Here is a 42,770-nt window from a genome sequence, read left to right as displayed (position 1 = left end):
ATGTGGGAGGGCTCTCTCGTCCATCTCGGCATCCCCGTCGCGCTGCTGCTTGCGGTCGTCGCCTGGCTGCTCATGGAGAAGACGACGGCTGGCTATGCCGTGAAGGTGGTGGGGCTCGCGCCTGCGGCGGCCCGCCATGGCGGCTTCAGTGCCGCGCGCACGACATGGGCGACGCTGCTGATCGGCGGCGCGCTGGCAGGCCTCGCCGGGCTGTTCGAGGCTGCCGGCCCGTTCGGGCAGCTCACGCCGCAATTCCCGGTCGGATACGGCTTTACGGCGATCATCGTCGCGTTTCTTGGGCGGCTTCACCCGCTCGGCATCGTCTTCGGCGGCATCGTTCTGGCCGCGACCTATGTCGGCGGCGAGATCGCACAGTCGACCGTGCGCCTGCCGCAGGCGGCGACGGGCATGTTCCAGGCGATGCTGCTGTTCATGCTGCTCGCGACCGACGTGCTGGTGCGGTGGCGGATCGTCTGGAGGCGGAGGGTGGCGTGACGGCAATTCCCACCAGTCTCCGACGTCATTCCGGGGCAAGCCGAAGGCGTGAGCCCGACAGCGCCTTTTCAGGATCGACCCGCGCTTCTGGATTCCGGGCGCTTCGCTGCGCGAAGCCCCGGAATGACGGTGCGTTTCCATGACCACCACCATGCTCGTCTCCATCCTGATGACGCTGATCGCGGCCTCGACGCCGCTGCTGCTGGCGGCCCTGGGCGAGCTCGTCGCCGAGAAGGCCGGCGTGCTCAATCTCGGCGTCGAGGGCATGATGCTGTGCGGCGCGGTCGCCGGCTTCGCCGTCGCCTTCTCGACCGGCAGCACCGGCTTCGGCCTCGTTGCGGCGGCCTTCGCCGGCGTTGCGGCCTCCATGGTCTTCGCGGTGCTTTCGCTCTCGCTGATGGCCAATCAGGTGGCGACCGGGCTGGCGCTGACGATCTTCGGCATCGGCGCCTCCTCGCTGATCGGGGCCGGCTTCGTCGGGCGGACGGTAACGCGGCTGCAACCGGTGTTTCCGGCGGCGCTGTCGGAACACCCGGTGCTGCGGGTGATCTTCGGGCACGATCTCCTCGTCTATCTCTCGCTGATCCTGGTCGCGGGCGTCGGCTTCTTCCTGCGGCGCACGCGCCCGGGGCTGATCCTGCGCGCCGTGGGCGAGAATGACGGCTCCGCCCATGCCATCGGCTATCCGGTGATCGCCATCCGCTATGCCGCCGTCGCCTTCGGCGGCGCGCTGGCGGGGCTGGGCGGCGCCTATTTCTCGCTGGCGCTGACGCCGATGTGGGCAGAACGCCTGACCGCCGGGCGCGGCTGGATCGCGCTGGCGCTCGTCGTCTTCTCGGCCTGGAAGCCGGGCCGCCTCCTGCTCGGCGCCTATCTCTTCGGCGCGGTGATGACGCTGGAGCTGCAGGCCAAGGCCGCCGGCATCAGCTGGCTCGCGCCCGAGGTGCTGGCGATGGCCCCCTACCTTGCGACGATTGCGGTTCTGACCATGATGTCGCTAGGACGAAAGACCGGCCGGCTCGACGCACCTGCCTGCCTCGGCAAACCCTTCTCGGCGTCCTGACGCCGCAACCGACAACGGGGAGTTCACCTCATGACCAGCATCATCACCCGCCGCAGGCTGACCTTCGGCGCCGCCGCTGCCTCGACTCTGCCCATCCTCGGCCGTGGTGCTTCGGCACAGGCCCCGCTCGGCGTCGGGTTCGTGTATGTCGGCCCGATCGGCGACCATGGCTACACCTGGACCCATGACCAGGGGCGCCTCGCCCTCGAGAAGGAATACGGCCCGAAGATCAAGACGAGCTTCCTCGAGAACGTCGCCGAAGGGCCGGACGCGGCCCGCGCCATCCGCCAGCTCGCCCAGGCCGGCAACCAGCTGATCTTCGCGACCTCGTTCGGCTTCATGAACCCGACCATCCAGGTCGCCAAGCAGTTCCCGAAGATCCATTTCGAGCACGCCACCGGCTATATGCGCGCCGACAACGTCGCGACCTACAACGCCCGCTTCTACGAAGGCCGCGCCGTGATCGGCACCATCGCCGGCCACATGTCGAAGACCGGTCAGGCCGGCTATGTCGCCTCCTTTCCGATCCCCGAGGTGGTGATGGGCATCAACGCCTTCCATCTCGCCGCGCGCAAGGTGAACCCGAACTTCAAGACCAAGGTCGTCTGGGCCTCCACCTGGTACGATCCGGCCAAGGAAGCCGACGCCGCCAAGGCGCTGATCGACCAGGGCGCGGACATGATCACCCAGCACACCGACTCGGCGGCGCCTTTGCAGGCGGCCGAGCAGCGCGGCGTCTTCGCGTTCGGCCAGGCGTCCGACATGAAGGCCTTCGCGCCCAAGGCGCATCTCACCGCCATCGTCGACGACTGGTCGGGCTACTACATCAAGCGCGTCAAGGACGTGATGGACGGCAGCTGGAAGACCGGCGACGTCTGGGACGGGCTCAAGGCCGGCATGGTTCGGATCGCGCCTTATAACGATGCGGTCACACCTGCGGCCCGCGCCGCCGCCGACGAGGTGATCAAGGGCATTTCGGCCGGCACGCTCCACCCCTTCACCGGCGAACTCAAGGACCAGAAGGGCGTCGTGCGCCTCAAGGCTGGCGAGAAGGCCAGCGACGAGATGCTCTCCAAGATGGACTGGTACGTCGACGGCATCCAGGCTTGAGCCTACTGTCCACCAGCGCTGGCGGCCTTCCGTCCGCCGGCGCTGCGATTCGCGCCGTGCCCGCCTCTGCCTGCGTCAGCGGCGGTCCCGGAACCCTTCAGCCCCGCCCAGATCGCTTCGTCAAACCCTCGATCGGCGGAACGAAGCCGTTTTCTGTGCGTATCTACCGCCACGGGCATCGTCTTTCCGCGATAACCGTGGCAACTGCGTGAGTTGCGCGCCGCGAATAGCAGCAATGTGTCGCGGTCGCTCGTGTCGGAAACCAGCATGAACGGCCGTAGTCCAGCACGCGACGCCTGAAGCACCTTCTCAAGGAGGATTTTCATGACCAAGAATGAACTGATTGCCGCCATCGCCGACGAGACCGGCAAGACCAAGGCGGACGTTTCCGCCATCCTGGCCTCTCTCGGCACGACCGTCGCCAAGACGCTGAAGAGCGGCGACGACGTCACGCTCGGCGGCATCGGCAAGCTCTCCGCTGCCAAGCGCGAAGCCCGCGAGGCCCGTAACCCCTCGACCGGCGCGACCATCAAGGTTCCCGCCAAGACCGTCGTGAAGTTCAAGGTCACCAAGGACCTTGCCGACGCGGTGGCGTAAAGCCAGCATCGGGATCAGGCAGCGTTCGCGCATCAGACGTGGACGCTGCTTGAGTCTCGTCGTCATGCTCGGGCTTGACCCGAGCATCTCTTCGACGAGATTCTCGGGTCTACGCTTCGCGCCGCCCGAGAATGACGCTGTCTCATGTTCCTTCGCCTCTTCACCGATCTGCGCGCCGCCAAGGTCCCCGTGACCCTGCGCGAGTATCTGACGCTGCTCGAAGGCGTCGAGGCCGATCTCGCCGAACACAGGGTCGACGAGTTCTATTATCTCGCCCGCGTCACGCTGGTGAAGGACGAGCGCCATCTCGACAAGTTCGACCAGGTCTTCGCCCAGGTGTTCAAGGGCATGGAGACACTCGGCCAGGCGATCGAGCAGGCCGGCATTCCCGAGGAATGGCTGCGCAAGCTCGCCGAAAAATTCCTGACCGACGAAGAGAAGGCGCAGCTCGAAGCGCTGGGCTGGGAGAAGCTCTGGGAGACGCTTAAAGCGCGGCTCGACGAGCAGAAGGGCCGTCACCAGGGCGGCAACAAATGGATCGGCACCGGAGGCACCTCACCTTTCGGCGCCTATGGCTACAATCCCGAAGGCATCCGCATCGGCCAGGACAAGAACCGCAACTTCCGGGCGGTGAAGGTCTGGGACAAACGCGAGTTCAAGGATTTCGACGACACGCGCGAACTCGGCGTGCGCAACCTGCGCATCGCGCTGAGGCGCCTGCGCCGCTTCGCCCGCACGGGCGCGGCCGAGGAACTCGACCTCGACACCACGATCAGCGAGACCGCCAAGCACGGCTATCTCGACGTCCAGCTGCGGCCCGAGCGCCGCAACGCCGTCAAGGTGCTGCTCTTCCTCGATGTCGGCGGCTCGATGGACTGGCATATCGAGCTGGCCGAGGAGCTCTTCTCTGCCGCGCGGGCGGAGTTCAAGCATTTCGAGCATTTTTATTTCCACAACTGCCCCTATGAGCGGGTGTGGAAGGAGAACCGGCGACGCCACGACCAGCAGATCCCGACCTGGGACGTGCTGCGGACCTATCCGGACGATTACCGGCTGGTCTTCGTCGGCGATGCCTCGATGAGCCCCTACGAGATCGCGATGCCCGGCGGCTCGGTCGAGCACTGGAACGAGGAGGCCGGCGAGGTCTGGATGAACAGGCTGACCGCGAAATTCCCGAAATCGGTCTGGCTCAACCCGGTCCAGCAGCATCTGTGGAACTACACCCAGTCCATCCGCCAGATCGGCGGGCTGATGGGCGGGCGCATGTTCCCGCTGACGCTCGACGGGCTCGACGGCGCCATGAAGGTTCTCGCGCGCTGACCCCCGACGATCGGCCCGCTTCCCTTGGGCAGCCGGAATGCCCGACAGCATCCGTATTCGGCCCGATACCGTAGAGCTTTGATCTTGCATCGGCTTTCCCGAAAACCGCATTCCACTTTTCGGGCCGATGCTTTAACTACCGGCCATGACGAACGATCAAGACGACGCCCCTCCGCCGAGCTGGCGCCAGCGCCCGAAGCCGGTCGGCTTCGAGATCGCCTACAAGCTGGACGGCGATACGCTCGAGATCGACCGGACGCGCCGGGTCGACAGCATCCGGCTCAGCGCCGTCGAGCAGGTCCGCTTCGTCTACGCGCCGGGCAATATCTCCTCGAAGGGCTACAAGACGCAGCTTCGGCTCAGCGACGGCCGGACCGTGACCTTCGGCAATCTGTCCTGGCGTTCCCTGACCGATCTCGACCGCGACGATGCGCGCTACCACCACTTCGTCGCGGCCCTGTGCGCCGCGATCGCGCGGGCCAATCCGCGCGCCCGCTTCGTCGCGGGCCGGCCGAAGCCGATCTGGCTCGGCGTCGCCATCGTCGGGGCGCTGTCGCTGCTGATGCTGACCGGCTTCTCGCTGCGGGCGTTCCAGCAGGGCGCGACCAATGCCGCGCTGCTCGGCATCCTCCTGGTGGCTGCCTCGTTCTGGCAGGTCTGGCCGCTCGTCAGCCTCAACCGGCCGCGCGAGCTCGCGACCGGCGAAGTGCCGGACAGCCTCGTCCCCGGCCGGCCGGGCTGAAGTTCAACGAACCACCAGCACCGAGCATTTGGCCCGGCGCACGATCGCGGACGCGTTCGAGCCGATGACATAGGCCAGCATGCCGGGCTCATGCGAGCCGATGACGATGAGGTCGGCGCCGCTGGCGTCCGCTTCGGCCAGCACCTCGCCATGGACGGAGCCGATCAGCACCTTGGCCGAGACCTGCTCGGACGGCAGGTCGACCTTGGCGGCGATCTCGGCGAGCTTCGCCTCGGCATCCTCCTGCTGCTCGGAATCGAAGTCCGCCGGCACGAACTCCATGTAGGTGATAGGGATCAGCGAGCGGACATAGACGAGCCGCACCGTGCCGCCCGAAATCTTCGCGAAGGATACGGCAGCCACAAGCGCCGGCCGGGCGAGCTCGGCCTCCGCGAGGTCGACGGGAACCATGATCGACTTGTACATCGTATCCTCCAAGGCTGGTTGCAGAACCATTCTGGAGTTTGACAGCGCCCGCGCCATGATCCAGCGCAAAATGCACGATGCGGCGCGGCGTCGCGCGTCAGGCCAGCACCTGCTGATTCCCCACGTAGAAAGGGCGTCATCCCGGACAAGCTGCGCAGCAGCGCCGATCCGGGATCCATCGCAGAGCTCCGGAACCCTCCGACGGATCCGGCTCAAGGCCGGGACGCGCTGCGGTTCAGAGAAGTCACCTCGCTCTAGCCCTGGCGCGCTGGCGTGCGGACGATGAGGCCGTCGAGGTTGTCGCGGATCCGGATCTGGCAGGAGAGGCGCGAGTTCGGACGGACGTCGAAGGCGAAGTCCAGCATGTCCTCCTCCATCGGCTCGGCAGGGCCGACGGCTGCCATCCAGGCATCGTCGACATAGACGTGGCAGGTGGCGCAGGCGCAGGCGCCGCCGCATTCCGCTTCGATACCGGGGATCGCGTTGCGGATCGCCGTCTCCATCACGGTGGAGCCGGTCTCGCCCTCGACGGTGCGGCTCTCTCCGTGAGCGTCGATGAAGGTGATATTCGGCATGAGGCACTCCGGCGGCGCGATGACGGGCTCCGCTTAGAGCATTTCAAAGCGGCGCGGAACGGGGTTTCGCGCGGCAGCGACCCGATCAGGCCGCGCAATCGAAGCGCGAGATCACGGCCCGCGCCTCGGCCGCGGCCAGCGCCAGCGCGTCCAGGGCGCTATCGGTCAGGCGCGACTCCGGCTCGCCGAGGCCGTGCTCGATCCTGTCGGCTGCTTCCGCGACCTGCCAGGCGCCGATCGCGAGCGCCGCACCCTTCAGCGTATGGGCCGCGTCCATCCTGGCCTTCCTGTCGGCGCTGCCGTGGATGGTGCGCAGATGCGCGACGCATTGCTGGGCGAACAGCGTCAGCAACTCCCGCTCGAGCTCGTGGTCACCGCCGCTCTGGCGGGAAAGGTGCTCGGTATCGATGGCATTCTGGGACATGAGGAAACTCGTGAACGCATGAACATCTGACGGCCGCACGAGCGGTCTTACCCCCTCCAAGAAGCGCCATGATGGTGAACGAGGCGTTAACGACGTTTGTGAATCGAGCACTCAAATGGGTTTCCAAGGGTCCGGGGCTCCACTACCCTTCCAATTGGTAAATGATGGGCGCAGTGTCACCGATCATCCCAGCCAGAGGCGGCGAGGGACGGCGGGGACGGGCTTTCGCGTCCATCGTCAGTAGCGTGGCGAGGCGGCAACGATGAATCGACCCAAGAAGCTCCAGGATCCCACTGAAGCTGCGATGTCGGCGATCGAGGAGGCGCTCCGCCTTGACCAGCCGCACTCCGACACCGCCAGCGGCGAGTCGGAAACGGCGGTCAGCACCGAGCCCCGGCTGCCCGCCACCAGCGAGGACGATCTCAGGCTCGAACTGCCGCGCGTCGAGCCTGCTCCGGCGGCCGCGCCGCCTGCGCCGGTAACCCATCCCCCGCAGCAGCCCGCGCAACCGCGTGCTGCGATCGCGCCCGACACCAGCCGCGTCGCCAATGACGACCGCCGCGATTCCAGCTCGCTGGTGCAAGCCTTCTCCGTGCGCCCGTCGCGCAAGCCTTATTGGTTCGCGGCCCTCGCCTCGTTCGCCTGGCTGAGCGGCGCCGCCTTCGTGCTGTTCGGCCGCTACGGCTCCTTCAGCAACGGCCTGCCCGAGCCTGTCGCCAATTTCGGCATCGGCGAATGGACGCTGCTCGCGTTGTCGATCGGTGCCCCGGTCGTGTTCTTCTTCGTGCTGGCGGCGCTCTATCGCCGCACCCAGGAAATGCGCCTGATCTCGCGCGCCATGACGGAAGTCGCTCTGCGGCTTGCCGAGCCCGAGATCGCCGGCGCCGATTCCGTGCTGTCGCTCAGCCAGACCATCCGCCGCGAGGTCGCCGCCATGGGCGACGGCATCGAGCGTGCCGTGGCGCGTGCGGGCGAGTTGGAGACGATCGTGCGCGGCGAGATCTCGACGCTCGAGCGCGCCTATGCCGACAACGAAATCCGGCTGCGCTCGCTGATCGACGAGCTCGTCACCCAGCGCGAGGCCGTGGTCGGCAATGCCGAACGCGTCAAGCTCGCCATCAGCGGCGCCCATGACGGCCTCGCCAAGGACCTCGACAGCGCCAGCCGCACCATCGCCGAGGCCGTCGCGCAGGCCGGCGACCGCGTCACCGGCTCGCTCGGCGCCAAGGGCGACCAGATCACCCAGGCGCTCGGCCGGGCCGGCGAACGCATGGTCGAGGAGATCAGCGGCCGCGGGCATGATCTCGTCGAGCGGCTTCAGATCACCTCGGGCGAAGTGTCCGAGCGGCTGGCCGGAGCCAGCGACAATCTTTCGACGATGCTCGACGGCCGCGCCAAGGAAATCGCCGGCTCGCTGGAGCGCACGGGCGTGGTGCTGACCGAGGGCCTGACCACCAGCGCCCAGGGCGTCACCCGCGCCATCAGCGACACCGGCATGCAGGTCGCCGAGACGCTGACGACCCGCGTCGATGCGGTCAACGAGACGCTGAAGACCACCGGCGAAACCCTGGCGAAGGACATCTCCGCGCGCGGAACCGAGGCAGCGGAGCGCTTCGAGACGAGCAGCCGCAACATGGTCGCGCTGATCGAGAGCCAGAGCGAAGCCCTGCAGCAGCGCCTGTCCGAATCCGGCGAAGCGCTGCGCAGCGCCCTTTCCGACGAGGGCGAGAGCGTCACCACCCGCCTCGCCGAGGTCGGGCGCGGGGTCAACAGCCTGCTCACCCGCCAGAACGAAGCCATTGCCGCTCGCCTCACGCAGGTCGGCGAAAGCGTCCACAGCCTCATCGGCACGCATGGCGACACGCTGGTCGGCCGCCTCAACGACACCGCCCGCACCGTCGACGACGTGCTGCGTGAGCGCAGCGAAGCCATCATCCTGCGCGTCGGCGATGCCGGCCAGAGCCTCGGCGCAGCCGTCGAGAAGCATGGCGACACGCTGACCGGCCGCATCACGGATGTCGCCGGCCAGGTCCACGGCCTGTTCACCGAACAGGGCGGCAAGCTGGTCGACCGCCTCGGCGAGACCGGCGAGACCGTGCATGCGCTGCTCGATCAGCAGGCCGAAAAGCTCGTCGACCGCGTCTCCGGCGCAGGCCGCGAGCTCGCCAGCCTCGTCGGCGAGCAGAGCGACACCGCCGTCGCGCGTGTCTCCGAAGCCGGCAGCGATCTGTCGCGCCTGCTTGTGGAGCGCAGCGAGATCGCCGTCGCCAATGTCTCGGATGCCGGCCGCAGCCTCGCAGCTCTCATGGGCGAACAGGGCGATGCCACGGTCGCCCGCGTCTCGAACGCCGGTGCCGATGTCGCCAAGCTCCTGTCCGAACGCAGCGAGGCGCTGGTCGCCAGCGTGTCGGGCGCCGTCAACACCGTCGAGACCCGCCTGCGCGATGAGAGCGAGCTGCTCGTCAGCCGCCTGACCCAGGCCGGCCAGGACGTCAGCAGCGTCGTCGGCAGCGAGAGCGAGCGCCTGATCTCCGGGCTTTCCGAGACCGGCATGCGCGTCAGCGCACTACTGGACGAGCAGGCCGGCGCCATGACCGTGAAGGTTTCGCAGGCCGGGCTCGAGATCAAGGATCTGCTCGGCAGCGAGGGCCAGGCCCTGGCCAGCCGCGTCGCCGATGTCGGCCGCTCTGTGCACGGCATCCTGTCCGAGCGCAGCAACGCGCTGATTTCCCGCCTCGCCGATACCGGCGAGAGCATCGACCAGAGGCTGGACGAGCGTGGCGCGGCCCTGGCCGCCCGCGTGAACGCCAGCGTCGAGGCCGCCCAGAACGCACTGGAGCAGCAGCAGACCGGCTTCCTCGTCAGCATCGGCGAGACCGGCGACAAGGTCGGCGCTCTGCTCGGCGAGCAGCGCGAGACGATGGTCCGCGACCTCGTCAACACCGGCCGCGAAGTCCACACCCTGCTCGGCGAGCAGAGCGAGGATCTGGCGCGCCGCATGACCGATGCGACCCGCACCCTCACCGAGACGATCAATGTCGACGGCCGCCATGTCGCCGACCGCGTCGTCGAGGCGACGCAGGGGCTGCGCGACACCTTCACCGTCCATGCGGAAGAGGCCCGCACCCTGCTCGCCGGCACCGGCCGCGAGATCGTGCTGGCGCTGACCCAGCAGGGCGGCCGCGTCAACGAGGCGCTGTCGGCCAACGCCGAATCGATGCTGCGCTCGGTCGAGGGCCGCGCCCAGGCCCTGACCGAAGCGCTCGCCACCCGCCACGACGCGCTGACCAGGCTCTTCGACGAGCGCGGCCGCGAGATCGAGACGGCTCTCGGCGGGCGCCTGTCGGCATTCTCCGCGCTGTTCGACACGCAGGGCCGCGACGTCGAAACCGCGCTCGGCGCGCGCCTCAGCGCCTTCGAGGACCTGATCGTCCATCAGGGCGGCGCGCTGACCGCCAAGATCTCGGGCGATGCACGCGACCTCACCGAAGCCCTGCATAGCGGCATCGCCCAGGTCGAGAAGCTGATCTCCGAGGATGGCGTTTCGCTGGCCGACAAGGTCGGCACGCGTGCGCTCGAAGCGGCCGAGCTCCTCGCGCACCGCACCCGCGAAGCAGCCGATGCGATGGAAGGCCAGATCAAGCTGTTCGAGGATCGCTCCGGCGCCAAGAGCGCCGAGATCGCCGGCACGCTCGACAGCCTGATCGCGCGCATCGACGGCAGCCTCGGCTCGCGCGCAACCGCCCTCAACGAGGCGCTGGTCGAGCGCACGGTCGATATCGCCCGCGTGCTGGCCGAGGGTGGCCGCGAGGTCACCCGCGCGCTGGCGGCCAAGGCGGACGAGATCGGCGAGGTCGTCACCTCGAAGAGCGAGTCGCTCACCCGCACGCTCAGCGACAAGGCCGACACGATCAACGCGACGCTCGGCGGCCGCGCCCTCCAGATCGCCGATACGCTCGACCAGAGCGTCGCGCGCTTCGAGGAGCGCGTGGTCAACCGGCTCGACACCGTCTCGCACACGCTCGACAGCCGCGGCGACGAAATCGCCGCCACGCTGCAGGGCCGTTCCGAGGCCATCGCCTCCGTGCTCAGCGAGCGGGCGCAGGAACTGCGTTCCCTCTTCAGCAATGAAGGCAACGGCATGGTCTCGGCGCTGGCCGGGCAGAGCGAAGCGCTCGCAACCGCGCTCACCGAACGCGCCGAGCAGCTTCGCACGCTGTTCGACGATCGCGGGCTCGGCATCGTCGCTGCGCTCGGCCGTCGGGGCGACGCCATCTCCGGCGCGCTCGACCAGCGCACCGAGCAGCTGCGCGCGATCTTCGAAGGCCAGGGCGCCGGCATCGTCACCGCGCTCGAACGCCAGGGCGCGGCAATCGCAACCTCGCTGGAAGAGCGGACGGACGCCATGCGCGCCGCCTTCGACGCCAAGGGCCACGGCCTCGTCGAGATCATCGGCCGCCAGGGCGAGGCTATCACGCACTCGCTCGACGAGCGGGTCGAAACGCTGCGCGCGGTCTTCGATGCCAAGGGCAGCGGCGCCGTCGAGGCGCTGAACCAGCGTGGCGAGGCGCTGGCCGCCGAATTCGCCTCGGTCGGCGAGACGGTGGTGCGCGCGCTCGAGAGCCGCGGCAACGCCATCGTCGCCGGCCTGCGCGACCGCGGCGCCGCCATCACCAATGCGGTCGACGCCTCGTCGAACGCGTTGCGCGAGACGCTCGAAGCCGGCTCGAAGCAGTCTGTCGAGGCCCTGGTCGGCACGAACGAGCAGTTGCGCGAGGAGCTGGGCGGCATGCTCGGCCGCCTCGGCGAAGCCAACAAGCTGATGCAGCAGATCGTCAACGGCGCGAACAAGAACCTCGCCGCCGTCGAGAACAGCCTGTCGACCCGCGTCGGCGAGCTGCAGAACGTGATCGGCACCGTGATGACGGAGGCGGGCAACGCCTCGCAGCAGGTCACGGCCCAGATCGCGGAGCTGAAGAGCTTCTCGGAAGGCACGCTGCGCGAGACGACGGCCCTGATCGGCCAGCTCGACGACCGCGGCACCTCGCTCAACGAAGCGACGCAGGCCAGCAGCGCGGCGCTCAACGCCGTCGCCGGCCGGCTGGAGCAGATCGAGGGGCGCGTCGGCAAGGCGCTGTCCGAGCGGCGCGAGTCGCTCGAGCAGCTGCACGGGCTCATCGCGAACCGCACCGAGGATGTCGAGGCGATCACCCGCTCCTTCGCCTCGCTGATCGACGAATCGCTCGGCACCGCCGAGGCGCGGGCGCGCCAGATCGGCGCCGTCCTGTCCGACTCGGCCGAGTCGACGACGAGCGCGATCGCCCATCAGTTCGAGACGATCCGCGCCGCGACCGGCAAGGAGCGCGAGCTGACGGCGGAAGCCCTGCGCGCGGCCTATGCCCAGGTCTCGACCGAGATCAGCGGCGAGCTCGCCAAGGTGACCGACCGCTTCCAGAAGGCGGCGCAGGACATGCGCGGCATCACCGGCGACATCCAGCGCGAGCTGGAGGCGACGCGCGCCGAGCTGAAGCGCGGTGTGCTGGAGCTGCCGCAGGAGGCGCAGGAATCGACCTCGGCCATGCGCAGGGTCGTGGCCGAGCAAATCAAGGCGCTGAACGACCTCACCGAGATCGTGACGCGTGCCGGCCGGCGCGGCGACGTCTCGCTGCCGATCGACCATATGGCGAGCCGGCGGACCACCACTGCCGTCGCCGTGGCCCCTGCCCCGGCGCAGCCGGCCCCGGCCCTCGCCCCGGCGCCGCAGCCGAAGCCTGCAGCGGAAGAGCCCCTGCTGCGGCCGTCGCTCGACGCGGCAGCCGAGCCCGCACGCGCCGCCACGCCGCGCGCCGAGCCGCGCAATGAGCCGGCCCCCACCCCGAGCCGTCCGGCTCCGGCGCAGGAAGCCGCTCGCCGCCAGCCCGAGGCCACCCCGCAGCAGCAGCCCGCCAAGGCCGGCTGGCTCTCGGACCTGCTGACCCGCGCCTCGCGCGAGGACAAGCTGCCGGAGCCGAGCAAGCCGACGACGCATTCGATCGAGAAGCTCGACTCGCTCTCTGTCGATATCGCGCGGATGATCGACCATGACGCCGCCGTCGAGCTGTGGGACCGCTACAAGCGCGGCGAGCGCAACGTCTTCACCCGCCGGCTCTACACGCTGCAGGGCCAGCAGACCTTCGACGACATCCGCCGCAAATACCGGCGCGACACCGAGTTCAAGGATACGGTCGACCGCTATATCGACGAGTTCGAGCGTCTTCTCGGTGAAGCCGCCAAGGACGACCGCGACTCGATGGTGGCCAAGACCTACCTGACCTCGGAAACCGGCAAGGTCTACACCATGCTGGCCCATGCCAGCGGGCGCTTCGAATAAGCGCCCTGCCCGGTCCGACCGAACCAGAAAGGCCGCCGACACCGGCGGCCTTTCTCATTTCGAGGCCCGCTCAGGCGCGCAGGATGTTGCGACCCCCGCCCTTGGAGCGTGCTGATTTCGCACCAAACCACGCCGTCACCCCGGGCTTGACCCGGGATCCATGCCGGAGCCTGTCCGGCTGATCGTCAGGGATGGATCCCGGATCTCCGCTTCGCTCCGTCCGGGATGACCAGCCTTTTCACGAAAACGCGGCACGCTCTACGCGGCCGCCTGAATCCGGGCCTCGCCCTTGTTCAGGAAGCAGGTCTTGTCGAAGAGCGCGAGGTCGAGCGGGTTGGGCAACCGCACATCCGCGATATCGGGAAACGGCTTGCCCGACGCTTCATAGGCGCGGTCGACTTGCGAGATGAAAACGAGGATCAGCCCGCGCTCACGCGCGAAGGCCTTCAGCGCCCTGACCTGAATGGCCAGTTCCGGCGTATCGCGCCGCTGGTCCAGCAGTTGGAGATAGTCGATGACCGCCACCGTTCCGGGCGGCGCAGCGGCCAACGTCGCAGTGATGTAGTCGGCACTGATTGCATCGGAGCAATCGCAGTCGAAAAGGCCGGCGAACTCGTCAGGCTCGATCCCGATCGCACGCAGGCGGCCCGCCACGTCCGCCAGCGTGTATTCGAGCGTGAGGAACACGCCGCGATGTCCTGCCTTCATGGCTTCTGCCAGCAGCGCGAGACTCGCCAAGGTCTTGCCCTGCCCAGGCCGCCCCGCCATCAGCACGAGATCGCCCGGCTGAAGATAAGGCAGCAGCCTGCGGGCGGACGTCATTTGGGGCTGCTTCGCGACGAGCAGGCTCCAGCTGCGATAGCCTTCTTCGGTCGCGATGCGATCGAGCGCGGCGTGAAGCGGAATGCGCTCCCTGCGGCTCAGCAGCCTGGCCTTGCGTTTCAATTGATGGATCGGGGCCGACAACGTCATGACGAGAACCTCCTATCGCGAGCAGGTGGCGCAGTCCCTCCTCATGCGTGATGCCCGGACAGTCGGTCGGATTGTCGGAAAATGCCCCGTATGAAAGATACTTCCCCGGCTGGAGGGGGGAGGCTCGGGCCGAGCCAGAATCGGATTCTAGCTCAAGCCGGAGCGCAGGAAAACAGCCGTACCGGCGTACCCGTTAGATAGACATTATCTCAGCGCGCCCAGCGCACGATCTCGACGAGGACCTGCGACAGCGCCCGGTCTAGCGCCTGCGTCGCGCCCGCCCCATCGACGGCGCCCGCCGGCACGCGCGCGGAGAATAGGCGCGCGCGCTGGATCTGCCCGGTCCGGTCGCCGACGATCTTTGCGGTGATCGCGACCACCGCCGTTCCGCTGGCGGCGTCGATGTTGAAGCTGCGGATGTCGGTGTTGAGCTGCACATCGGGCTGGATACGCTGGCCCGGCGCCGAGACGGAGCCGACGCGGCTGGCGTTCTCGAAGGTCTGGATCAGGCGCGCCTGCACCAGCGCCGGGATGCGGTCCGCCCATTGCGCCCCGCCGACGAAGGACAGCGCCCCGCTCGAGTCCTTGACGATGACCCGGTCGGAATCGAGCGCCTGCACTGCCGTCGGCTCGGCGACGATCATCACGGCGCGCGAGCCGCCGACGCGACCGAAGCCGCTGGGTGCCGAAAGGTCGAATGTCGTCGGCGTCGAGCCGCCGCAACCGGCCAGCAATGCGCTGGCGACCAGCACGAAAGCCGTGAGGCAGCGGGCCTTGGTCGCCGGGTAGAACGGTGCCTCGGTCGTCATGAGCTAGCGCGATCCGTTGTATTGCGGGAGCGGCGGCTTGCCGCCGAAGATGAACTGCTGCGGGTTACGTTCGAAATTCCGCAACGTGCGATTGAGTTCCGTCAGCGTGCGCTTGCCGTCGGCGGCGAGCGATTCGACGTCGCGCAGCCCCGGCCCGGTGAAGCGGTTGATCCCGGATGTGATCTCCGCCGTGCGCTTGTCGAGATTGTCGGCAAGAACGCGGATCGACTTGGCGGCGTCGGCGACTTCCTGGAAGGCGCTGCGGCCATCGGGACCCGATCCGGAGTCGAGAAAGCCCTTCGCCGCCTTGAGCACGCCCTCGACCTGATCGGCCGCGCGGTCGAGCTTGGCCGAGATCGAGGCGGCGTCCTTGACCACCTTGGCGACATCGGCGCTGGAGCCGCCGAGCGCGCCGGTGAACTTGTCGACGTTCTCGACGATGCTGGCGACCTTCTGCCGGTCGACCGAGCGCACCACCGCCGTCAATTCCTCGCTGAGCGACTGCAGCTTCTGCGACAGCGGTTGAATGGTCTCGGCGAGGTTGCCAAAGCCGGCCATCAGCTTGTCGATGCCGTCAGCATTGTTGCCGAGCGCCTGCGAGAATTTCTCGACATTGCGCACCGTGTTGTTGATCGGCCCGGTGTTCTGCTTGATTAGCCCATCCAGCGAGGTCAGCATCGTGTCGGCCTTCTGGGCCACGTTGCGCACGGTCTCGATGATGTCCTGCAATTCGGAGCGCTCGGCGATGATCGTCGGCATCGGCTCGCCGGGTTTGGCGGTCAAGACCGGCGCGTCGGGCGCACCGCCGATGAGCTGGAGCGCGACCACGCCGGCCAGACCCTGAGCCTCGATGCGGGCGCGCGTGTCCTCGCGCAGCGGTGTCGTGCTGGCGACCTGGATGACAGCGTAGATGCGGCGGGGATCGTCCGGCTGCAATTCGATGCTGGTGACCTCGCCGACGCGCAGGCCGTTGAACAGCACGCTCGAACCGCGGCCAAGGCCGGTCACCGTGCCGGTGAAGATGACGCGGACGCTCTCCCTGCGTCCGGCTCCGCCGCTGTTGAACCAGTAGACGAAGCCGAAAGCCGCCGCGAGGACTGCGAGCGTGAAGAGGCCGACAAGTGCGTAGTTGGCGCGCGATTCCATGCCCTAGCTGCTTCGTTCCCGCTCCCCGGACGACATCCGGGCCATGGCACGCTCGCCACCAAAATAGGCCTTCAGCCACGGATGCTCCGAGGCGAGCATCGTCGCAAGCGGACCGACCGCGATCACCTTCTTATCCGCCAGAGCGGCGATTCGATCGCATGCATGATACAGGCTGTCGAGATCGTGGGTCACCATGAAGACGGTGAGCCCCAAGGTCTGTTTCAGCGTCATGATGAGGTCGTCGAACTCGGCCGCGCCGATCGGGTCCAGGCCCGAGGTCGGCTCGTCGAGGAAGACGATCTCGGGGTCGAGCGCCAGCGCGCGCGCGAGCGCAGCCCGCTTGATCATGCCGCCGGATAGCTCGGAAGGCACCTTGTCGGCGGCGTCGAGCGGCAGGCCCACCAGATCGAGCTTCACCATAGCCAGCTCATCGAGCAGATCGGGCGAGAGCTTCAGGTATTCCCGCATTGGCACCTGAATGTTCTGCTTGACCGTCAGCGCCGAAAACAGCGCCCCCTGCTGGAACATCACCCCGAAGCGGCGCTCGAGAACGCGGCGCTGCTGGCCGTTGAGCGAGTCGACATTCTCACCGAAGACTTCGATGGTGCCGCGCGCCTTGCGCACCAGCCCGAGGATGGTGCGGGTCAGCACGGACTTGCCCTGCCCCGACCCTCCGACGAAACCGAGAATCTCGCCGCGCATCACATCGAGATCGAGCCCGTCCATGATGACCTTCTCGGCGAAGGCGACCTTGAGGTTGCGGACCCGGATCACGGCCTCGGGCTCGTCGGCCGGCCGATCGGCAGGCGGCGGAGCGGCATCGGCCTCGTGAGCGAGAGATCTGTCGTGGGCTGCCATCGTCAGAACTCGATCGAAGCGAAGAACATGGCGAAGAGGCCGTCGACGACGATCACCATGAAGATCGCCTTCACCACCGACGCCGTGACCTGGCGGCCGAGCGATTCAGCCGAGCCCTTCACCGCCAGCCCTTCGATCGACGCGATCAGTCCGATGACGAAGGCCATGAAGGGCGCCTTGATCAGCCCGACCGCGAAATGCTTCCAGGTGATGACCGATTGCAGCCGGGCGAGGAAGGTGTCGACGCCGATGCCGCCATAGAGCCATGCGACGAGGCCGGCGCCGACGAGGCCCGCCATCGCCGAAATGAAGGTCAGGATCGGCAGCGAGATGATCAAGGCGAGGATGCGCGGCACGACCAGCACCTCGATCGGATCGAGGCCCATCACGCGCAGCGCATCGATCTCCTCGCGCATCTTCATCGAGCCGATCTCGGCGGTGAAGGCCGAGCCGGAGCGACCGGCGATCATGATCGAGGTCAGCAGCACGGCGAGTTCGCGCAGGATCAGGATGCCGGTGAGGTTCACGACGAAGGCCGAGGCGCCGAACTGCTGCAGCTGGAAGATGCCCTGCTGCGCGACGATGCAACCGACCAGGAACGAGATCAGCATGATGATCGGCGCGCCGTTGAAGGCGATCAGCTCGATCTGGTTGACCAGCGACGGTCCGCGGAACTTGCGCGGCCCGAGCACGACGCTGGCCGAGCCGACCACGACCTCGCCGAGGAACATCGCGCCGCCGACCATGTCGCGGCCGAAGCGGACGATGCCTTCGCCGATATTGACGAGGATGTCGACCACGCGGAATTGATGGTGGGGCGCGGGCTTGTCCTCGTCGTGGACATGGACCTCGGCCAGCAGGATCTCGTGCTCGGGCTTGTCGCTGACGATGTCGATGGATCCGCCGTGGCGCATCTGACGCGCCTTGAAACGGTTGAGGACATAGGCGCCGAGCGTGTCGAGGCGGGTGACATCCGAGAGATCGAGGCGGGCCGACGCCGCCTGCGGCAAACGCTCGACGATCTCCTCGACCAGTTCCTCGATGCGCGGAGCACGATCGGCGCTCCAGGAGCCGGCGAGCGCCACCGCGAGCGTGCCCGCGTCGTCGCGGATGATCGCCTGCGGTTCGGCGGTATCAACGCTCGCCATGTCGCTGTGACGTCCCTCGCCCCGGCCGGGGCAGCCTTGCGGCTGCGCAGCACCGGTTCATCGCGCCGAAATCCACCCCCGTGCATCCTGTATTGCCGCCATGGCGGTGCTTGGCAAGCGCATGGCGCCGCGCCGGACGTTTCGGCGGCAAAGCGTTGCCGAACGGCCATAGAATGGCTCGCTCGGGGCGGATTGGCCGGCCTCAGGGCCCCCGGCAGCAATTCCTTAAGGAATCGTGGAGCAGGTTCGGGCGCAGAACCTCCCGACCACCGCTGATTCGGCTGGTCTATCGAAGGCAGAATGGTCATGGGCGATGCGCGCTCGCTGACACCGCTGAGCCAGGCCGATTTCGAGGCGATTGAGGCCGCCGTGCTGGAGACGGCGCGTGGCCGCTGGTTCATGGCAGAATACGCCAAGCGCAACCGCCAGTCCGACACGATGCAGCTGCTCGGCGCGATCCAGCGGATCGAGCGCGTCGTCGGGCTCGGCGTGCAGGAGACCAGCCGCGAAACCAACCTGATCAAGGCCGCCGCGCTGATCAGCGATCTCCGGGCCGATCTGGAGCGCGTGAGCGGCAAGGCCGATATCCGCTCGTCGGGGCTCGCCGTCCAGATCGAGAAGGCGGCAGGCACCGTTCTCAGTGCGACCGAGGCCATTCAGGAAGCTGCCTGGGAGCTGCGCGAGGCCGGCGCCGAGGAAGGGCTGTGCGACAGGCTCGACCGGCAATCCACGGAGATATCGACCGCGATCGGCGTCGTCGACGGGCTGGTCCAGCGCATCGACAAGATCGCCGACACCATCGCCATGCTGGATTCGAGCCTGCGCGCCTTCGGCGAAATCTCCCGCGAGCCCGGCGCGAGCTTCGAGGCCATGGCGGCGGCCGCCGAGAGAGACGCACCGGCAGAGAGAGGCGCATCGGCGTCGGGCTATGTTCCGACGGTGACGATGCGGCACAGCTATGACAATCTCGACGTCGTGGGATCGGACGAGGTCGAGGCCCCGGTTCAGCTCAATGACCGGATCGCTCCGGAAACGCGCATGGGAACGGTCCATCTTCTCGACGACGACATCGTCTTCGATGAGCCGGCCGCCGCACCGCCCGAGCCGAAACGCGTCGCGGCGGGCTATTCGGAGGCGGGGCTGCGCGAGATCGACGCCCTGCAGGCCGATCGCAAGCTCGCCTATTTCGTCTGACGCCAAGCGGCGGTCTCCGCCTCCACGGTAGGGAGCGTCAGTTCTCGCGCCGGATCGCGCTTTCGTGCCAGCGATGCAGCAGCAGGTACGAGATCAGGCTGGTCGCCAGGAAGATCGCGATTCCCGACAGCGAGATCATGACCAGCGCGGCGAAGACGCGCGGGATCTTGAGCTGGTAGCCGGCCTCCAGGATGCGATAGGCGAGGCCCGAGGCGTTGCCGCCCGTGCCCGCGACGAACTCGGCCACGACCGCCCCGATCAAGGCGAGGCCGCCGGAAATCTTCAGCCCCGCCAGGAAATAAGGCAGCGCTGCCGGCAGCTTGAGATAGCGCATCGTCTGCCAGCGCGAGGCGCCGTAAAGCTCGAACAGGTTGACGAGGTTGTGGTCGGCCGAGTTCAGACCGAGGATGGTGTTGGAGAGGATCGGGAAGAAGGCGACGATCCATGCGCAGATCAGTAGCGAGAGGTCGATATCATCAGCCCAGATGATGATCAGCGGCGCGATGGCGACGATCGGCGTCACCTGCAGGATCACCGCATAGGGCAAGAGCGCCATCTCCAGCCATTTCGACTGGCTGAACAGCACGGCGAGCGTGACGCCGACGACGACCGCCGCAGCGAGCGCCATGAAGGTGATCTTCAGCGTGACCAAGAGCGAACCCGAGAGCGTGCCCCAATCGGCGACCAGCGTCTGTCCGACCAGCACCGGCCCGGGCAGGACATAGGAGGGAATCTCGTTCCAGCGGACCGCGAACTCCCAGAGCGCCAGGACGATCACCCCGATCGCGAGCGGCGCGACGATGCGCGGCCAGACGCTGACCGGCAGGCCGAGAAGCCGGGGTTCCGCCATGGCGAGAGGCAACGCCTGCGCGTCGGTGCCATCGGCCGCCAGCGTTTCGACGGGAGCGCTCATTGGCCGATCGCCTCCTTGAGCTTGGTGGAGGCGACGCGGCAGAGATGGGCGTATTCGCCGGAGGTCCGAAACAGGTCGTCGCGCGGATAGGCTGCATCGACCGCGAGATCCGCCATGACCCGGCCGGGGCGCGCCGCCATCACGACGATGCGCTGCGAGAGATAGACCGACTCGAAGACGGAATGGGTGACGAAGACGGCGGTGAAGCGCTCGCGCGCCCAGAGCTCCAGCAGGTCGTCGTTGAGGCGGTGGCGCGTGATCTCGTCGAGCGCCGCAAAGGGCTCGTCCATCAGCAGGATCTTCGGCCGCATGACCAGCGCGCGGGCGATCGATACGCGCATCTTCATGCCGCCCGAGAGCTCGCGCGGATACGATGTCTTGAAGCCCTTGAGGCCGACCAGCGCCAGCATCTCGGCCGCGCGCGCCTCGGCCTCGGCCCGCGGCACGCCCTTCAGCTTCAACGGCAGCATGACGTTGGCGAGCGCGTTGGCCCAGGGCATAAGGGTCGGGTCCTGGAAGACGAAGCCGAGATCGCGCCCGCCATGGCCTGCGCTGCCCTGGCTGGCGCCCTCCTCGCCCGGCCATGAGATCGTGCCGGATGTCGGCGCGCCCAGGCCCGCGATCATGCGCAGCAGCGTCGACTTCCCGCAGCCCGAAGGGCCGAGCAGGCTGATGAACTGCCCTGCCGCCAGTTCGAGATCGACGTCGCGGACCGCGAGCGTGCCGTTGGCGAAGCGCTTCGAGACGTGCCGGATCGCCACCAGCGGAATACCGGCGCTCTCCTTGCCCGGAGGTGTGCTTAGATAGGCCGTGTCCAAAGCCTGATGATCCGATCTACGAAATGCCGTCATTCTCGGGCGCCGCATAGCGGCGACCCGAGAAGCTCATGACGAGAAGCCGCTGGTTTCCGAGATGCTCGGGTCAAGCCCGAGCATGACGTTTGCCTCAGGCCTTGCCGATGCCCTTGTTGACGAAGTCGAGGCTGTAGGCCTTCTTGAAATCGACCCCAGCCGGGAAGACACCGACATCGCGCATCGAGGTGTAGAAGCGCTCCCAGCGCGCATCGGTCATGGCGCCGATGCCCAAAGTCAGCGCGTCGCCGGACTGCACGATGCCGCGCTCGTTCATGACCTTGACGGCGTAGTCGAGCTTCTCCTGGTCCAGGTCGGGGTTGTCCTTGAGGATGCGCGCGTTCGCCGCTGCAGCTTCCGCGCCGCCCTTCATGTACTGCGCCCAGCCTTCGAGCGAGGCGGTGACGAAGCGCTGGATCAGGTCCTTCTTCTCGGTGACGAGCTTGCGCGAGACGTTGATCGTCGTGTTGTAGGCCTCGAAGCCGCTATCTGCGAGGAGGTGGACGACCGGGTTCACGCCGGCTTTCTGGATCGCGAAAGGCTCGGAGGAGAGGAAGCCCTGCTGCGAGAGGTTCTTGTCGGCCAGGAATGGCGCCATGTTGAAGGTGTAGGGCCGGATCTGCTCGTCGGTGAAACCGAACTTGGCGCGCAGGAAGGGCCAGAAGGCGGTCCGCCCCTCGGCGCCGATCAGGATCGGCTTGCCCTTCAGGGCGGCCAGCGTGTCGTTGCCCTGATTGGGGTGGGAGATGATGACCTGCGGATCCTTCTGGAAGATCGACGCGATGCAGAGGAAGGGGATGTTCTCCTGCGCGAAGCGGATCGCCTCGAAGCTCGTCGACATGCTCATGTCGACACGCCCGCCGAGCAGGAGCTGCGAGGGGTTCTGCTGCGGCCCGCCGGGGCGGATTTCGGTCTCGATGCCGTATTTCTTGTAGATGCCGTTGGCGGCGGCGAGATAGTAGCCGCCATGCTCGGCCTGGGCGCGCCAATTGGTCTGGAAGCTCAGCTTGTCGAGCGTCTGCGCGCTGACGCGGGCGCCCGGTACGGGGATCAGCAGGGAAGCCGTCGAGCCGCCGATCAGCCCGAGCGCGGCGCGCCGGTTCACGCGATACTTCATCGTCGTCATCTCGCTATCTCCCCTGCATCTGCGGGCGGTCCCGCCACTGGCCCGTCTCCTTATCCCATGCGATAGCACCGCGGGACAATGCAACGCCGGGCTACCGGGTTTCTGCACAGAAACAAGGCAGCATTCATCGGCGCAGGGCTCCGCAAAGTGATGAACTTGCATGCATCGCATCCGTGACTAGCTTCAGCCCCACCAAACCTGTTCTCCATGCAAGGCAGAGATCGCGTTCATGAAAGTCCTGATCTTCGGCGCGACCGGCATGGTCGGCCAGGGCGTCCTGCGCGAGTGCCTTCTCGATCCGCAAGTGACAGGCGTCGTCGCAATCAGCCGGCGGCCCATCGGGCAAGTCGATCCGAAACTGCGCGAGCTCGTGCATGCCGATATGACGGACTTCGCCGCCCTGCAGCCCGAGCTTGCCGGCTTCGACGCCTGCTTCTTCTGCCTCGGCATCAGCTCGGTTGGAATGTCGGAGGCCGATTACAGCCGCATCACCTATGACATGCCGGTCGCGGCGGCGCAGGCGCTGGTGAAGGCGAGCCCGCAGGCCGTCTTCATCCTGGTTTCCGGCGCAGGCGCCGACAGCAGCGAGCAAGGCAAGGTCATGTGGGCGCGCGTCAAGGGCCGCGCCGAGAATGCGGTGCTGAAGCTGCCGTTCCTTGGGGCTTACGTCTTCCGGCCGGGCGGCATGCGGCCTATGCACGGCATCACCTCGCGCACGGCCTGGTATCGCATGCTCTACACCCTGACGGCTCCGCTCTGGGCGGTGCTTCACCCGCTCTTTCCCCGCTACGTGACTTCGACCGAGCAAATCGGCCGGGCGATGATCAAGGTCGCGCGGGACGGCGCGCCGGAGCGCATCCTCGATTCCGCCGCGATCAACCGGCTCGGAGCCAGCACATGACCGCGCGTTTCTGGGGCGACCTGAAGAGTTCCGATTTCGCAGAACTCACGCCCGAACGCACCGTCGCTGTGCTGCCGCTGGCGGCGATCGAGCAGCATGGCCCGCATCTGCCTGTTTCAGTCGACACCACCGTCATGAACGGCATGCTGACCGAGGCGATGCCGCTGGTGCCGGCCGATCTCGACGTCCTCGTCCTGCCGACGCAGGCGATCTGCAAGTCGAACGAACACCTGCATTCGCCGGGTACGCTGACGATCGGCTGGGAGAGCGCGATCCGCGCCTGGATCGAAATCGGCGAGAGCGTGAAGCGCGCCGGCTTCCGCAAGCTCGTGCTGATCACCTCCCACGGCGGCAATGTCGACCCGATGAAGATCGCTGCCCGCGAACTGCGCGTCGGCCATGGCATGCTCGCGGTCACCACCGCCTGGATGTCCTTCGGCCTGCCGGAGGGTATCTATGCCGAGCTCGACATCCGCCACGGCATTCATGGCGGCGATGTCGAGACCTCGCTGATGCTGCATTTCCGGCCGGACCTCGTCGACATGAGCAAGGCCGGGTATTTCAAGCCACATACGGTGACGATGGCCGAGGAAGGATACCGCCATCTCAGGCCAACCGGTCCCCATGCCTTCGCCTGGATGGCACAGGATGTGAATCGCTCGGGCGCCGTCGGCGATGCCAGCCTTGCCACGGCCGAGAAGGGCAAGGCGACCGCGGCGCTGCAGGCGAAGGGCTTCGCCGAGCTGATGGCCGATGTCGCGCGCTTCCCGCTCGGTACGCTCTACGAGGCGGGCTGAGGCTCAATCGGGATCGAGGAGGCGAGGGCCCGGCCCCTCCTCCGCTAGCCGATCGAACGGATTGTGCAGCGGGCAGTCGCGCACCGAGAGACAGCCGCAGCCGATGCAGCCGTTGAGATGGTCGCGCAGCCGCGTCAACCGGTCGATGCGATGTTCCAGCTCTGCCTTCCAGGCGGATGACAATCGCGTCCAGTCGGCGACGGTCGGCGTGCGCTCCTGCGGCAGGGCCTTGAAGGCCTCGCGGATCGTCTTCAGCGGCATGCCGGCCCGCTGCGCCACCTTGATGATGGCGACCCGGCGCAGCACCTCGCGCGGATAGCGGCGCTGGTTGCCCGGCGTGCGATGGCTGCGCATCAGCCCTTCCGCCTCGTAGAAATGCAGCGCCGAAACGGCAAGGCCGCTGCGGTGGGCGACGTCGCCGACGCTGAGTTCGCCCGGCAAGCGCATCTTCCCGGCCATTCCGAAACGCCTCTTGACCTTAACCTTAGTTGAGGTTCTATAAGCCCTGCTCCCGTGATGCAAACCGGAGCGTTTCCATGCACCAGAAGGTCGATACCCGGATCAGGCTCGCCCTGATCTACGGCAGCAGCCGCGAAGGCCGCTTCTGCGACAAGGTCGCCGGCTGGGCGATCTCACAGATCCAGGGCGACGGCCCCTTCGATCTCGCTATCGTCGATCCCGGCGAGATCGACCTGCCGCCGCGCCATGTCGGCGGCAAGCACCCTGCCCTCGAGGAACTCCGCCAGATCATCGGCTGGGCCGACGGCTTCGTCGTGGTGACGCCCGAGTACAATCGCGGCTATCCAGCGATCCTGAAGTTCCTGATCGATGCGGTCGGGCCGGAATGGCGCGGCAAGCCGGTCAGCTTCGTCTCCTATGGCGGGATTTCGGGCGGCCTGCGTGCCGTCGAGCAGTTGCGCCTCGTCTTCGGCGAGCTTCATGCCGCCCCGATCCGCGACGGCGTCGCCTTCGCCGATGTCTGGAGCCGCTTCGATGCGGAGGGCTGTCTGGTCAATGCCGACCGCGCCGAGCAGGCGATGGCGACCATGCTGGCTCAGCTCCATTGGTGGGCGAGCGCGCTGCGCACCGCGCGCCAGAACGTGCCCTACGGCCAGTTCGCCGCCGCTTGATACGTCACGCGAACGTGGAGACAGCTTCACAAATCCGAACTGGTCTCACCGTGTCGGGATGCGGAACAATGCCCGCCCGAGACGAGGAGCAGACGGATATGAAGCTCAAACTTCTCCGCAACGCGACGCTGAAACTCGACTATGGCGGCAGAACCTTCCTGATCGACCCCGATTTCGGCCCGCGCCACAGCCGCCGCTCCTTCACCGGGCGCTCGGAGAACCCGATGGTCGATCTGCCCGAGCCGGTCGAGGACATCCTCGCCGGCGTCGACACGGTGATCGTCTCCCATCTCCATGCCGATCATTTCGACGACGTCGCCAAGGAGCGGGTTCCAAAGGGGCTGCCGATCATCTGCCAGCCCGGCGACGAGGCGACGATCGCCCAAGCGGGGTTTTCCTCGATCACCGCGATCGACTGCTTCATCAGGCTGGGGCCGATCGTGCTGAAGCGGCATCCCGCGCAGCACGGCACCGGCGCCGTCGTCGAGAAGATGGGTCAGGTGATGGGCTTGAGCTTCGAGGCGCCGGGCGAACCGACGCTCTACTGGTGCGGCGACAGCGTCTTCTACCAGCCGCTGCGCGACGCCGTGGCCGCGACCGGCCCCGATATCATCGTCACCCATTCCTGCGGCGCGATGTGGGACAACACGCTGATCGTTATGGACGACGAGCAGACGCTCGATCTTGCCGAGGCCTTCCCGCGCGCGACCGTGATCGCGACGCATATGGAAGCCCTCGACCACGCCACCGTCAGCCGCACCCGCCTGCGGAAGGCGGCGAAGGAGCGCGGCGTCGACACGCGGCGGCTGCGCATCCCCGCCGATGGCGAGACGATCGAACTCGGCGTGCCCGCGCTGGTGTGAGCTGTTTCAACCCGAGCCGTCATCCCGGCCGCAGCGAAACGAAAAGCCGGGATCCATGCCTGAACGTCTAACAGAAATGCTCAGGCATGGATCCCGGGTCTCCCTTCGGTCGCCCGGGATGACCAGCGCCTGAGAAACTGTCCTACTCGCCGGCCTTCATCTGCCTGGCGTAGATGTCCTTGTACTGCTCGCGTAGAAGGTTCTTCTGGACCTTGCCCATGGTGTTGCGCGGCAGCTCGGTGACGACGAAGACCTGCTTGGGCTGCTTGAACTTGGCGAGGCGCTGCTCCAGCGCCCGGGCGATGCCCTGGGCGGTGATCTCCGCTCCCGGCTTGGCGACAACGACCGCCGTCACGCCCTCGCCGAAATCGGGATGCGGCACGCCGATCACGGCGCTCTCGATCACGCCGGGCATCTCGTCGATCTCGGTCTCGACTTCCTTCGGATAGACGTTGTAGCCGCCGGTGATGATAAGATCCTTGCCGCGTCCGACGATATGGACGTAGCCGGCCGGATCGATCTTGCCGAGGTCGCCGGTGATGAAGAAGCCGTCCGGCCGGAACTCCGCCTTGGTCTTCTCGGGATTGCGCCAGTAGCCCTTGAAGACGTTGGGGCCCTTGACCTCGATCATGCCGATCTCGTCGCGGGCGATCTCCCTGCCCGTCTCGGGATCGGTGACGCGCGCCGCGACGCCCGGCAGCGGGAAGCCGACCGTGCCGCCCACGCGATCCCCGTCATAGGGGTTCGAGGTGTTCATGTTGGTCTCGGTCATGCCGTAGCGCTCGAGGATGGCGTGGCCGGTGCGCTCGCRCCATTCGCGATGCGTCTCGGCCAGCAGCGGCGCCGAGCCGGAGACGAAGAGGCGCATGTGCTCGGCCGATGCAGGTGTCAGCCGCCGGTCTTGCAGCAATCGGACATAGAAGGTCGGCACGCCCATCATGCTGGTCGCCTGCGGCAGGTATTTGAAGACCTGATCGGGATCGAACTTCGGCAGCAGGATCATCGAGGCGCCGGCGAAGAGGATCACGTTCGTCGCGACGAAGAGGCCGTGGGTGTGGAAGATCGGCAGGGCGTGCAGCAGCACGTCGGCCTTGCCGAAGCGCCAATAGTCGACCAGCGCCAGCGCATTGGAGGCGAGGTTGTCGTGGCTGAGCATCGCGCCCTTGGAGCGGCCGGTCGTGCCGGAGGTGTAGAGGATCGCGGCGAGATCGTCCGGCCCGCGCGCGATATCGGTGAAGCCGGTCGAAGCGGCGTTCGCCTTGCCGAGCAGGCTGCCCGTGCCGATACCGAGCGTCTCCAGCTTCGCGCCAGCCTTCTCGGCATAGGGGCGCAGCGCCTCGGCCTTGGCGGGATCGCAGATGAAGACGGCCGGCTCGGCATCGCCGAGGAAATACTCGATTTCGGCCGGGGTGTAGGCGGTGTTGAGCGGCAGGAAGATCGCGCCGGCGCGGACCGTGCCGAGATAGAGCATCAGCGCCTCGAAGCTCTTCTCGACCTGCACCGCGACGCGGTCGCCCGGCTTCACGCCGAGCCCGACAAGAGCATTGGCGAAGCGGGCGGAGACGTCGAGCATGTCGGCATAGGACAGGCGCCGGCCGTCATCGAGCAGCGCGAAAGGCGCCTCCGGCGCCGGCATGCGCGAGCGGATGAGGTCGAAGAGATGATTGCCCATGATTTCGGGTCCTTTCAGGCGTTTCCGTCTCAATTCGTCGCCGGGCGCAGCAGCTTGCGCACGCCGGAGGAGGCCACGACCGTGTTGCGGGTGGCGAAGGCCTCGTGGTTGGTCTCGATGTCGTCGAGGTCGTAGCGGTAGTTCACCATCACGCCATGCGACTCGCGATGGCCGCGCGCCGAGAGATTGCCTCCGACATTGATGCGCTCCAGCCGCGCACCATTGCCGAGATGGAAGCGCGCGACGGGGTCGATGACGCGGCCCGACGCGGTGCGCGCGCGCAGCAGGTATTCGGCGGTCATCTGGCCGAGCAGCTTGTCGCGGCGCGCCTTCGTCGCGTCGTCGAGCGAGATGGTTTCGCCAGGCCGACGGGCAAGCTCGGAACGCTCCTCATTGGTGAGGGCCAACTCGCCCTGCTCCCCGGCGACACCGGCAAGCCAGCGCGCGAAGCCAGGCACCGGCGAGAGCGTGACGAAGGTGTCGAGCCCCGGCAGCTCGCGCTTCAGGTCTTCCGCCACCTGCTTGATCAGGAAATTGCCGAAGGAGATGCCGCGCAGGCCTTCCTGGCAGTTCGAGATCGAATAGAACACCGCCGTCGTCGCCGCCTGCGCCGGCAGCACCTCGCGCTCGGGCTGAAGCACCTCGCCGATGCTGCGCGGAATCTCCGTGGTGAGTGCGACCTCGACGAAGATCAGCGGCTCGTCGATGAGCTGCGGGTGGAAGAAGGCGAAGCAGCGCCGGTCCGCAGGCTCGAGCCGACGCCGCAGTTCGTCCCAGCCCTGGATCTCGTGGACCGCCTCGTAGCGGATGATCTTTTCCAGCACGTTCGCCGGGGTGCGCCAGTCGATGCGACGCAGCACGAGGAAGCCGCGATTGAACCAGGAGCCGAAGAGATGGCGGAAGTCGTCGTCGATGGCCTTGAGCTCGGGCTCGGCCTCCATAGCTTCGAACAGAGCCTCGCGCATCCTAACGAGAACGGGCGTGCCGTCCGGCGCGAGGTTGAGGCGGCGCAGCAGCTCCTGACGGCGCGGCTCGGCGGCGAGGTGCAGCGCCGAGATCGTCGCCGCGTCGGGTTTCTCGCGATAGGCCTCGATCGCCTTTTCGAGCCGGTCATGATCCGGCCCGAAGCGCTCCCGCAGCAGATTGAAGAAGGCGAGCCGGCCGGGCTTGTCGAGCCGCTGCCAGGCTTCCAGCACCGCCTGCGCCAGTGCCATGCCGGACGCCTCGCCCCGGCCGGAGAGCAAATCCTCGCAGAGCCGGTCGATCGGACGAGCGCGATTGCCGAGGAAGCGTTCGAAGCCGATCAAAGCACGGCCGCGATCGGCCACGCTGGTCAGAAGTTCGCCGAGAAATGCCATATCGATGCTGGCCTCTTGGTTGCCTTACGATCCTAGAGTGCACTGCATCCTGACGGAAGCGCCGGAGTGTCGTGAGCGAGCGTCATGCTCGGGCTTGACCCGAGCATCTCGGAAACCAGTTTTCTCTGGTCCCGAGATTCCCGGGTCTACGCTTCGCTGCGCCCGAGAATGACGCCCGGTTTCCCTCAGCGCAGCAGGCTCCAGGCCTTCAGGAAGAAATCGGGGGTGCCGAAGTTGCCCGACTTCAGCGCCACGACCATGTCCGGCCCATCGACGACGCGCGTCCAGGGCACGCCGGGGTCGATCTCGGGCCCGATCTCCAACGTGCGGATGCCAAGGCCGAGCACCGTCGCGCCCGAGGTTTCGCCTCCCGCGACGAGAAGCCGCGTCAGGCCGCCCTCGGAAAGGCGCCGCGCGACCTCCGCGAAGGCGTGCTCGACGATGCTGCCGGCCTTTTCGCGGCCGAGCTTGTCCTGCACGGCCGCGACTTCCGCCGGATCATCGCTGGAATAGAGCAGGAATGGCTTGTCCTGCGGCTGCGACAGCGCCCACGCGGCAAGCCCGGCGGCGTCCTGGCTTCCATCGGCCAGCGCGAAGGGATCGACCTTGAGCGCGGGATAGCCCGCTTCCAGCGCCGCCTTGATCTGGCCGCGCGTCGCAGTCGAACAGCTGCCGGAGATGATGCCGGCGCGGCCGGCGGGCGCCTTCAGCTCCTGCGGGCCGGGCCGCTCCGGCAGGAGACCGGCGCGGCGGAAATTCTGCGGCAGGCCCATGGCGATGCCCGAGCCGCCGGTCAGCAGCACATGCTCGGACACAGCGTGTCCAAGCGTCATCAAATCCTCGTTGGTCAGGGCGTCGGTCACGGCATAGCGGAGGCCATCGGCCTGAAGCTTGGCGAGGCGCGCCTTCACTGCGGCAGGGCCGGCCAGGACCGTAGCGTAATCGACGAGGCCGACCTCCGTCTTCGCCTGTACGGACATCAGCCGCATCAGGTTCGAATCCCGCATCGGCGTCAGCGGGTGGTCCTTCATCGAGCTCTCGTGCAGCGGCACGGCACCGACGAAGAGATAACCCTGATAGATCGAACGGCCATTCGCCGGGAAGGCCGGGCAGACGATGGCGAGCTTCGCGCCAAGGCGCTCCGCCAGCGCATTCGCGACCGGGCCGATATTGCCCTCGGCCGTCGAATCGAAGGTCGAGCAATATTTGAACAGGATCTGGCGCGCCCCGCCTTCAAGCAGCGCCTCGCAGGCGGCGAGCGAATCCGCGACGGCCTCGGCCACCGGGTTCGTGCGCGACTTCAGCGCGACGACGACCGCGTCGGCCTCCGGCAAGGTGCTGCCGGCGGGGGGCACGCCGATGACCTGGACGGTCCGCATGCCGGCGCGGTTCAGCATCAGCGCGACATCGGTCGCGCCGGTCATATCGTCGGCAATCACGCCCAGCAGCATTGCGTCGTCTCCCTCGGCCATCCGGCCCGGTTGCTGTGACTGTTCTAGCCGCCGATCACTGGCGAGGCGACAGCCATCGCCGCATCGAGCGGTCCTCCTGAGGGCATGCGTAGCGGCGGCGCATCAGGGGGCATTCGGGGCTGCCTTTCGATGAGGCAGCGGTGCCTGCGAATTGGTGCGGCGCATCATCGACGACGGCGAGATTCTGAGTCAGCTTAGTGCCATGAGGAACGAATTCGGCGAATGGCATGTCCGCCAGATCATCGAAAACGGTCCCCGGAAAATCATCCGCACAATGGGGGAAAGCATGAAGCTGTTGAAGGTTGCAGTCTCGGTCGCCGCGCTCGCGCTCGCCGCGCTTCCGGCCCTTGCCCAGGCCCCCTCCACACTGCGTATCGGGCTGCAGGAAGACCCCGACATGCTCGATCCGCACAAGGCGCGCACCTTCGTCGGGCGCATCGTGTTCATGGGCCTGTGCGACCGGCTGCTCGACATCACGCCGGAACTGAAGCTGGTGCCGCGGCTGGCGACGGAGTGGAACTTCTCCGCCGATGGGCTGACGCTGACCATGAAACTGCGCAGCGACGCCAAGTTCCATGACGGCGAACCCTTCAACGCGGAAGCCGCGAAGGCCAATATCGAGCGCGCGATGACCCTGCCGGACTCGCTGCGCAAATCGGAACTGGCCTCGGTCGAGAAGGTCGAGGCACCTGATGCGACGACGCTGGTGCTGAAGCTGAAGCGCCCGGACGCCACGCTGCTCTCGCAGCTGACAGACCGCGCCGGCATGATGCTCGCCCCCAAGAGCCTGTCGGGCGACGTCGCCGCCAAGCCGGTCTGCTCCGGCCCCTACAAATTCGTCGAACGCGTCCAGAACGACCGCATCGTGCTGGAGAAGTTCAAGGAGCATTGGGAGGCGGACAAATACGGCTTCGACCGGATCGTCTACCGCTCGATCCCCGACACGACGGTGCGCCTCGCCAATCTGCGCTCGGGCGAGCTCGACATGCTGGAGCGGCTGGCGCCGACCGATGTGAAATCGGCGGAAGGCGACAAGTCGCTCAAGGTCGCGAGCATGGCCAATCTCGGCTACCAGGGCATCACCATCAACACCAACAATGGCGACGCCGCGAAACAGCCGGTGGGCCAGGACAAGCGCGTGCGCCAGGCGCTCTCGCTGTCGATCGACCGCAAGGTGCTGAGCCAGGTGGTGTTCGAGGGTCTCTACGAGCCGATGAACCAGCCCTTCAACCCCGGCAATTTCTATCTCAGCGCCGAGCTGCCCGTTCCCGCCCGTGACGTCGCCAAGGCCAAGGCGCTGCTCAAGGAGGCCGGGCAGCCCAAGGTCACGGCCGAGCTCTTCGTCACCAACAACCCGGTGGACGCCCAGCTCGGACAGGTCATCCAGGCGATGGCCCAGGAAGCCGGCATCGACATCCAGATCCGCTCGACCGAGTTCGCCAGCCAGCTGCGCGACCAGCAGCAGGGCAAGTTCCAGATGAGCCGGATCGGCTGGTCCGGCCGCATCGACCCGGACGGCAACATCCACCCCTTCGTCACCACCGGCGGCGGCCAGAACGACGGCAAATACTCCAACCCCGAGGTCGACCGCCTGCTGAACCAGGCCCGCACCGTCTACGAGCCGGCCGAGCGCAAGAAGCTCTACGACGCCGCGCAGAAGATCCTGCAGGACGAGCTGCCGATCATCTATCTCTACAACCAGACGGTGTTCTTCGCGATGCGCTCGACCATGCAGGGCTTCGTGATCAACCCGGACGGGATGATCCGTCTGGCGGGGCTGAAGCGCTCGTGAGGGTTTCCCACGGGTCGGCGACTGCGCCGTCATCCCGGGCGGCCGAAGGTCGTCCCGGGATCCATCGCAGAGCGCGGTTCTCTACGATGGGTCCGGGAGTTCCGCTTCGCTGCATCCGGGATGACGGAGCGGTTCCGAGCGCGCCATGTTCACCCTGATCATCCGCCGCATCCTCATCGCGATACCGACGCTATTCCTGGTCTCGCTCTTCGTCTTCGCCCTGCAGCGCGCGCTGCCGGGCGACCCCTTCCTCGTCATCGCCGGGGAGGAGCGCGACCCGGAGGTGATCGCGCGGCTGCGCGAGATCTACCGGATGGACGACCCGGTCGTCGTCCAGTTCTTCGCCTGGCTGGGACAGGTCGTGCAGGGCGATTTCGGCCGCTCGCTGCGCACCGGCGAGCCGGTGCTGAACCTGATCCTGCAGAAGCTGCCGGTGACGCTGCAACTCGCTACCGCCTCGATCCTCGTCGCGATCTGCATTGGCATTCCGATCGGCATCCTCGCCGCGCGGCACAAGGGCACGATCATCGATTACTCGGCGAGCGCGGCCGCGCTGTCCGGCCTCTCGATCCCGAATTTCTGGTTCGGGATCATGCTAATCCTGCTGGTCTCCGTGCACCTGAAATGGCTACCGGCCTCCGGCTATGAATCGATCTTCGTGCACCCGTGGGAGGCGATCCAGCGGCTGATCATGCCGGCCTTCGTGCTCGGCAATGGGCTCGCGGCCTTCCTGATGCGCCATACCCGCTCGGCGATGCTGGAGGTGCTGCGCTCGGACTATGTCCGCACCGCCCGGGCCAAGGGGCTCGACGAGGACACGGTCATCCACCGCCATGCGCTGCGCAATGCGCTGGTGCCGATCATCACGCTGACCACCCTGCTCTTCGGCGAACTGCTGGCGGGCGCGGTGCTGACCGAGCAGGTCTTCACCATCCCCGGCTTCGGCAAGCTGATCGTCGATGCCGTGTTCAATCGCGATTACGGGGTGGTGCAGGGCGTGGTGCTGTGCACCGCGATCGGCTTCATCCTGATGAACCTGCTGGCCGACATCCTCTACGTCCTCGTCAATCCGCGCCTGAGGACCGGCTGATGGCATCGCTGGATTCCCTCCCCTCATCGGGCGCGGCGAGCGGGATGAAGACGCGCCCCGGCGTGCTCGCCCGGCTGATCCGCAACAAGTCCGCGCTGATCGGCGGCGGGATCGTGCTGATCTTCGTGCTGATGGCGGTGCTCGCGCCGATCCTGCCGCTGGCCGACCCGTTCAAGTCCAACTTCCTCGCCATCCGCAAGCCGCCTTCGGAACTCTACTGGTTCGGCACGGACGAGCTCGGGCGCGATCAGGTCTCGCGGCTGTTCTACGGCGCGCAGGCCTCGCTGCTCGCCGGCATCGTCTCGGTGCTGATCGCGGTGGCGATCGGCCTGCCCTTCGGCCTGCTGGCCGGCTGGTATGGCGGCTGGACCGACATCGTGATCTCGCGCGTCACGGAAGCGCTGCTGGCCTGCCCTTTCCTGATCCTCGCCATCGCCTTCGCGGCGGTGCTCGGCCCCTCGCTGACCAATGCGATGATCGCGATCGGCCTGTCGGCCGTGCCGATCTTCATCCGGCTGGTGCGCGGCCAGGTGATGAGCGTGAAGGCGGAGGATTTCGTCGAAGGCGCGCGCTCGGTCGGCGCGCGTGACCTGCGGCTGATGTTCCGCCATGTGCTGCCCAACACCCTGTCCCCCATCGTGGTGCAGTCGACATTGTTCATGGCACAGGCAATCATCCTGGAAGCCGCCCTCTCCTTCCTCGGCCTCGGCCAGCAGCCGCCGTCGCCGTCCTGGGGTCAGATGCTCAACGTCGCCAAGAACTTCATGGAGCAGGCGCCGTGGATGTCGGTGGCGCCGGGCGTCTGCATCTTCCTCGCCGTGCTCGGCTTCAACCTGCTCGGCGACGGCCTGCGCGACGCGCTCGATCCAAAGGAGGGCTAGATGATCTCCACCTACTCAGCCCTCATCCTGAGGAGCCGCGAAGCGGCGTCTCGAAGGATGCTCCAGAACGCTCCGCCGAGGTTGCCAGCAAGACTCGACCGAACGAGGTTGGGATTCTTTGGAGCTCCGGCTGTCATGCGGAAACAGGATGGATGCTGGCTCTACATCGTAGAATGCAGCGATGGCAGCTTCTACACCGGAACTTCGCGCGGAGAGATCGAAGCCCGGATCAGTCAGCACAATGCGGGGCTGCACCCCGGTAGCTACACCTTCACTCGACCACCCGTCACCTTGGCCTTCGCGGAGCATTTCCCCAGTATTCTCGATGCGATTGCCATGGAACGGCGCGTCAAGGGTTGGTCGCGACGTAAGAAGCAAGCCATGATCGATGGTCGCTGGGAGCAACTCCCCGAGTTCGCAAGGCGCCGAACATGATCCGCGGTTTCAATATCGCTTTGCGATGCGTCTACGAGCCTTCTGGAACATCCTTCGAGACGCCGCTTCGCGGCTCCTCAGGATGAGGGCTGAGCGGAAAGCAGAGACCTAGCCGCTCCGTGCCTGACCATTCCTTTTTCTGACAAACTGGACACGCCCATGTTCACGACCCGCCCCGAAATCCTCGGCACCTTCGGCGTCGTCACCTCGACGCACTGGCTCGCCACCGCATCGGGCATGGCGATGCTGGAGAAGGGCGGCAACGCCTTCGACGCCTGCGCCGCCGCCGCTTTCGTGCTGCAGGTCGTCGAGCCGCACCTCGTCGGCCCGGCAGGCGACATGCCGGCCGTCTTCTATTCGGCCGAAACCAGGAAGGTCGAGACGCTCTGCGCGCAGGGGCCGGCCCCGCAGGCTGCGACCATCGCCGCCTACAAGGCGCTCGGCCTCGACCTGATCCCCGGCTCCGGCCTGCTCGCGACCGTGATCCCCGGCGCCTTCGGCGGCTGGATGACGCTGCTACGCGACCATGGCCGGCTGAAGCTGCGCGAGGTGCTGGAGCCGGCGATCGGCTATTTCGAGAACGGCCACCCGATGCTGCCGCGCGTCTCGGATTCGATCCGTGAACTGACCGATCTCTTCAGCAACGAATGGTCGAGTTCAGGCGCGGTCTACTTGCCGGGTGGCAATGTGCCGGAAGCGCGCAAGCTCTTCGCCAACAAGGCGGCAGCCGCGACCTACAAGCGCATCCTCTCCGAGGCGGAAGCGAAGGGCAGCGACCGTCAGGAGCAGATCCAGGCCGCCTATGACGCCTGGTACAAGGGCTTCGTCGCCGAAGCGATGGACCGCTTCTGCCGCACGCAGGAGGTGATGGATTCCTCCGGCCGCCGCAACAAGGGCCTGCTCACCGCGCAGGACATGGCGAGTTACCGGCCGACCTACGAGACGCCGACCTCGGTCAGCTATCACGACTGGGAGGTCTTCAAGATCGGCCCCTGGGGCCAGGGCCCGGCCTTCCTGCAAACGCTGAAGATCCTGGAAGGCATCGACCTTGCCGGGATGGGGCCGGCGAGTCCGGAATTCGTCCATCATGTCGTCGAGGCGATGAAGCTCGCCTTCGCCGATCGCGAGGCCTATTACGGCGACCCGGATTTCGTGAAAGTGCCGCTCGCGACCCTGCTCTCCGAGGATTATGCGGCCGGGCGCCGTGGCCTGATCGGCGAGCGTGCCTCGCTGGAACTCAGGCCCGGCATCGTCTCCGGATACGAGGACCAGGTGGCGCATGCGCTGCGGGCGCTCGGCGCCATCGCCCAGCCCGCACAGGGCGGCGCCAGCGTCGGCGAGCCGACCATGGCCTCGATGGTCGCGGCCGGGCGGAAGGGCGATACCGTCCATATCGACGTCATCGACAAATGGGGCAACATGATCGCGGCGACGCCCTCCGGCGGCTGGCTGCAATCCTCGCCCGTCATCCCGGAGCTCGGCTTCCCGCTCAATTCGCGCGCGCAGATGTTCTGGCTGGAGGAGGGCCTGCCCTCCTCGCTCGCACCGGGCAAGCGGCCGCGCACGACGCTGACGCCGACGATCGCCTTCGAGAAGGGCGAGCCCCGCCTCGCCTTCGGCACGCCGGGCGGCGACCAGCAGGAGCAATGGCAGCTCGGCCTGTTCCTGCGCCGGGTCCATCACGGCCTCAACCTGCAGGAAGCGATCGACCTGCCGCTGTTCCACACCCAGCACTTCCCTTCCTCCTTCTATCCGCGGTCTTCGCGACCGGGCCATATGATGATCGAGGAGAGCATCGGCGCCGCCGCGCTCGCCGAGCTGGAACGCCGCGGCCACGCCGTCGAGAAGGCGCCGGCCTGGACGGTCGGGCGGCTGACTGCGGCGGAACGCGGCAGTGGCGGCCTCTTGCGCGCCGCCGCGACGCCGCGTCTGATGCAGGCCTATGCCGCCGGCCGCTGAGGAATAGCCTGCATGACCTGGTCCATCGTCGCCCGCGACGCCGCGACCGGCGCCTATGGCGTCGCCGTCTCGACCTGCGCCTTCGCCGTCGGCTCGCGCGTGCCCTTTGGCGGCGGGCGGATCGGCGCCATCGCGACGCAGGCTTTCGTCAATCCGCTCTACGGCCTCGATGGCCTGCGCCTGCTGCAGGAGGCGCGTTCTGCCGTCGAGATCGTCGCGACATTGACGGCGGCCGACGAAGGCCGCGCCCATCGCCAATTGCACGTCATCGACCGTGACGGCCGGATTGCCGCCCATACCGGCGCGGCCTGCATCGACTGGTGCGGGGCGGTGGACGGGCCGCAGGTCTCGGTCGCCGGCAACATGCTCGCGGGCCCCGAAGTCGTGCAGGACACTCTCAAGGCCTACATCGCCTCCTCGGCACTGGACTTCGACGAGCGGCTGCTGGTGGCTCTGGAAGCGGGCGAGAAGGCCGGCGGCGACAAGCGCGGCCGGCAATCAGCCGCGATCCGCATCTGGAACGGCGAGCCGGTGCCGAGCTTCGACATCCGCGTCGACGATCATGCCGATCCGCTGGCGGAGCTGCGCCGGCTCTGGCGCATCGCGCATCAGCGCTATGTGCCGTTCCAGCAGGCTTCGCCCTCGCGCGGGCGCCCGGCCGGCGTCACCGATCGGGCCGAGCTGGACAGGCTCTGCGAGGATTACGCCGCCCATTGGAACGCCCGGCACCCGGCAGCCTGATCCGGCGAGCCGCGTTCTCGGAGCCTGCAGGCCGTGGTAAGCTGACGTTTCGTCACCTTACCCACCGAGCCTGCGGGAGGCGCTGATGGCCGATCCGGACACCGAAGCCCTTCAGCGCCGGATCGCCGCGCTCGAAGCCCAGATCGCGCTTCTCACGCAAGCGATCTCCGCCGACCGAGGTGGCAATGTCGTCATCAATGCACCGGGATCGCTGACCGTGAATTGCGGCCTTGGCATCGCGCTCAGCGCCGGCAGTTCCATGACGCTGACGTCCGGAGGCGGCTTGGCCATGACCGCCGGCGGCCATGCCAGCCTCGCCGTCGGCAACCGCCTGCGCGTCAGCAGCAGCCAGGAGATCGCCCTTGAAACGCGCAGTTTCAGCGTCGCCGCGGCGATCGGCTGCGAGATCGACAGTGGGCAGAACTTCACCGTCACCTCCGGCAAGGACATGGCGATGAGCGTCGGAAAGGATATGGCGGTCCGCGTCGGGAAGACGCTCTCGATCGAGAGTGCCGATGCGACCACGCTGAAAAGTGGCGACGCCAAGCTGAATATGCGGAAGGACGGCAGCGTCGAGCTTCAGGGGCGCGACATCACGCTCAGGGCATCCGGACGCCTCGATGCCAAGGCGTCCGGCACTGTCACGATCAAAGGATCCAAGATCCTCCAGAACTGAGGCCGAGCATTTTCAAGCGAAGTGGCAGCCGGTTCGCGTGAAGAAAATGCGACCAAGCCAGGAAATGAAGCGCATCCGCGTTTCGCAGAAATGCGGATGCGCTTCAGTCAGGTCAACCGCCCACGCGCGGCGACCGGCAACTCGCCGATCAGCTTGTCGCCGCGCACGGTGACCAGCCGGTCGACCATGTTGACGACGACGCAGACATGGTTCGGCACGACCCGGACGACCTCGCCGACGACCGGCCGCTTGTTCGAGGCCGACAGGTCGAGGAAGCCGTGCTCCTCGGCGAATTGCGCGATCTTCGCCGCAGGATATTCGAGGATGTAGCCGTGGCCCTCGAGGTTGCCCTTGTCGCTGGTCAGCGTCTTGGAGCCGGAATCGAGGATGCCCCGCTCCGCCCCGGCCCGGCTCACCACCGTCGCATAGACCGTGAGCGCGCAATCCTCAAGCGTCGCGACGCCGGCCGCGATCTGCATGCGGTCGTTGAAGATCGAGGTGCCCGAGCGGTGCTCGGTCGCGCCCTTCAGCTTGCCCATATTGGGAATGTTGGGGGAGCCGCCGGTCGAGATGATATCGGCCTTGAGGCCGGCATCGCGCAGGCCGGCATTGGCGGTGTCGAGGAAGATTTGCGTGCGCTCCCAGCCATCCTCGGGCGGGTACATCAGGAAGCCGGCGAAGCGCAGGCCCGGCGAGGCCGCGACCATCTTCGCAAGCTCCACCGCCTCGTTCGGCGTCTCGACGCCGGCGCGCTTGCGGCCGGTATCGCATTCGATGACCACCTCCAGATCACGGCCTGCGATCTCGCCGGCGCGCGGCAGGCCGGAGATGGTGACGGGGTTGTCGGCAGCGACGATCATCCGCACGCGGCGCTGGAGCGCGCCGAGGCGGCCCAGCTTCTCCTCGCCGAGGATGTTGTAGCTGATCATGATGTCGTCGAGCCCGCCATCGGCCATGACCTCGGCCTCGCCGAGCTTCTGGCAGGTGATGCCGCGCGCGCCGGCCTCGACCTGCAGCCGCGCCAGCTCCGGCGATTTGTGCGTCTTGATATGCGGGCGGTTGGCGACGCCGGCGGCATCGCAGGCGGCCTGGAGCCGCGCGATGTTGGCATCGACCTTGTCGAGATCGATCACCACGGCCGGCGTGCCGTAGACGCGCGCGATCTCGGCGGCCAGCGGCGTCGAGGCCGGCTGGTCGACAGCCTGCGATGTGGTCGCGGTGACGCTCATGGCAGCACCCGGATGATGACTTCGATCTCGACCGTCATGTTGTTCGGCAGCGAACCCATGCCGACCGCCGAGCGGGCATGACGGCCGCGATCGCCGAGGACGGCGACGAACAGGTCCGAGCAGCCGTTGATGACCTTGGGCTGGTCGGCGAAATCGGGGGCGCCGTTGACCATGCCCAGCAGCTTGACCACCTCGACCTTGTCGAGCGAGCCGACCGCCTTCTTCATCGCCGCGAGCAGGCCGAGGCCGGTCTGCTTGGCGTGCTCATAGGCTTCCTCGATCGTGACGTCCTTGCCGACCTTGCCGGTCGGATAGGTGCCGTCCGCCCGCTTCGGGCCCTGGCCCGAGAGATAGACGATGTCGCCGACCTGCTTGAAGCTGACATAGGTGGCGATCGGCGTCGGCACCTCGGGCAGGGTCAAACCCAGTTCCTTCAGCTTGTCTTCGGCGCTCATGGCGTTTCTCTCCTCAATCCTTCGCCGGCATCTGTCGCGCCGGCCCTTGGGTTCAAACCTGTAATTCGCGGCGCATGTAGCGGGCCGCATCGTCATAGCTCGCGAGCTTGCGATCAAGCACGGGGTCATGCACCTCGCGAAAGCCCTGGCGCCCCCAGAAGCCGGTCGAATCGTTGACCGCGACCAGCGCGAGGCTCGAGCAGCCGGCCAGCCCGGCCTGATCCGCAACTTGCGCGACGATCCCGCCGGCAGCGCCGCCGCCCCTGCCTTCGGGCAGAAGCGCGAGATCGTGGATATACCAGTTCCGCGTGCCCTGCGGGATCTCGCCGAGCAGCGAATTCAGCGCCGGCACCGTGCCCTCCGGCCAGGGGTGGCTGACGAGATAACCCAGCAGGACACCGCCTTCGCCGGCCAGAACATGGCAGCCCTCAGGCGCCAGCCGCAGCCGCTCGGCGAAGACCGCCTCATCCTCGGGATAATCCGGATGCACGACGGCCGCGATCCCCATGACGGCCGGCAGATCGGCCGGCGCCATCAAGCGCCAGTTCCCTCCTCGCCCGTCATGTTCTGGCTCGACCCGAGTATCTCCCGCCGAAGGAGTTTCCTGCGCGCCAACGTCCCGAGATTCTCGGGTCTGCGCTTCGCTTCGCCCGAGAATGACGCCGCGTGTCGTGCGCGGCAATTAAGCCGCAACCTTCGGGAACTTGCTCGTCCGCTTCGGGTGCCACCATTTGCCCTTGAGCACGACACCTTCGGAGGCGATCTTCCTGTCGCCGATCAGGTGCTCGCCGACGACGTCGACATAGTCGAACTTGCCTTCCCTGACGGTCAGGATGGTCGCGTCGCCGAGCGAGCCGACCTTGAGCGAGCCGTACTCCGTCCGCTTCAGCGCCATGGCGGCGTTCACGGTCGAGGCGGCGATGACGCTGTTCAGGCTCATGCCCATGCAGAGGAACTTCGACATGGTGGTGACCTGGTCGAAGGCCGGGCCGTCGATGCAGAGCTTGTGCACGTCAGACGAGATCACGTCCGGCTCGAAGCCGTTGGCGAGCATGGCGCGCGTCGTCTTGAAGGAGAACGAGCCCTTGCCGTGGCCGATGTCGAAGATGACGCCGCGCTTGCGGGCAGCCAACACCTCCGGCTTCACCGTGCCCTGCGCGGTCGCGGGCGCGTTCGGGAAGGGGCGGAAGGCGTGGGTCAGCACGTCGCCCGGCCGGAGCATGCCGATGACCTCCTCATAGGACGGCGGCGGATGGTCGATATGGCACATCAGCGGCATGCCGACCTCGTTGGCGACCTGCAGCGCGATGTTGAGCGGCACAATGCCGGAGTTGCCCGAGGCATGCAGGCCGACGCGGACCTTGATGCCGACGATGTAGTCGCGGTTCTTGTCGGCGACCTCGACGCAGTCGATCGGGTTCATCAGGCGCAGATCGCCGCTCTCTCCGACCATGACCCGGTGGTCGAAGCCGTAGATGCCGGCATGCGAGACGTGGAGATAGGCGAGGATGCGCGCTTGGCTCTGCTCGATCACGTGCTTGCGGAAGCCGGGCCAGTTGCCGGGGCCGGCCGAGCCGGTGTCGACCGAGGTGGTGACGCCCGAGAGCCGGCAGAACTCGTCGGCGTCGATGCCGAGCGAGGTGCCGCCCCAGTAGACATGGGTGTGGAGGTCGATCAGGCCCGGCGAGACGATGTAGCCGGAGACGTCGCGGATCTCCTTGGCGCCCTTCAGGTCCTTGCCGAAGCCGGACACCTTTCCGTCCGTGAAGGCGACGTCGAGAATGCCGTCATGCTTCTGCGACGGGTCGATGACGCGGCCGCCCTTCAGGATGAGATCGTGGGTCATTTTAGTCCTCTAGGATGATCAAACCGGGGAGACGGCGCCCTTGCGCCCGACGATGAGGCCATAGGCCTGCGGCTCGCGATGCCTGGCGAAATTGAAAGTCGACGCCTTATAGCTCTTTCCGAGGTCCATGTCGCAACGGGCGACGACCAGTTCATCGCCCTCGGTCACGGCCTGCGCGACGACCTCTCCGGTCGGCGCGATGATGCAGGAGCCGCCGATCTGGTCGACGCCGGCCTCGGGCCCTGCCTTGGCGACGCCGACCACCCAGGTGGCGTTCTGATAGGCCCCGGCCTGCATCACGAGCTGGTTGTGGAAATTGCCGAGCCGGTCATGGTCCGGCGCCGGCGGGTTGTGCTTGGGCGTGTTGTAGCCGAGCACGACCAGCTCGACATCCTGCAGGCCCATGGAGCGGTAGCTCTCCGGCCAGCGGCGATCGTTGCAGATCATCATGCCGATATTGGCGTCCATCGTCCGCCAGACCGGCCAGCCGAGATTGCCCGTCTCGAAATAGCGCTTCTCGAGATTCTGGAACGGTGCGGCCGGGCGATGCTCGGGATGCCCCGGCAGATGGATCTTGCGATACTTGCCGACGATCGAGCCGGTCTTGTCGACCAGGATCGCGGTGTTGAAGCGGCGCTTGCGGCCCTCCTCGAAGGCGAGCTCGCAATAGCCCAGATGAAAGCCGATGCCGAGGTGCGCCGCTTCCGCGAAGAGCGGCGCGGTCTCGTTCGAGGGCATCGCCGTCTCGAACCAGCTGTCGATCTCGTCCTCGTCGTCGATCCACCAATGCGGGAAGAAGGCGGTCAGCGCCGCTTCCGGATAGACGACGAGATCGGCGCCGTGCCCCTTGGCCTGCCGCATCAGCTCGATCAGGCGGGCGACGGCCGAGACCCGGCTTTCATCGCGCTGGATGGGGCCGAGCTGGGCGGCGGCGACGGTGAGGATACGGGTCACGTCATAGGCTCCGGATGAAGATCACCCTGCGACGAAGGCTTTCAAGCACTGAGCCGGCGCGTCAAGCGCCGGCAATGCAGGGCGAGGGTTGTTCCAGCGGCAGGGCTGGCTTTCAGAGGGACTTGGCGAGACGCGGATCGAGGGAGTCTCGCAGGCCGTCGCCGAGGAGGTTTACGGCGAGGACGGTGATGGAGAGGAACACGGCCGGGAACAGGATGATATGCGGCCGGACCTGCCAGAGCGCCCTGCCCTCGGCCATGATGTTGCCCCAGGACGGCGTCGCCGGCGGCACGCCGGCGCCGATGAAGGACAGGATCGCCTCGACGATCATGGCGCTGGCGCAGATATAGGTCGCCTGCACGCTCATCGGCGCGAAGGTG

General features: G+C 67.0%; 40 protein-coding genes. 19 read left to right on the top strand and 21 right to left on the bottom strand.

All coding sequences use genetic code 11. The features are described 5' to 3' along the window. The 6 genes from AC1DVA_RS21105 to AC1DVA_RS21080 all read left to right on the top strand — a co-directional run. The coding region (locus tag AC1DVA_RS21105) for an ABC transporter permease subunit (protein ID WP_476807164.1) at nucleotides 1–495 on the top strand (495 nt) is incomplete at its 5' end. A 139-nt stretch (nucleotides 496–634) separates the two neighbouring features. After that, complete coding sequence (locus tag AC1DVA_RS21100) at nucleotides 635–1,558, top strand: ABC transporter permease (RefSeq protein WP_476807163.1); 924 nt, start codon at nucleotides 635–637, stop codon at nucleotides 1,556–1,558. A 30-nt stretch (nucleotides 1,559–1,588) separates the two neighbouring features. Further along, complete coding sequence (locus tag AC1DVA_RS21095; protein ID WP_476807162.1) at nucleotides 1,589–2,668, top strand: BMP family ABC transporter substrate-binding protein; 1,080 nt, start codon at nucleotides 1,589–1,591, stop codon at nucleotides 2,666–2,668. A 324-nt stretch (nucleotides 2,669–2,992) separates the two neighbouring features. Beyond that, nucleotides 2,993–3,265 (top strand): HU family DNA-binding protein, encoded by a 273-nt coding sequence (locus AC1DVA_RS21090; RefSeq protein WP_265052451.1) that lies wholly within the window; start codon nucleotides 2,993–2,995, stop codon nucleotides 3,263–3,265. 144 nt (nucleotides 3,266–3,409) lie between these two features. Continuing rightward, a complete protein-coding gene (locus tag AC1DVA_RS21085) occupies nucleotides 3,410–4,585 on the top strand; it encodes a vWA domain-containing protein (RefSeq protein WP_476807161.1) in 1,176 nt (391 codons plus the stop codon). Nucleotides 4,586–4,730: 145 nt separating this feature from the next. Then, nucleotides 4,731–5,327 carry a hypothetical protein gene (locus AC1DVA_RS21080; RefSeq protein WP_476807160.1) on the top strand — a complete coding sequence of 199 codons (597 nt, stop codon included), beginning with the start codon at nucleotides 4,731–4,733 and terminating at the stop codon, nucleotides 5,325–5,327. A gap of 3 nt (nucleotides 5,328–5,330) precedes the next feature. Here the strand turns inward: AC1DVA_RS21080 and AC1DVA_RS21075 are convergent, their stop codons facing one another. The 3 genes from AC1DVA_RS21075 to AC1DVA_RS21065 form a co-directional block, all read right to left on the bottom strand. Further along, nucleotides 5,331–5,753, bottom strand: coding sequence for a universal stress protein (locus AC1DVA_RS21075; RefSeq protein WP_476807159.1), 423 nt, complete (start codon nucleotides 5,751–5,753; stop codon nucleotides 5,331–5,333). A 254-nt stretch (nucleotides 5,754–6,007) separates the two neighbouring features. Continuing rightward, nucleotides 6,008–6,328 (bottom strand): 2Fe-2S iron-sulfur cluster-binding protein, encoded by a 321-nt coding sequence (locus AC1DVA_RS21070; RefSeq protein WP_476807158.1) that lies wholly within the window; start codon nucleotides 6,326–6,328, stop codon nucleotides 6,008–6,010. 85 nt (nucleotides 6,329–6,413) lie between these two features. Continuing rightward, nucleotides 6,414–6,752 (bottom strand): Hpt domain-containing protein, encoded by a 339-nt coding sequence (locus AC1DVA_RS21065; protein WP_476807157.1) that lies wholly within the window; start codon nucleotides 6,750–6,752, stop codon nucleotides 6,414–6,416. A gap of 262 nt (nucleotides 6,753–7,014) precedes the next feature. Between AC1DVA_RS21065 and AC1DVA_RS21060 the strand changes: the two genes are divergently transcribed. Then, entirely contained in the window at nucleotides 7,015–13,122 is a 6,108-nt protein-coding gene (locus AC1DVA_RS21060; RefSeq protein WP_476807156.1) for an apolipoprotein A-IV repeat region-like domain-containing protein, read from the top strand. A gap of 258 nt (nucleotides 13,123–13,380) precedes the next feature. On the opposite strand, the gene AC1DVA_RS21055 is transcribed toward AC1DVA_RS21060, so the two are convergent. The 5 genes from AC1DVA_RS21055 to AC1DVA_RS21035 form a co-directional block, all read right to left on the bottom strand. Further along, nucleotides 13,381–14,094, bottom strand: coding sequence for a DNA helicase (locus AC1DVA_RS21055; protein ID WP_476807155.1), 714 nt, complete (start codon nucleotides 14,092–14,094; stop codon nucleotides 13,381–13,383). 209 nt (nucleotides 14,095–14,303) lie between these two features. Then, nucleotides 14,304–14,903: an ABC-type transport auxiliary lipoprotein family protein gene (locus AC1DVA_RS21050; protein ID WP_265052443.1), complete on the bottom strand. Its 600-nt coding sequence runs from the start codon at nucleotides 14,901–14,903 to the stop codon at nucleotides 14,304–14,306. Between the two features lie 3 nt (nucleotides 14,904–14,906). Beyond that, nucleotides 14,907–16,049, bottom strand: coding sequence for an MlaD family protein (locus AC1DVA_RS21045; RefSeq protein ID WP_476807154.1), 1,143 nt, complete (start codon nucleotides 16,047–16,049; stop codon nucleotides 14,907–14,909). 3 nt (nucleotides 16,050–16,052) lie between these two features. After that, nucleotides 16,053–16,907 (bottom strand): ABC transporter ATP-binding protein, encoded by an 855-nt coding sequence (locus AC1DVA_RS21040; RefSeq protein WP_476807153.1) that lies wholly within the window; start codon nucleotides 16,905–16,907, stop codon nucleotides 16,053–16,055. A 2-nt stretch (nucleotides 16,908–16,909) separates the two neighbouring features. After that, a complete protein-coding gene (locus AC1DVA_RS21035; RefSeq protein ID WP_265052440.1) occupies nucleotides 16,910–18,055 on the bottom strand; it encodes an ABC transporter permease in 1,146 nt (381 codons plus the stop codon). Between the two features lie 306 nt (nucleotides 18,056–18,361). Here AC1DVA_RS21035 and AC1DVA_RS21030 point away from each other — a divergent pair, with 306 nt between their 5' ends. After that, nucleotides 18,362–19,249, top strand: coding sequence for a hypothetical protein (locus tag AC1DVA_RS21030; RefSeq protein ID WP_476807152.1), 888 nt, complete (start codon nucleotides 18,362–18,364; stop codon nucleotides 19,247–19,249). Nucleotides 19,250–19,286: 37 nt separating this feature from the next. On the opposite strand, the gene AC1DVA_RS21025 is transcribed toward AC1DVA_RS21030, so the two are convergent. The 3 genes from AC1DVA_RS21025 to AC1DVA_RS21015 form a co-directional block, all read right to left on the bottom strand. Further along, nucleotides 19,287–20,099, bottom strand: coding sequence for an ABC transporter permease (locus AC1DVA_RS21025; protein ID WP_476807165.1), 813 nt, complete (start codon nucleotides 20,097–20,099; stop codon nucleotides 19,287–19,289). A gap of 59 nt (nucleotides 20,100–20,158) precedes the next feature. Continuing rightward, nucleotides 20,159–20,980: an ABC transporter ATP-binding protein gene (locus tag AC1DVA_RS21020; protein ID WP_476807151.1), complete on the bottom strand. Its 822-nt coding sequence runs from the start codon at nucleotides 20,978–20,980 to the stop codon at nucleotides 20,159–20,161. A gap of 127 nt (nucleotides 20,981–21,107) precedes the next feature. Further along, on the bottom strand, nucleotides 21,108–22,139 hold the full coding sequence (locus tag AC1DVA_RS21015; protein WP_476807150.1) for an ABC transporter substrate-binding protein: 1,032 nt from the start codon (nucleotides 22,137–22,139) through the stop codon (nucleotides 21,108–21,110). Nucleotides 22,140–22,368: 229 nt separating this feature from the next. On the opposite strand from AC1DVA_RS21015, the gene AC1DVA_RS21010 reads away from it, so the two are divergent. Together AC1DVA_RS21010 and AC1DVA_RS21005 are read left to right on the top strand one after the other, a co-directional pair. Then, nucleotides 22,369–23,040, top strand: coding sequence for an NAD(P)H-binding protein (locus AC1DVA_RS21010; protein ID WP_476807149.1), 672 nt, complete (start codon nucleotides 22,369–22,371; stop codon nucleotides 23,038–23,040). After that, nucleotides 23,037–23,837 carry a creatininase family protein gene (locus AC1DVA_RS21005; protein WP_476807148.1) on the top strand — a complete coding sequence of 267 codons (801 nt, stop codon included), beginning with the start codon at nucleotides 23,037–23,039 and terminating at the stop codon, nucleotides 23,835–23,837. The genes AC1DVA_RS21010 and AC1DVA_RS21005 overlap by 4 nt, the downstream gene beginning before the upstream one ends. 3 nt (nucleotides 23,838–23,840) lie before the next feature. On the opposite strand, the gene soxR is transcribed toward AC1DVA_RS21005, so the two are convergent. Beyond that, nucleotides 23,841–24,296: a redox-sensitive transcriptional activator SoxR gene (gene soxR / locus AC1DVA_RS21000; RefSeq protein WP_476807147.1), complete on the bottom strand. Its 456-nt coding sequence runs from the start codon at nucleotides 24,294–24,296 to the stop codon at nucleotides 23,841–23,843. A gap of 77 nt (nucleotides 24,297–24,373) precedes the next feature. Between soxR and AC1DVA_RS20995 the strand changes: the two genes are divergently transcribed. Together AC1DVA_RS20995 and AC1DVA_RS20990 are read left to right on the top strand one after the other, a co-directional pair. Continuing rightward, nucleotides 24,374–24,967 (top strand): NADPH-dependent FMN reductase, encoded by a 594-nt coding sequence (locus AC1DVA_RS20995; protein ID WP_476807146.1) that lies wholly within the window; start codon nucleotides 24,374–24,376, stop codon nucleotides 24,965–24,967. Between the two features lie 98 nt (nucleotides 24,968–25,065). Continuing rightward, complete coding sequence (locus tag AC1DVA_RS20990; protein ID WP_476807145.1) at nucleotides 25,066–25,830, top strand: MBL fold metallo-hydrolase; 765 nt, start codon at nucleotides 25,066–25,068, stop codon at nucleotides 25,828–25,830. 142 nt (nucleotides 25,831–25,972) lie between these two features. Here AC1DVA_RS20990 and AC1DVA_RS20985 read toward each other — a convergent pair whose 3' ends face one another. The 3 genes from AC1DVA_RS20985 to otnK form a co-directional block, all read right to left on the bottom strand. After that, nucleotides 25,973–27,502 (bottom strand): malonate--CoA ligase, encoded by a 1,530-nt coding sequence (locus AC1DVA_RS20985; protein ID WP_476807144.1) that lies wholly within the window; start codon nucleotides 27,500–27,502, stop codon nucleotides 25,973–25,975. Nucleotides 27,503–27,531: 29 nt separating this feature from the next. Further along, the gene (locus AC1DVA_RS20980) at nucleotides 27,532–28,860 is read right to left on the bottom strand and encodes a malonyl-CoA decarboxylase (protein WP_476807143.1); all 1,329 of its coding nucleotides are present in this window, start codon (nucleotides 28,858–28,860) and stop codon (nucleotides 27,532–27,534) included. Nucleotides 28,861–29,045: 185 nt separating this feature from the next. Continuing rightward, the gene (gene otnK / locus AC1DVA_RS20975) at nucleotides 29,046–30,311 is read right to left on the bottom strand and encodes a 3-oxo-tetronate kinase (RefSeq protein ID WP_476807142.1); all 1,266 of its coding nucleotides are present in this window, start codon (nucleotides 30,309–30,311) and stop codon (nucleotides 29,046–29,048) included. Nucleotides 30,312–30,618: 307 nt separating this feature from the next. Here otnK and AC1DVA_RS20970 point away from each other — a divergent pair, with 307 nt between their 5' ends. The 7 genes from AC1DVA_RS20970 (at nucleotide 30,619) to AC1DVA_RS20940 (ending at nucleotide 37,906) form a co-directional block, all read left to right on the top strand. Continuing rightward, nucleotides 30,619–32,124: an ABC transporter substrate-binding protein gene (locus AC1DVA_RS20970; protein WP_476807141.1), complete on the top strand. Its 1,506-nt coding sequence runs from the start codon at nucleotides 30,619–30,621 to the stop codon at nucleotides 32,122–32,124. Nucleotides 32,125–32,269: 145 nt separating this feature from the next. Continuing rightward, nucleotides 32,270–33,214: an ABC transporter permease gene (locus tag AC1DVA_RS20965; RefSeq protein ID WP_265052426.1), complete on the top strand. Its 945-nt coding sequence runs from the start codon at nucleotides 32,270–32,272 to the stop codon at nucleotides 33,212–33,214. 44 nt (nucleotides 33,215–33,258) lie between these two features. Then, on the top strand, nucleotides 33,259–34,095 hold the full coding sequence (locus tag AC1DVA_RS20960) for an ABC transporter permease (RefSeq protein WP_476807140.1): 837 nt from the start codon (nucleotides 33,259–33,261) through the stop codon (nucleotides 34,093–34,095). Further along, on the top strand, nucleotides 34,096–34,530 hold the full coding sequence (locus tag AC1DVA_RS20955; protein WP_476807139.1) for a GIY-YIG nuclease family protein: 435 nt from the start codon (nucleotides 34,096–34,098) through the stop codon (nucleotides 34,528–34,530). It abuts the gene before it with no gap. Between the two features lie 159 nt (nucleotides 34,531–34,689). Continuing rightward, the gene (locus tag AC1DVA_RS20950; protein ID WP_476807138.1) at nucleotides 34,690–36,489 is read left to right on the top strand and encodes a gamma-glutamyltransferase family protein; all 1,800 of its coding nucleotides are present in this window, start codon (nucleotides 34,690–34,692) and stop codon (nucleotides 36,487–36,489) included. Nucleotides 36,490–36,501: 12 nt separating this feature from the next. Next, on the top strand, nucleotides 36,502–37,230 hold the full coding sequence (locus AC1DVA_RS20945; protein WP_265052422.1) for a DUF1028 domain-containing protein: 729 nt from the start codon (nucleotides 36,502–36,504) through the stop codon (nucleotides 37,228–37,230). Nucleotides 37,231–37,315: 85 nt separating this feature from the next. Next, nucleotides 37,316–37,906, top strand: a complete 591-nt coding sequence (locus AC1DVA_RS20940; protein WP_476807137.1) for a hypothetical protein — start codon at nucleotides 37,316–37,318, stop codon at nucleotides 37,904–37,906. 107 nt (nucleotides 37,907–38,013) lie between these two features. Here AC1DVA_RS20940 and AC1DVA_RS20935 read toward each other — a convergent pair whose 3' ends face one another. The 6 genes from AC1DVA_RS20935 to AC1DVA_RS20910 all read right to left on the bottom strand — a co-directional run. Continuing rightward, nucleotides 38,014–39,135, bottom strand: coding sequence for an alanine racemase (locus tag AC1DVA_RS20935; protein WP_476807136.1), 1,122 nt, complete (start codon nucleotides 39,133–39,135; stop codon nucleotides 38,014–38,016). Continuing rightward, complete coding sequence (locus tag AC1DVA_RS20930) at nucleotides 39,132–39,590, bottom strand: RidA family protein (RefSeq protein ID WP_476807135.1); 459 nt, start codon at nucleotides 39,588–39,590, stop codon at nucleotides 39,132–39,134. Before AC1DVA_RS20930 ends, AC1DVA_RS20935 begins: the two co-directional genes overlap by 4 nt. A gap of 52 nt (nucleotides 39,591–39,642) precedes the next feature. Beyond that, nucleotides 39,643–40,125 (bottom strand): GNAT family N-acetyltransferase, encoded by a 483-nt coding sequence (locus AC1DVA_RS20925; protein ID WP_476807134.1) that lies wholly within the window; start codon nucleotides 40,123–40,125, stop codon nucleotides 39,643–39,645. Nucleotides 40,126–40,272: 147 nt separating this feature from the next. Beyond that, nucleotides 40,273–41,436, bottom strand: a complete 1,164-nt coding sequence (locus AC1DVA_RS20920; RefSeq protein ID WP_476807133.1) for an amidohydrolase/deacetylase family metallohydrolase — start codon at nucleotides 41,434–41,436, stop codon at nucleotides 40,273–40,275. A gap of 18 nt (nucleotides 41,437–41,454) precedes the next feature. Continuing rightward, nucleotides 41,455–42,390 (bottom strand): N-carbamoyl-D-amino-acid hydrolase, encoded by a 936-nt coding sequence (locus AC1DVA_RS20915; RefSeq protein WP_476807132.1) that lies wholly within the window; start codon nucleotides 42,388–42,390, stop codon nucleotides 41,455–41,457. A gap of 112 nt (nucleotides 42,391–42,502) precedes the next feature. After that, nucleotides 42,503–42,770 (bottom strand): ABC transporter permease subunit (locus tag AC1DVA_RS20910; protein ID WP_476807131.1); only part of this gene is annotated, 268 nt, incomplete at its 5' end.

The organism is Allobosea sp. P4_C6 (assembly GCF_056402015.1).
Note: the sequence above shows the minus strand (reverse complement) of the source record. Positions and strands in the feature narration are given on the sequence as shown.

Bases quoted from the DNA above. Each gene is read 5' to 3' on its own strand.
- AC1DVA_RS21100 (WP_476807163.1), top strand. From the start codon at position 635: ATGACCACCACCATGCTCGTCTCCATCCTGATGACGCTGATCGCGGCC.
- AC1DVA_RS21095 (WP_476807162.1), top strand. From the start codon at position 1,589: ATGACCAGCATCATCACCCGCCGCAGGCTGACCTTCGGCGCCGCCGCT.
- AC1DVA_RS21090 (WP_265052451.1), top strand. From the start codon at position 2,993: ATGACCAAGAATGAACTGATTGCCGCCATCGCCGACGAGACCGGCAAG.
- AC1DVA_RS21085 (WP_476807161.1), top strand. From the start codon at position 3,410: ATGTTCCTTCGCCTCTTCACCGATCTGCGCGCCGCCAAGGTCCCCGTG.
- AC1DVA_RS21080 (WP_476807160.1), top strand. From the start codon at position 4,731: ATGACGAACGATCAAGACGACGCCCCTCCGCCGAGCTGGCGCCAGCGC.
- AC1DVA_RS21075 (WP_476807159.1), bottom strand. From the start codon at position 5,753: ATGTACAAGTCGATCATGGTTCCCGTCGACCTCGCGGAGGCCGAGCTC.
- AC1DVA_RS21070 (WP_476807158.1), bottom strand. From the start codon at position 6,328: ATGCCGAATATCACCTTCATCGACGCTCACGGAGAGAGCCGCACCGTC.
- AC1DVA_RS21065 (WP_476807157.1), bottom strand. From the start codon at position 6,752: ATGTCCCAGAATGCCATCGATACCGAGCACCTTTCCCGCCAGAGCGGC.
- AC1DVA_RS21060 (WP_476807156.1), top strand. From the start codon at position 7,015: ATGAATCGACCCAAGAAGCTCCAGGATCCCACTGAAGCTGCGATGTCG.
- AC1DVA_RS21055 (WP_476807155.1), bottom strand. From the start codon at position 14,094: ATGACGTTGTCGGCCCCGATCCATCAATTGAAACGCAAGGCCAGGCTG.
- AC1DVA_RS21050 (WP_265052443.1), bottom strand. From the start codon at position 14,903: ATGACGACCGAGGCACCGTTCTACCCGGCGACCAAGGCCCGCTGCCTC.
- AC1DVA_RS21045 (WP_476807154.1), bottom strand. From the start codon at position 16,049: ATGGAATCGCGCGCCAACTACGCACTTGTCGGCCTCTTCACGCTCGCA.
- AC1DVA_RS21040 (WP_476807153.1), bottom strand. From the start codon at position 16,907: ATGGCAGCCCACGACAGATCTCTCGCTCACGAGGCCGATGCCGCTCCG.
- AC1DVA_RS21035 (WP_265052440.1), bottom strand. From the start codon at position 18,055: ATGGCGAGCGTTGATACCGCCGAACCGCAGGCGATCATCCGCGACGAC.
- AC1DVA_RS21030 (WP_476807152.1), top strand. From the start codon at position 18,362: ATGGGCGATGCGCGCTCGCTGACACCGCTGAGCCAGGCCGATTTCGAG.
- AC1DVA_RS21025 (WP_476807165.1), bottom strand. From the start codon at position 20,099: ATGGCGGAACCCCGGCTTCTCGGCCTGCCGGTCAGCGTCTGGCCGCGC.
- AC1DVA_RS21015 (WP_476807150.1), bottom strand. From the start codon at position 22,139: ATGACGACGATGAAGTATCGCGTGAACCGGCGCGCCGCGCTCGGGCTG.
- AC1DVA_RS21010 (WP_476807149.1), top strand. From the start codon at position 22,369: ATGAAAGTCCTGATCTTCGGCGCGACCGGCATGGTCGGCCAGGGCGTC.
- AC1DVA_RS21005 (WP_476807148.1), top strand. From the start codon at position 23,037: ATGACCGCGCGTTTCTGGGGCGACCTGAAGAGTTCCGATTTCGCAGAA.
- soxR (WP_476807147.1), bottom strand. From the start codon at position 24,296: ATGGCCGGGAAGATGCGCTTGCCGGGCGAACTCAGCGTCGGCGACGTC.
- AC1DVA_RS20995 (WP_476807146.1), top strand. From the start codon at position 24,374: ATGCACCAGAAGGTCGATACCCGGATCAGGCTCGCCCTGATCTACGGC.
- AC1DVA_RS20990 (WP_476807145.1), top strand. From the start codon at position 25,066: ATGAAGCTCAAACTTCTCCGCAACGCGACGCTGAAACTCGACTATGGC.
- AC1DVA_RS20980 (WP_476807143.1), bottom strand. From the start codon at position 28,860: ATGGCATTTCTCGGCGAACTTCTGACCAGCGTGGCCGATCGCGGCCGT.
- otnK (WP_476807142.1), bottom strand. From the start codon at position 30,311: ATGCTGCTGGGCGTGATTGCCGACGATATGACCGGCGCGACCGATGTC.
- AC1DVA_RS20970 (WP_476807141.1), top strand. From the start codon at position 30,619: ATGAAGCTGTTGAAGGTTGCAGTCTCGGTCGCCGCGCTCGCGCTCGCC.
- AC1DVA_RS20965 (WP_265052426.1), top strand. From the start codon at position 32,270: ATGTTCACCCTGATCATCCGCCGCATCCTCATCGCGATACCGACGCTA.
- AC1DVA_RS20960 (WP_476807140.1), top strand. From the start codon at position 33,259: ATGAAGACGCGCCCCGGCGTGCTCGCCCGGCTGATCCGCAACAAGTCC.
- AC1DVA_RS20955 (WP_476807139.1), top strand. From the start codon at position 34,096: ATGATCTCCACCTACTCAGCCCTCATCCTGAGGAGCCGCGAAGCGGCG.
- AC1DVA_RS20950 (WP_476807138.1), top strand. From the start codon at position 34,690: ATGTTCACGACCCGCCCCGAAATCCTCGGCACCTTCGGCGTCGTCACC.
- AC1DVA_RS20945 (WP_265052422.1), top strand. From the start codon at position 36,502: ATGACCTGGTCCATCGTCGCCCGCGACGCCGCGACCGGCGCCTATGGC.
- AC1DVA_RS20940 (WP_476807137.1), top strand. From the start codon at position 37,316: ATGGCCGATCCGGACACCGAAGCCCTTCAGCGCCGGATCGCCGCGCTC.
- AC1DVA_RS20935 (WP_476807136.1), bottom strand. From the start codon at position 39,135: ATGAGCGTCACCGCGACCACATCGCAGGCTGTCGACCAGCCGGCCTCG.
- AC1DVA_RS20930 (WP_476807135.1), bottom strand. From the start codon at position 39,590: ATGAGCGCCGAAGACAAGCTGAAGGAACTGGGTTTGACCCTGCCCGAG.
- AC1DVA_RS20925 (WP_476807134.1), bottom strand. From the start codon at position 40,125: ATGGCGCCGGCCGATCTGCCGGCCGTCATGGGGATCGCGGCCGTCGTG.
- AC1DVA_RS20920 (WP_476807133.1), bottom strand. From the start codon at position 41,436: ATGACCCACGATCTCATCCTGAAGGGCGGCCGCGTCATCGACCCGTCG.